The 42,597-nt window shown below is 70.7% G+C and carries 38 protein-coding genes and 5 tRNA genes (1 of these 43 only partly in view); 19 read left to right on the top strand and 24 right to left on the bottom strand.

Features of this window, described 5'->3' with window-relative positions; genetic code table 11:
- Window positions 1-1,125: the 5' portion of an ATP-dependent DNA helicase RecG gene (gene recG, locus ACWDAG_RS30360; protein WP_450698736.1), read on the bottom strand. The gene continues 1,095 nt to the left of window position 1, outside the view; only the first 1,125 of its 2,220 coding nucleotides appear in the window; it begins with the start codon at window positions 1,123-1,125; its stop codon lies off the left edge, out of view.
- A gap of 168 nt (window positions 1,126-1,293) precedes the next feature.
- On the opposite strand from recG, the gene ACWDAG_RS30365 reads away from it, so the two are divergent.
- Together ACWDAG_RS30365 and ACWDAG_RS30370 are read left to right on the top strand one after the other, a co-directional pair.
- Window positions 1,294-3,141 carry an HSP90 family protein gene (locus ACWDAG_RS30365; RefSeq protein WP_450698737.1) on the top strand — a complete coding sequence of 616 codons (1,848 nt, stop codon included), beginning with the start codon at window positions 1,294-1,296 and terminating at the stop codon, window positions 3,139-3,141.
- On the top strand, window positions 3,141-6,071 hold the full coding sequence (locus ACWDAG_RS30370; RefSeq protein ID WP_450698738.1) for a tetratricopeptide repeat protein: 2,931 nt from the start codon (window positions 3,141-3,143) through the stop codon (window positions 6,069-6,071). The genes ACWDAG_RS30365 and ACWDAG_RS30370 overlap by 1 nt, the downstream gene beginning before the upstream one ends.
- 752 nt (window positions 6,072-6,823) lie before the next feature.
- Here ACWDAG_RS30370 and ACWDAG_RS30375 read toward each other — a convergent pair.
- On the bottom strand, window positions 6,824-8,512 hold the full coding sequence (locus ACWDAG_RS30375; RefSeq protein WP_450698739.1) for a DAK2 domain-containing protein: 1,689 nt from the start codon (window positions 8,510-8,512) through the stop codon (window positions 6,824-6,826).
- A 254-nt stretch (window positions 8,513-8,766) separates the two neighbouring features.
- Here ACWDAG_RS30375 and rpmB point away from each other — a divergent pair, with 254 nt between their 5' ends.
- From rpmB to ACWDAG_RS30390, 3 genes are all read left to right on the top strand, one after another.
- The gene (gene rpmB / locus ACWDAG_RS30380; RefSeq protein WP_003993230.1) at window positions 8,767-8,952 is read left to right on the top strand and encodes a 50S ribosomal protein L28; all 186 of its coding nucleotides are present in this window, start codon (window positions 8,767-8,769) and stop codon (window positions 8,950-8,952) included.
- A gap of 166 nt (window positions 8,953-9,118) precedes the next feature.
- Window positions 9,119-12,118: a BTAD domain-containing putative transcriptional regulator gene (locus tag ACWDAG_RS30385; RefSeq protein ID WP_450698740.1), complete on the top strand. Its 3,000-nt coding sequence runs from the start codon at window positions 9,119-9,121 to the stop codon at window positions 12,116-12,118.
- 34 nt (window positions 12,119-12,152) lie between these two features.
- Complete coding sequence (locus ACWDAG_RS30390; RefSeq protein ID WP_450698741.1) at window positions 12,153-13,409, top strand: FAD-dependent monooxygenase; 1,257 nt, start codon at window positions 12,153-12,155, stop codon at window positions 13,407-13,409.
- On the opposite strand, the gene thiD is transcribed toward ACWDAG_RS30390, so the two are convergent.
- Window positions 13,372-14,190 (bottom strand): bifunctional hydroxymethylpyrimidine kinase/phosphomethylpyrimidine kinase, encoded by an 819-nt coding sequence (gene thiD / locus ACWDAG_RS30395; protein ID WP_450698742.1) that lies wholly within the window; start codon window positions 14,188-14,190, stop codon window positions 13,372-13,374. The genes ACWDAG_RS30390 and thiD overlap by 38 nt on opposite strands.
- Window positions 14,187-15,152: a thiamine-phosphate kinase gene (locus ACWDAG_RS30400; protein WP_030943058.1), complete on the bottom strand. Its 966-nt coding sequence runs from the start codon at window positions 15,150-15,152 to the stop codon at window positions 14,187-14,189. Before ACWDAG_RS30400 ends, thiD begins: the two co-directional genes overlap by 4 nt.
- Before the next feature lie 206 nt (window positions 15,153-15,358).
- Between ACWDAG_RS30400 and ACWDAG_RS30405 the strand changes: the two genes are divergently transcribed.
- On the top strand, window positions 15,359-15,592 hold the full coding sequence (locus tag ACWDAG_RS30405) for an Lrp/AsnC family transcriptional regulator (RefSeq protein ID WP_003997603.1): 234 nt from the start codon (window positions 15,359-15,361) through the stop codon (window positions 15,590-15,592).
- Window positions 15,593-15,612: 20 nt separating this feature from the next.
- Window positions 15,613-16,101 carry a DUF3515 domain-containing protein gene (locus ACWDAG_RS30410; protein ID WP_450698743.1) on the top strand — a complete coding sequence of 163 codons (489 nt, stop codon included), beginning with the start codon at window positions 15,613-15,615 and terminating at the stop codon, window positions 16,099-16,101.
- A 108-nt stretch (window positions 16,102-16,209) separates the two neighbouring features.
- On the opposite strand, the gene ACWDAG_RS30415 is transcribed toward ACWDAG_RS30410, so the two are convergent.
- Genes ACWDAG_RS30415 through ACWDAG_RS30425 form a run of 3 tightly spaced genes read right to left on the bottom strand, consistent with a single transcriptional unit; the run spans window position 16,210 to window position 19,204 of the window.
- Window positions 16,210-17,367, bottom strand: coding sequence for a D-alanine--D-alanine ligase family protein (locus tag ACWDAG_RS30415; protein WP_450698744.1), 1,158 nt, complete (start codon window positions 17,365-17,367; stop codon window positions 16,210-16,212).
- Between the two features lie 59 nt (window positions 17,368-17,426).
- A complete protein-coding gene (locus tag ACWDAG_RS30420; RefSeq protein ID WP_450698745.1) occupies window positions 17,427-18,437 on the bottom strand; it encodes an NAD(P)H-dependent glycerol-3-phosphate dehydrogenase in 1,011 nt (336 codons plus the stop codon).
- Complete coding sequence (locus ACWDAG_RS30425; protein ID WP_450698746.1) at window positions 18,434-19,204, bottom strand: lysophospholipid acyltransferase family protein; 771 nt, start codon at window positions 19,202-19,204, stop codon at window positions 18,434-18,436. Before ACWDAG_RS30425 ends, ACWDAG_RS30420 begins: the two co-directional genes overlap by 4 nt.
- Before the next feature lie 155 nt (window positions 19,205-19,359).
- On the opposite strand from ACWDAG_RS30425, the gene cofC reads away from it, so the two are divergent.
- The gene (gene cofC, locus ACWDAG_RS30430; protein ID WP_450698747.1) at window positions 19,360-19,998 is read left to right on the top strand and encodes a 2-phospho-L-lactate guanylyltransferase; all 639 of its coding nucleotides are present in this window, start codon (window positions 19,360-19,362) and stop codon (window positions 19,996-19,998) included.
- A gap of 203 nt (window positions 19,999-20,201) precedes the next feature.
- Entirely contained in the window at window positions 20,202-20,405 is a 204-nt protein-coding gene (locus tag ACWDAG_RS30435; protein ID WP_365831868.1) for a hypothetical protein, read from the top strand.
- Window positions 20,406-20,483: 78 nt separating this feature from the next.
- Here the strand turns inward: ACWDAG_RS30435 and ACWDAG_RS30440 are convergent, their stop codons facing one another.
- From ACWDAG_RS30440 to leuC, 4 genes are all read right to left on the bottom strand, one after another.
- Window positions 20,484-21,131 (bottom strand): HU family DNA-binding protein, encoded by a 648-nt coding sequence (locus ACWDAG_RS30440; RefSeq protein WP_450698748.1) that lies wholly within the window; start codon window positions 21,129-21,131, stop codon window positions 20,484-20,486.
- Between the two features lie 137 nt (window positions 21,132-21,268).
- A complete protein-coding gene (locus tag ACWDAG_RS30445; protein WP_450698749.1) occupies window positions 21,269-21,499 on the bottom strand; it encodes an SCO5555 family protein in 231 nt (76 codons plus the stop codon).
- 265 nt (window positions 21,500-21,764) lie between these two features.
- Window positions 21,765-22,358: a 3-isopropylmalate dehydratase small subunit gene (gene leuD, locus ACWDAG_RS30450; protein ID WP_450698750.1), complete on the bottom strand. Its 594-nt coding sequence runs from the start codon at window positions 22,356-22,358 to the stop codon at window positions 21,765-21,767.
- Between the two features lie 5 nt (window positions 22,359-22,363).
- The gene (gene leuC / locus ACWDAG_RS30455; protein ID WP_450698751.1) at window positions 22,364-23,788 is read right to left on the bottom strand and encodes a 3-isopropylmalate dehydratase large subunit; all 1,425 of its coding nucleotides are present in this window, start codon (window positions 23,786-23,788) and stop codon (window positions 22,364-22,366) included.
- A 188-nt stretch (window positions 23,789-23,976) separates the two neighbouring features.
- Here leuC and ndgR point away from each other — a divergent pair, with 188 nt between their 5' ends.
- Window positions 23,977-24,693: an IclR family transcriptional regulator NdgR gene (gene ndgR, locus ACWDAG_RS30460; RefSeq protein WP_015036427.1), complete on the top strand. Its 717-nt coding sequence runs from the start codon at window positions 23,977-23,979 to the stop codon at window positions 24,691-24,693.
- A gap of 85 nt (window positions 24,694-24,778) precedes the next feature.
- Here ndgR and ACWDAG_RS30465 read toward each other — a convergent pair whose 3' ends face one another.
- The gene (locus tag ACWDAG_RS30465; protein ID WP_450698752.1) at window positions 24,779-25,312 is read right to left on the bottom strand and encodes a DUF4188 domain-containing protein; all 534 of its coding nucleotides are present in this window, start codon (window positions 25,310-25,312) and stop codon (window positions 24,779-24,781) included.
- A gap of 89 nt (window positions 25,313-25,401) precedes the next feature.
- Here ACWDAG_RS30465 and ACWDAG_RS30470 point away from each other — a divergent pair, with 89 nt between their 5' ends.
- Complete coding sequence (locus ACWDAG_RS30470; RefSeq protein WP_450698753.1) at window positions 25,402-26,049, top strand: MerR family transcriptional regulator; 648 nt, start codon at window positions 25,402-25,404, stop codon at window positions 26,047-26,049.
- Window positions 26,050-26,099: 50 nt separating this feature from the next.
- Here ACWDAG_RS30470 and ACWDAG_RS30475 read toward each other — a convergent pair.
- From ACWDAG_RS30475 to ACWDAG_RS30520, 10 genes are all read right to left on the bottom strand, one after another.
- A tRNA-Glu gene (locus tag ACWDAG_RS30475) sits at window positions 26,100-26,172 on the bottom strand.
- Between the two features lie 44 nt (window positions 26,173-26,216).
- Window positions 26,217-26,288: transfer RNA gene (locus ACWDAG_RS30480), tRNA-Gln, on the bottom strand.
- Between the two features lie 20 nt (window positions 26,289-26,308).
- A tRNA-Glu gene (locus ACWDAG_RS30485) sits at window positions 26,309-26,381 on the bottom strand.
- 29 nt (window positions 26,382-26,410) lie between these two features.
- Window positions 26,411-26,483, bottom strand: a tRNA-Glu gene (locus tag ACWDAG_RS30490).
- 39 nt (window positions 26,484-26,522) lie between these two features.
- Window positions 26,523-26,594 (bottom strand) — tRNA-Gln (locus ACWDAG_RS30495).
- A gap of 91 nt (window positions 26,595-26,685) precedes the next feature.
- Window positions 26,686-27,417, bottom strand: a complete 732-nt coding sequence (locus ACWDAG_RS30500; protein ID WP_450698754.1) for an HAD family hydrolase — start codon at window positions 27,415-27,417, stop codon at window positions 26,686-26,688.
- Window positions 27,418-27,467: 50 nt separating this feature from the next.
- Window positions 27,468-28,142: a DUF4241 domain-containing protein gene (locus ACWDAG_RS30505; protein WP_450698755.1), complete on the bottom strand. Its 675-nt coding sequence runs from the start codon at window positions 28,140-28,142 to the stop codon at window positions 27,468-27,470.
- Window positions 28,143-28,253: 111 nt separating this feature from the next.
- Window positions 28,254-29,738, bottom strand: a complete 1,485-nt coding sequence (gene gltX, locus ACWDAG_RS30510) for a glutamate--tRNA ligase (protein WP_450698756.1) — start codon at window positions 29,736-29,738, stop codon at window positions 28,254-28,256.
- On the bottom strand, window positions 29,731-30,516 hold the full coding sequence (locus ACWDAG_RS30515; protein WP_450698757.1) for a fumarylacetoacetate hydrolase family protein: 786 nt from the start codon (window positions 30,514-30,516) through the stop codon (window positions 29,731-29,733). Before ACWDAG_RS30515 ends, gltX begins: the two co-directional genes overlap by 8 nt.
- A gap of 127 nt (window positions 30,517-30,643) precedes the next feature.
- Window positions 30,644-30,832, bottom strand: a complete 189-nt coding sequence (locus ACWDAG_RS30520; RefSeq protein ID WP_450698758.1) for a hypothetical protein — start codon at window positions 30,830-30,832, stop codon at window positions 30,644-30,646.
- Window positions 30,833-31,436: 604 nt separating this feature from the next.
- On the opposite strand from ACWDAG_RS30520, the gene ACWDAG_RS30525 reads away from it, so the two are divergent.
- From ACWDAG_RS30525 to ACWDAG_RS30560, 8 genes are all read left to right on the top strand, one after another.
- Complete coding sequence (locus ACWDAG_RS30525; protein ID WP_450698759.1) at window positions 31,437-35,195, top strand: nitrate- and nitrite sensing domain-containing protein; 3,759 nt, start codon at window positions 31,437-31,439, stop codon at window positions 35,193-35,195.
- A gap of 9 nt (window positions 35,196-35,204) precedes the next feature.
- Window positions 35,205-35,618, top strand: a complete 414-nt coding sequence (locus tag ACWDAG_RS30530; protein ID WP_003973453.1) for a roadblock/LC7 domain-containing protein — start codon at window positions 35,205-35,207, stop codon at window positions 35,616-35,618.
- 109 nt (window positions 35,619-35,727) lie between these two features.
- Window positions 35,728-36,123, top strand: coding sequence for a DUF742 domain-containing protein (locus ACWDAG_RS30535; RefSeq protein ID WP_030943001.1), 396 nt, complete (start codon window positions 35,728-35,730; stop codon window positions 36,121-36,123).
- Window positions 36,104-36,679 carry a GTP-binding protein gene (locus tag ACWDAG_RS30540; RefSeq protein ID WP_115905688.1) on the top strand — a complete coding sequence of 192 codons (576 nt, stop codon included), beginning with the start codon at window positions 36,104-36,106 and terminating at the stop codon, window positions 36,677-36,679. The genes ACWDAG_RS30535 and ACWDAG_RS30540 overlap by 20 nt, the downstream gene beginning before the upstream one ends.
- A gap of 387 nt (window positions 36,680-37,066) precedes the next feature.
- Window positions 37,067-40,366 carry a nitrate- and nitrite sensing domain-containing protein gene (locus tag ACWDAG_RS30545; RefSeq protein WP_450698760.1) on the top strand — a complete coding sequence of 1,100 codons (3,300 nt, stop codon included), beginning with the start codon at window positions 37,067-37,069 and terminating at the stop codon, window positions 40,364-40,366.
- Between the two features lie 10 nt (window positions 40,367-40,376).
- Window positions 40,377-40,790: a roadblock/LC7 domain-containing protein gene (locus ACWDAG_RS30550; RefSeq protein ID WP_004983065.1), complete on the top strand. Its 414-nt coding sequence runs from the start codon at window positions 40,377-40,379 to the stop codon at window positions 40,788-40,790.
- Between the two features lie 94 nt (window positions 40,791-40,884).
- The gene (locus tag ACWDAG_RS30555; protein ID WP_030942992.1) at window positions 40,885-41,478 is read left to right on the top strand and encodes a DUF742 domain-containing protein; all 594 of its coding nucleotides are present in this window, start codon (window positions 40,885-40,887) and stop codon (window positions 41,476-41,478) included.
- Complete coding sequence (locus ACWDAG_RS30560) at window positions 41,459-42,040, top strand: GTP-binding protein (RefSeq protein ID WP_026248371.1); 582 nt, start codon at window positions 41,459-41,461, stop codon at window positions 42,038-42,040. The genes ACWDAG_RS30555 and ACWDAG_RS30560 overlap by 20 nt, the downstream gene beginning before the upstream one ends.
- Before the next feature lie 113 nt (window positions 42,041-42,153).
- Here the strand turns inward: ACWDAG_RS30560 and ACWDAG_RS30565 are convergent, their stop codons facing one another.
- Both ACWDAG_RS30565 and ACWDAG_RS30570 read right to left on the bottom strand, forming a co-directional pair.
- On the bottom strand, window positions 42,154-42,348 hold the full coding sequence (locus ACWDAG_RS30565; RefSeq protein ID WP_450698761.1) for an acyl-CoA carboxylase subunit epsilon: 195 nt from the start codon (window positions 42,346-42,348) through the stop codon (window positions 42,154-42,156).
- A gap of 57 nt (window positions 42,349-42,405) precedes the next feature.
- Window positions 42,406-42,597: carboxyl transferase domain-containing protein (locus ACWDAG_RS30570; protein WP_450698762.1), on the bottom strand; the 192-nt coding region annotated here is incomplete at its 5' end.

A 42,597-nucleotide genomic window follows, 5' to 3' on the forward strand; every position in this document is an offset into this window, starting at 1 on the left:
CATGGAACCCGTCAGGAGCACCACCTTGGTGGAGTGCTCGGTCCCGCCCAGCATCCCGCCCTCGGCCAGCTCGCCCATCATCTCGACGACGGAGCGGTGGTGCTGCTGGGCGAGCACCTCGGTGGGCGCGAGCATGGCCGCCTGGCCTCCGGCGTCGACGGTGGCGAGCATGGCGCGGAGGGCCACCATGGTTTTTCCGCTGCCCACTTCCCCCTGCAGCAGCCGGTGCATCGGATGCTCGGTCGCCAGGTCGTCGAAGATCTCCTTGGAGACCTTCTGCTGGCCCTCGGTGAGGGTGAAGGGGAGGCGTTCGTCGAACGCGGTGAGCAGGCCGTCGGGCTTGGGTTTGCGGGCGACCGCCGGGAGTTGGGCGTCGGCGTGCCTGCGGCGGGCGAGGGCCACCTGGAGGACGAAGGCCTCGTCCCACTTGAGGCGGGCCCGGGCGTCCTCGATGTCTGCCTTGGTGTGCGGGCGGTGGATCTTGAGCAGGGCCTCGGGGAGGGAGACCAGGCCGCGGCCCTCGCGGAGTCCCTCCGGCAGCGGGTCCAGGGCTTCCTGGGCGGTGGGCAGGACCGTCTGGAGCGCCTTGCCGATCTTCCAGGACTCCAGTTTGGCCGTGGCCGGGTAGATGGGGATGAGGGCGCCGGCCCAGGTCTCGACCGTCTCGTCGCTGTCGCCCCGAAGCAACTCGTAGGCCGGGTGGGCCAGTTGGAGGCGGCGGTTGAAGACGGAGACCTTGCCCGCGAACATCGCGCGGGTGCCCGGCAGGAGCTCCTTGTGGGGCTTGTGAACGCCATGGCCGAAGAAGACCAGTTGGAGGCGGCCACTGCCGTCGGTGATGGTGACCTCGAGGCGCTGGCCCTTGCCGCGCGGGGCCTTGGCCGAGGCGAAGGTGTGCAGACGCGCGTCGGCGACCATCGCGACCACCGTGACGTGCTCCTCCAGCGGGAGGTCGGCGAGGTGGGTGAGCTGGCCGCGCTCCTCGTATCTGCGCGGGTAGTGGTGCAGGAGGTCGCCGACGGTGTGCAGGCCGAGGTGCTCGGCCATCACCTTCGCGGTGGCGGGGCCGAGCACTGACTTCAGTGGTTGCTTCAGTGGTTCTTCCAGTGCGGGCACGAGATCCATTGCACACCACGCCACTGACAATCCCGTATACGTCCCGCGAAACCCCTGGTCAGACGGCTCGTTCCGGCCTTAGGATGGCGCGCTCCGGCCATCCCCCGCGGTCACCGCCCCACCAGGGACCGCCCGACCCCGCGCCGTCGCGAACTTCCCCCCACCGGCGCTGCGACGATGGACTCCCAGACCTCGAAGTCATCCCAGCCGTCCCAGTCACCTCAGCCACCTCATACGTTCCAGGTCGACCTGCGCGGGCTGGTGGACCTGCTCTCCCATCACCTCTACTCCAGCCCCAAGGTCTATCTGCGGGAACTGCTGCAGAACGCCGTGGACGCCATCACCGCCCGGCGCGCGGAGCAGCCCGACGCGCCGGCCCAGGTAAGGCTGTGTGCGCAGGCCGGTGCCTTGCGCGTGGAGGACACGGGGGTGGGACTCACCGAGGCGGACGTGCACACCCTGCTGGCCACCATCGGGCGCAGTTCCAAGCGGACCGACGGCATCGCCGACGGGCTCCAGGAGGTCCGCTCCGACTTCCTCGGGCAGTTCGGCATCGGCCTGCTGGCCTGCTTCGTGGTCGCCGAGCGGATCCGGGTCGTCAGCCGCAGCGCCCGTACGCCGGACGCGGCGGTCGTGGAGTGGACGGCGAGCGACGACGGTTCGTACACCGTGCGGACGCTGCCGCAGGAGGCGCGGCCCGAACCGGGCACCACCGTGCACCTGGTGGCGCGGGCCGGGGCCGGCGAGTGGCTCGCGCCCGAGCGGGTGCTCACGCTGGCCCGGGACTTCGGGTCGCTGCTGCCGTACGACGTCCGGGTCGGCGACGAGGCGGTCACCGACCTTCCGGCGCCCTGGGACCGGTCGTACCCCTCCCCCGCGGGCCGGCGGGTGGCCCTGGCGCGGCACTGTCACGAGTTGTTCGGTTTCACCCCTCTCGACTCGATCGAGCTGGACGTGCCGCTCGCGGGGATCCGGGGCGTGGCGTACGTCCTGCCCTCGGCGGTCAGCCCGGCCCAGCGGGCGAGGCATCGCGTGCACCTCAAGGGCATGCTGCTGACCGAGCGGGCCGAACAGCTGCTGCCGGACTGGGCGTTCTTCGTGCGGTGCGTGCTGGACACCGACAGTCTGCGGCCCACGGCCTCGCGCGAGTCGCTGTACGAGGACGAGACGCTGGCCGCCGTACGGGAGGCGTTGGGCGAAAGGATCCGGTCCTGGCTGACCGGGCTTGCGGCCGGTGATCCGGAACGGCTGGCGGCCTTCCTGTCCGTGCACCACCTGGGCGTGAAGTCCCTGGCGCGGCACGACAAGGGGATGCTGCGGACGATGCTGCCGTGGCTGCCCTTCGAGACCACCGACGGACAGCTGTCGCTGGAGGAGTTCGCGCAGCGGCATCCGGTGGTGCACTTCACCCGGACCGTGGAGGAGTACCGCCAGGTCGCGCCGATCGCGTCCGCGCAGGGCGTCGGGGTGATCAACGGCGGTTACACGTACGACAGCGAGCTGGTCGAGGCGTTGCCGTCGGTGCGGCCCGGGACGGTGGTCGCGGAGCTGGACGCCGAAACGGTGACCGCGCATCTGGACGCGGTCGACCCTGCCGAGGAGCTGGCCCTGTCCGGCTTCCTGGCGGCCGCGCGGGCGAAACTCGACCCCCTGGGGTGCGATGTGGTCCTGCGGGCCTTCCACCCGCTCTCCGTTCCCGCACTGCATCTGGACGACCGGGCGGCCCGCCATGAGCAGGCCCGCGCCGAGGCCGAGGAGCAGGCCGACGACCTCTGGTCGGGCATCCTGGGGTCGCTCCGCGGCAGCGCCCCACGCGCGCGTCTCGTGCTCAACCACCTCAACCCGCTGGTCCGGCGGATCAGTTCGCTCGGCGAGCCGGAACTGATCGGCACCGCCACCGAGTCCCTGTACGGGCAGGCACTGCTCATGGCGCAGCGCCCGCTGCGGCCGGCGGACACGGCGCTGCTGAACCGGGCGTTCATCGGCCTGCTGGAATGGGCGACCCACGGGGAGGACGGCAACTGATGAGCGGGATCACGGACTTCGACTCCCTGCGCCGGGCGATGGCGGAGAACTCCGAACGACCGGAGGGCCCGGCACGCAACGCGCGCGCGGAGCAGTTGCTCACCGAGGCCGAGAAGCTGGGCATCCCGCTCGCCGTGATCGAGGCGCTCGGACACCAGCTGAAGGTCTACAACTACAGCTCCGAGAAGGACAAGATGTTCGTCCCCTTCGCGCGTCTGCTGCGCATGTGGGACGAGCGGCCCGGGGACTTCGACGAGTACGAGGTGCACTCGCTGCACTGGGTCTTCAAGTGGATGTCGTCCGGCATGCTCGACCAGCCGCACGTGCCGCTCGCCTCCATCGAGAAGTGGCTCGCCGAGATGGAGCATCGCTACCGGCTCGCCGGGCACTCCGAACGGGCCGTGCGCAGCGCCGAGTTCAGTGTGGCCGCGCACCTCGGGGACATCCCGCGCGCGGAGCGGGCGTACGCCGCGTGGCTGGCCGCCGACCGGGACAGCATGGCCGACTGTCATGCGTGCGAGCTGCACGGACAGGGCTGGTGGCAGGCGGAGCAGGGGCGGGACGCTCAGGCTCTGCTGCTGTGGCGGCCGGTCCTGGAGGGCGAGTTCACGTGCGCGCACGAGCCGCACACGGTGCTCGCGTCGTCCCTGGTGCCCCTGCTGCGGCTCGGCCGCACGGACGAGGCGCGCGCCCACCATCTGCGGGGCTTCCGGCTGGTGCGGGGCATGGAGAGCATGCGGGGCGCATACGCGGACCATGTGGAGTTCTGCGCGCTGACCGGCAATGAGGCGCGCGGCCTGGAACTGCTCGCGGAGCGGCCGGCGTACTTCACGGCCACCGGGCATCCGCGCAGCAGGCTGGACTTCCTGAGCGTGGTGACCCTGCTCATGGAGCGGCTGGGCAAGGCGGGGCTGGGCGACCGTGAGGTGCCGGGGCCGGCCGGCCGGACCTGGACGGCGCGCGAGCTCGCCACGCACGCGCGTGCGGAGGCGCTCGCCCTGGCCGCGCGTTTCGACGAGCGCAACGGGAACGCGTACGTCAGTGAGCGGGCACGCGCGCGTATGGCGCAGCGACCGCTGGTCGAGCGGCTGCCGCTCGGGGTGCGGGCGACGCGTCGCCCGGTCTCCGCGCCTTCGGTGGCGGCGCCGGCCGCCGCGACTGCGGACGTGCCGGACCTGGCCGCCCTGCTGGCCGAGGCACGCCGGCTCTCGCACACCCTGCAGCCGAACGCCATGGACGCCTGGGCGGCCGTCTCGCGCGCCGCGGAGGGCGTCGAGCTGGACGCCCGCGACCGCGCGGAGATCGCCGACCACGAGGCGATGGACCGGGGTCCGGAGGGCGCCGCACTCTTCGAACGTGCCGCCGAGCTGTACGAGGAGGCGGGCGACCCCGGTGAGGCGCTGGCGGCACGCACGCGTGCGGCATACGTACGCGCACTGTCCGGGCAGGTGGACGAAGCGCTGGCGGCGGTCGCCGAGCCGTACGACCAGGTCCTGGCGCTGTACGCCGACGACGCGACCGGAGTACGGCAGACGGCGTCCGTGCTGATGGGACGGGCGCGGATCCTGATGCGGCGGGTGCAGGAAGCGGGCGAGCCGGCTGAGGAAACGGTTCTCGCCGACGCCGAGAGCGCCGTACGTGAACTGCTCGCGCTGGTCGGCGGGTACGCCGGGGACGATGTGCGGATCGCCTCGCGGGAGGCCGAGGCTCAGGCCATGCTCGCGGATCTGGCGGTGCGCGGCGGCGACCTGGAGGCGGCCGTGGAGCTGTTCGGGCGGGCCACGGCCGGGTTCGTCGGGGCCGGGCTGCCGTGGTTCGCGGTGGAGTACGAGGCACGGCTGGCCGGGCTGTCGCACCACCTGGGCGACATCTCGGGGGCGGAACGGGCGCTGCGGGCGGCCCTGGAACACGGCGGGGCGCATCTGGAGGCGGTCGGGCGGGCCCAGCTGCACCTGCAGCTCGCCGAGGTGCTGGGCGGCCGGGGGCTGTCCGTGGAGGCCGCGGAGCACGCCCTGGAGGCGGCGCACTGGGCCGACGAGGCGGGCGAGGGCCCGACGCTCGGCGCCTGGGCGCGGCAGCAGCTCGGCGGGTTCCTGCTGCGGCAGGAGCGGTGGGCCGAGGCCGCGGAGGTGCTGGAGTCGGCGCTGCCCGACCTGCGCGCCGAGACGCACGGCGACGGCGCCGTCGTCCAGACGCAGTGGTGGCTCGGCGACTGTCTGAGCGAACTCGGCGAGCACCGCGAGGCGGCCGAACGGCGCCTGCAGGCAGCCGAGATCGCCAAGGAGTGGCCCGAACAGCACGACCACGCGACGCTCGCCCACCTCGCCGCCGAGTCCCTCGGAGCGGCGGGGCTGCCCGCCGAGGCGGATCAGGCGTACGCGCGCGCGGGCGATCTGTGGCGCTCGCTCGGCAACGTCCACGGCCTCGTACGCTCCCTGCGCGCCCGCGCCTGGCTCGCGCTGCGCGCGGAGGACGGGACGGGCACGGCACGGGAGCTGATGGCGGGCGCGGTCCGGGAGTGCGAGGCGGCGCTGGGCGCCGCCGGGACCGACGAGGAGGTGCGGCAGCGGCTCGTCGCCGAACTCGGTCACACCCACCGCCAGTTCGGCGACCTGCTGGCCCGCTCCGCCACCGAGGACGCCGACGACGACTCGATCCGGGCGGCGCTCGAAGACGCCCTGTCCCAGGTCACCGAGGCGATCGCGGTGTTCGCCTCCCTCGGCGACGACGCCCTGCACAGCCGCACCGGCGCCGAACTGGCCGCAGGCTGGCTGGAGGCCGACCTCGCCCGCCCCTCCCGAGCAGCGGCACGCGCCCGCGCGGTCCTCGCGGCGTACGACGGCGCCGACGCCGAGGACGAAACGGCACAGGACCGACAGGCGGAGGCGGAACAGATGCTGCAGGTGGTGGAGGAACAGGAGGCGGGCTGAGGCCATGAGCCGCGCCCGACCAAGCCGGGCGCTCGGGGGCCGATTGCGACCAGGGACCCCGGTCGGCAAAGTCCAGGGGCCTGGCGACCGGCCCAAGGCCAGAAGCGGACAGGCCGCAGCGCCAGCAGCTCCGAACCGGCACCGGTCGGCAGCCACGGCCAGAAGCTCTGGACCACAGAGACCAGAAGCCGCCGGGTTCCTGGCGTCTGGGCTCTTCCGCCTCTGGCCTCAGCTGTCGGGGGTCCGGGGCTGTCGGCCGCTCTCGGGGGCGGGGCTGCTGCCTTTGGGGTCGGTCGGCTCCCTGCCTGCGTCGGCCGTGAGGGCCGTGGTCAGTTTTGGCGGCTGTGGGCTGCGCTCGCGCCTCAGCGGGTTTCAGGGCTTCTCGCCTCTGCGGTTCGAGGTGCCTGGCCTCTTCGGCCCGGGGCTGGCTGCTGGCGACCAGCCACAGACGCCAGGAACCCCACAGCCGACCAAAGCCCTCGCGACCTGCCCAAACCAGGGAGCAGACAAGCCCCAAAGGCAGCACCCCCGCCCCCGGTAAGAACCCCGACGGCCGAAGCCACAAGCCCCGCCGCCGGCCCGAGGCCAGGAATCCCTCCGCCGCCCCGGTGAGGAGCGAACGGGCCGGGAGGCGGGAATCCCGTGGCCGAGCGAGGTGCTCGCGGGCGGCGCGGGCCAGGGAGGGGACCCGATCCAACGGGCCTCCGTCTGCGGTCAGCCGCGCGCGGATCGGCTGTGGGACCGCAGTGGTGTTATTCGACGCCGATCAGGAGTAGCGCTCCCTGGCGGCCGCCCCGGTACACCACCGTGTCGACGGCCAGGTACGACTCGCGGACGCGTGCCTCCAGGCGGTCGGCGACCGACTGCGGGGCCTCGTCGCCGAGGACGAGGGTGACCAGTTCGCCGCCGGCCTGGAGCATGCGGTCGAGGACGGTCTCGGCGGTGACGGTGACGTCGGAGCCGATCACGGCCACGTCGCCGTCGATGAGGCCGAGGATGTCCCCGGCCTGGCAGATGCCGGCCATGGTCCAGGACTGGCGCTCGGCGACGGCGACCTCGGCGTAGCGGGTCGCGCCGGCCGCCGAGGTCATCGACACGACGTCCTCGTCGAAGCGGCGCTCCGGCTCGTGCACGGCGAGCGCGGCGATCCCCTGGACCGCGGAGCGGGTCGGGATCAGGGCCACCCGGACACCCTCGGTGCGGGCCTGCTCGGCCGCCGCGGCGGCGGTGTGCCGCAGGTCCGCGTCGTTGGGCAGCAGCACCACCTCGCGCGCGTGGGCGCGGCGTACGGCGTCGACGAGCTCACCGCTCGCGGGGGGCTCCCCGGGGCGCGCCAGCACGGTGGTCGCGCCGGCCTCGGTGTACAGCCCGGCCAGCCCTTCGCCCGGCACGACGGCCACGACGGCCCGCTGGACCTGCTCCCTGGGCGACCGCTGCCCTCCTGTGGTGTGCACGTCACCAAGGCCGAAGTGGGTGATCCGGATCCGGTACGGCCGCCCCGCCTCGACGCCCGCCTCCACGGCGGCGCCCGCATCGTCCACGTGCACATGCACGTTCCACAGCCCGTCGCCGCCGACCACGACCAGCGAGTCCCCGAGGGCGTCGAGACGTGCCCGCAGCCGGTCCACGGCCGTGTCCTCGGCCTCCAGCAGGTAGATCACCTCGAATGCGGGGCCGCCCTCCTGAGGAGAGACGCAGTCCTCGACGAGGGTGCTCTCGACCGCTGCCGGAGCGTTCTGCACGCGCGCGTGCCCGCCGGAAGCCACGACGGCCGCCGGTGCCTCCCCCGTGAACGTCTCCACCAGCGCCGCGAGCACCGCCACCAGCCCCCGCCCGCCGGCGTCGACGACCCCGGCCCGCCCCAGCACGGCCAGCTGCCCCGGGGTCGCGGCCAGCGCAGCACGCGCTCCCTCATAGGCCGCGCGTGCCACCGCCCCGCAGTCGCCCTCGGCTCCCATGGCCGCGTCGGCGGCGCCCGCGGCGACCGACAGGACCGTGCCCTCGACGGGGTGCGCGACGGCCTGGCGGGCGGAGTCGGCCGCGTGCCGCAGGGCGAGACGGAGGCCCGAGCCGTCGGTGTGAGGGGTCTCACCCTCGGCGGCCAGCACCTGCGCCATGCCCCGCAGCAGCTGGGCGAGGATCGTCCCGGAGTTCCCCTGGGCGCCTATCAGCGCCCCGTGGGCCATCGCGCGCGTGGCGTCGGCCAGCGACGGCTTCCCTGCGGCGCCGGCGTCCACCTCATGGGCGGCGAACACGGCCTCCACCGCCCCGACGGCGGACTCCACGGTCAGATAGAGGTTGGTGCCGGTGTCCCCGTCGGCCACGGGGTACACGTTGATCGCGTCGATCTCCTCGCGCGCGCGGCCGAGCGCCTCCAGCGCGAGGCCGCACCAGGTGCGCACCGCGAGAGCATCGAAGAATGTCTGCGGCACCTGCGCCACCTGCGCCTCCTCAGGATCCGGTCTGGACGCAGCGTAGACCCAGAGCGGGTGACGACCGGAAGAGGGCTGGGAGCGGGGCCCTGATCAGCCATGGTAGTTTCGTTGTGCTGGCGCAGTCGTTGTATGCTGCTCCGGTTGCCCGATCCACATCGGGCTCTCCCCTGGCACCGCCACTCAGATCTCTGATCCTGCGATCTCGATCCCGGCATGCCGGGACTCAACCGTAAGTGCATCTGAAGTCTTTGGAGTGACCCGTGGCTGCCAACTGCGACGTCTGCGGCAAGGGGCCGGGCTTCGGCAACAACATCTCGCACTCGCACCGCCGTACGTCCCGTCGCTGGAACCCGAACATCCAGCGCGTCCGTACCGTGGTCGGCGGGACGCCGAAGCGCGTGAACGCTTGCACCTCGTGCATCAAGGCCGGCAAGGTCTCGCGCTGACGCACAGCTAAGCGCGCGGCCACTGCTGGTTCGCTGCACTGAGCCGGTCCACCTCGGTGGACCGGCTTTTTGCTGTGCCCAAAGGTCGCGTTCCAAAGGTCGCGTTCCAAAGGTCGCGTCCAAAAGGCCGTGCCCGGCCACCAGGTGTGCTGCGAGAATCTTGGGAATGCGCTTCGGCATCCTGGGCCCCCTGGACGTACGCACCGACGACGGCACCCCGTTGGACCCCGGCGGACCCCGCCCCCGCGCACTGCTCACCCTGCTGCTCCTCGACGCCGGTCACCCGGTCTCCACTCAGCGGCTCACCGACGGCCTGTACGGCGCCGAGCCGCCCGCCGGGGCCTCGGGCGCCCTCCAGTCGCAGATCTCCCGTCTGCGCAGGCGCCTGGCCCCGCACACGGACATCGAGGCGGGGCCCGCCGGTTATCGCCTCGCCGTCCCGGCCGACTCCGTCGACGTCCACCGTTTCGAGCGGCTGTCCCAGCAGGGGCGGGCCGCTCTCGCCGCCGGTGACCACGCGCGCGCGGCGCCGCTGCTTCGGGAGGCGCTCGCCCTGTGGCGCGGGCCCGCGCTGCCCGACCTCCCGGACGCGTACGCCGAGGCCGCCCGGCTGGAGGAGCTCAGGCTGGCCGCCGTACAGGACCGGATCGAGGCGGACCTGGCGCTCGGCGGCAGCCCCGAACTCGTACCGGAGCTGCGGGCGCTGCTGTCGGCCCACCCGCTGAGCGAGCGGCTGTACGGGCAGCTGATGCGGGCCCTGCACGCGGGCGGGCGGCCCGCCGAGGCGCTGACCGTGTACGAGGACGCCCGGCGCACGCTCGCCGACGAGCTGGGCGCCGATCCCTCGCCCGAGCTGTCCGCGCTGCACCTGGAGCTGCTCCAGGGCGGCGGACCCGAGCGGCGGACCCTGCCGGTCCAGCTCACCCGTTTCGTCGGCCGTGAGAGCGAACTCACCCGGATCGACGCTCTCCTGGCCGACGTCCGCCTGGTCACGCTCACGGGCCCGGGCGGCGCGGGCAAGACGCGGCTGGCGATCGAGGCGGCGAACCGGCGGGCCGACGTCTGTTTCGTCGAGCTGGCCCCGGTCAGTGACCGCAAGCAGATCCCGTACGCCGTCCTCACCGCGCTCGGAGTGCGTGAAGGCTTCCGTACGGCCGCGGCCGACAGCACGGACCGGCTGCTGGCCGCCCTGGAGGAGCGCGAACTGCTCCTCGTGCTCGACAACTGCGAGCACCTGGTCGAGGAGGCCGCCCGGGTCGCCGCGCTGCTGCTCGCCTCGTGTCCCGGTGTGCGCGTCCTCGCCACCAGCCGGGAGTCCCTGGGGATCACCGGCGAGGTGCTGGTCCCCGTACCGCCGCTGCCACCGGAACCAGCGGTGCGGCTCTTCGTCGACCGGGCCCGTGCCGTACGCCCCGGGTTCGAGGCCCACGCGCGCGTGCCCGGCATCTGCGCCGCCCTCGACGGGCTCCCGCTCGCCATCGAGCTGGCGGCGGCACGGCTGCGCACCCTCACCCCGGACGAGCTCGCCGACCGCCTGGACGACCGGTTCCGGCTCCTCTCCCGCGGCGACCGCTCCAAGGCGCCCCGGCACCGCACCCTGCGCGCCGTCGTGGAGTGGAGCTGGGACCTGCTGGACGAGGAGGAGCGGGAGCTGGCGCGGCGGCTGACAGTGTTCTCCGGGGGCGCGACGCTGGAGACGGTCGAAGCGGTGTGCGGGCTGCCGTACCCGGAGGACGTGCTGGCCTCGCTGGTCGAGAAGTCCTTCCTGGAGGTCTCCGAGGGGCGCTACCGGATGCTGGAGACCATCAGGGCGTTCGCCGCGGAGTCCGTGCGGGAGGCAAAGGACGCGGAGGGCCTTCGGGACGCCCACGCCGGCTACTTCCTGCGGCTGGCCGAGGAGGCCGAGCCGCACCTTCGCGGCGGCGGACAGCTGCCCTGGCTGGACCGGCTGGCCGAAGAGCACGCCAACCTGGACACGGCTCTGGGCCACCTGGTGCGCCGGGACACCGGCCGGGCCCTGCGCCTCATGGGACCCCTCTCCTGGTTCTGGCGGCTGCGCGGAGTGCACGGCGAACGGATCGGGACGGCGCGGGAGTTGCTGGCCGCCGTCGGAGACAGCCCGCCGCCCGGGCTGGCGGAGGAGTACGTCCTGTGCGTGATCAACGCGCTCTCCGGCGCGGGCGACGAACCCGAGCTCATCGCGCGCGTGGACGCCGTCCTGGGCGCGTACCAGGGGCCGCTCAGGCTGCCGTACGTCCTCGTGCTGTGGGCGGTCGCGGCCGGTCCGCGGCCCGCCGCCGACGGCCACGCCCTCGCCCTGGCCGGTGACTCCCCCTGGGCGCACGCCCTGCTCGACGTGGGCCTCGGCTTCCGGGCGCAGTACGCGGGCCGGCCCGAGGAGGCAGAGGAACGCTTCGCCCGGGCGTTGGCGGGGTACCGGGCCACCGGTGACCGCTGGGGCATGGCCAACTGCCTCGACCCGCTCGGCATGCTCGCCCACGCGCGCGGTGAGTCCGAACGCGCCCTGGAACTGCTCGACGAGGGCCTGGCCCACGTGCGGGAACTGGCCGCACCGGAGGAGACAGCCGATCTGCTGCGCACCCGTGCCACCGTGCTGCTGCACCGGGGCGACACGGCGGCCGCAGTGGCCCACTTCGACCAGGCGCTGACGCTCGCGCGGGGCGCCGGGCTGCCCGACAAGGTGGCGGCCGCCCGGCGCGGCCTCGGTGACGCGGCCCGGCTGTCCGGGGACACCGCGCACGCGCGCGTGCACTACGAGAGCGCCCTCCAGGAGTGCGCCGCCAACTGGTTCAGCGTCGGCGAGACCGTCCGCAGCCTCATCGGGCTCGGCCGCACGGCCGCCGCCGAGGGGCACCCCGAGGAGGCCCGCGACTGGTTCCGGCAGGCCGCCGAGCTGGCCGTGGAGGGCTGGGGCGACCTGGAACTCGCCGACGCGGCCGAGGCGCTGGCCTCCACCGCCGACTCGGCCGAGCGGGCCGCGGTACTGCTGGGCGCGGCGACCGGCCTGCGGGGCCTGCGGACCGAGGGCGACCCGGACGTGGTACGCATCGACCAGGACGTCCGGGCGAAGCTGTCCGCCGAGGCGTACGAGCAGGCCTTCCAGCAGGGCATACGGCTGCGGTCAGCGGCGGTCAGCGAACGGTAGGGGGACGGTAAGCGCCCCCGCCGAAGCTCACCGCATGACGAAGAACACGACGAAGACCACGACAGAGAACACGACAGAAAACACGACGAAGCCCCTGGCTCACCTCAGCGTCCTGATCTCCGGCGCCAGCGTCGCCGGACCCGCCCTCGCGCTCAACCTCGCCCGGCTCGGCGCCCGCGTCACCGTCGTCGAGAAGGCGGCCGAGCTGCGCGGCGGCGGCTTCGCGGTCGACTTCCGCGGCCACGTCCACCGCAGGGTGCTGACCTCCATGGGCATCTGGGACGAGATCCACGCCCGCCAGACCCACATGGGCCGCCAGACCGTGGTCGACGCCGACGGCACCCCGCGCGTGGACCTGCCGGCCGACATGATGAGCGGCGACGTGGAGATCTTCCGCGGCGAGCTCGCGCAGATCATGTACGAGCGCACCAAGAACGACGTCGAGTACGTCTTCGGCGACTCGATCGCCTCTGTCACCGAGGACGCCGACGGCGTCGACGTCACCTTCGACCAGGGTGCTCCCCGCCGCTTCGACCTGGTCGTCGGCGCCGACGGCCTGCACTCGAACACCCGCCGGCTCGTGTTCGGCGACGAGTCCCGCTACCTGCGCTTCTTCGACCACTACGTGGCGGGCTTCGACGTCCCCAACCACCTGGGTCTGGACCGGACCGGCCGCGTCTACAGCGAGCCCGGCCGCGCGTTCGTCATCGGCAACTACGACGGCGACCCGGACCGCGCGGGCGCGCTGCTGGTCTTCCGGTCCGAGGAACTGTCGTACGACCGCAGGGACGTCACGGCGGTGAAGGCGATCCTCCGGGAACGTTTCGCCGGGATGGGCTGGGAGACGCCGGCCGTCCTCAAGGCCCTCGAAGAGGCCGAGGACGTGTACTTCGACGCGATCGCCCAGATCCATGTCGACCGCCTCACCAAGGGGCGCGTGGTGCTGCTCGGGGACGCCGGGTACGGGGCGACCATGGGCGGGATGGGGACGGGTGTGGCGATCGTCGGCGCGTACGTCCTCGCCGGTGAACTCGCCCTCGCGGGCGGCGACTTCCGTACCGCGTTCGCCGAGTACGAGACGCGGATCAGGGACTTCGCCAAGGGCTGCCAGAAGATCTCCGGGAACGCGGGCCCGTTCTTCGCCCCGGCGACCGAGCGGCGCATCCGCAGCCGCGACCGCATGTACCGGGTCCTCAGCTCCCGCCCGCTGGCCCGCTTCTTCAAGAGGCTGACCGAGAAGGCGGCCACGAACATCAAACTGAGGGAGTACCCGGCCCTGCCTGAGGCCTGAGGGCCCAGCCGTGGTCCACGGGCCCTATCCCCCCGCCGAGTGCGAACCCGGCCGCGATCGCCCCGGTGACGTACTCCTTGGCGGCCTTGACCGCCTCCGGCACGGACTGCCCCTTCGCGAGCTGCGACGCGATCGCGGACGCGAGGGTGCAGCCCGTGCCGTGCGTGTGTGAGTTGTCGTGGCGGGGGGCGCGCAGCCAGTGCTCCTCGGAGCCGTCGGTGAGCAAGTCCACGGCGTCGCCCGGGAGATGACCGCCCTTGATCAGCACCCAGCGCGGCCCGTACTCCAGGACGGCCGCCGCCGCCCCTCGTAGCTCCGACTCCGACTCGACCCGTACACCGGCGAGTTGGGCCACCTCGTCGAGGTTCGGTGTCGCGACCGTCGCGGCCGGCAGCAGCTTCGCCCGTACGGAGTCCAGCGCGGAGGCCGCCAGCAGCGGGTCTCCGTGCTTGGAGATGCCGACCGGGTCGACGACCACGGGAGCATCCGTTCCGGCGATCAACTCGGCGACCGCCTCAACGAGTTCGGCGGAGGCCAGCATCCCGGTCTTCACCGCCTGTACGCCGATGTCGTCGACCACACTGCGGTACTGGGCCCGCACGGCCTGCACCGGCAGCTCCCAAGCACCCTGCACGCCAAGGGAGTTCTGCGCGGTGACCGCGGTGACGACGCTCATGCCGTGCACGCCGAGCGCGAGCATCGTCTTCAAGTCGGCCTGGATCCCGGCCCCTCCGCCGGAGTCGGAGCCCGCGACCGTCAGCACCCTGGGCGGGGCGCTCATGACTCGATGTCCCCGAAGTGGTCCCAGCCGCCCTTGCTGGTCCACGGCGCCCCGTCCACCGTCACCTGGGGCAGCGCCGAGGGGTTGAGCACCTCGCCGATCACCTTCCAGCGGGCCGGCAGCTTCACGTCCGGCGGGAAGGTCGCCACGATCGCGTGGTCCTCTCCCCCGGTCAGCACCCACTGCATGGGGTCGACACCGACGGCCTGCCCGATGTCGTTCATCTGGGACGGGATGTCGATCGCGCCCGAACGGATGTCGATACGGACCTTGCTGGCCTCGGCGATGTGCCCGAGGTCGGCGATGAGTCCGTCGCTGACGTCGCACATCGCGGTCGCGCCGAGCCCCGCGGCCGCCGGGCCCGCGTGGTACGGCGGCTCCGGGCGCCGGTGCGCCTCCACGAAGGCGCGCGGCGAACGGAAACCCCGGGAGAGCACCGCGTAACCGGCGGCGGACCAGCCGAGCCAGCCGGTCACCGCGACCAGGTCGCCGGGTTGGGCGCCGCCCCTGGTGATCGGCTCCTGGTTGCGCAGATCGCCGAGCGCGGTGATCGACACCACGATCGTGTCGCCCCGTACGACATCCCCACCGACCACGGAGGCACCCGCGACCTGGCACTCGTCGCGGATGCCGTCCATCAGCTCGCTCGGCCAGGTCACGGGGAGTTCGGCGGGCACCACCAGGCCGAGCAGCAGTGCGGTCGGTACGGCACCCATGGCGGCGATGTCCGCGAGGTTCTGCGCAGCGGCCTTACGTCCGACGTCGTAGGCGGTGGACCAGTCGCGGCGGAAGTGCCGTCCCTCCAGGAGGATGTCGGTACTGGCCACGACCCGTCGGTCGGGCGCGGCCACCACAGCGGCGTCGTCGCCGGGGCCGACCCGGACCGCCGGGGTGGTGGTGAGACGGGAGGTGAGCTCCCTGATGAGCCCGAACTCCCCGAGCTCACCAACAGTGCCCTTCATTGCCCTTGCTCCCCTTCTGTCCCTGGCCGTGCCCGGTCGCGCGTCATCAGTGTCCTCGATACGGTCGAGGTGACCGTCAACCTTTGCCGTGCCTGCACCCCGGCGCGCAAGCCCCGGCCCCCGCAGGTCTCCCCGCGGCGAGCGGCGACGCGATACCGTGGCGTTCCTTTTCCCCACATGATCCTCGTGGCCGCCCTGGAGGTTCCGTGGTACAGGCGTACATCCTGATCCAGACGGAGGTCGGCAAGGCGTCGACCGTCGCCGAGACGATCAGCAAGATCCCTGGAGTCATCCAGGCCGAGGACGTGACAGGACCTTATGACGTGATCGTGCGGGCCCAGGCCGACACCGTGGACGACCTCGGCCGCATGGTGGTCGCGAAGGTCCAGCAGGTGGACGGCATCACCCGCACCCTGACCTGCCCGGTCGTCCATCTGTAGCCCCCGTCTACCCTTGGCCGGTGAACTTCTTCCGTCGCCGGCGCCCTGTTCCTGCCGGGCTGCCCGTGTTCGTCCTGCTGATCGCCGCCGCGGGCTGCTCATCAGCAGACGACAGCGCGTCGGCGGCGGTTCCCTCGCCGGGGGCGAAGGTCGCTGCGCTGTGCCGGAGCCTGGACAGGGCACTGCCGTCCAAGGTCGACGGTCTCGGGCGCCGGGATCCCGAGCCCGCGTCCCCGCTGACCGCGGGCTGGGGGGACCCGGCGATCATACTGCGCTGCGGTGTTCCGCGGCCCGCGGAGATGAGTGATCCCGAGGCCGACGGGGTCGAGGTGAACGGCGTCGGGTGGCTGCTGCAGAAGCAGGCCGGGGCCTTCCGCTTTACCACGACGCTGCGGAAGGGGTATGTCGAGGTGACGATCCCTGCGGGGCGGACCGGGGATGGCATGGCGCCGTTGGTTGATCTGGCGCCTGCCATCAAGAAAGCGGTACCGGAGGGTGTTGCCGACTAGTCGCCGTGGCCCAGCAGGTCCTGTGTCGACTGCGGGCGATCTGTGGCTTGTCGCGCCCACGCGGCGGTAGCCGCATATCGATACAGCCCCGCGCCCCTGTCGGGGCGCTCAGCGCAGGCCCGTTGACCTGCGCAGTGCTGCCTGGATGAGCTTGTCGACCAGTTCCGGGTAGCTGATGCCGCTCGCCTGCCACATCTGTGGGTACATCGAGATCGGGGTCATGCCGGGCATGGTGTTGATCTCGTTGATCACGAACTCGCCGTCCTCGGTGAGGAAGAAGTCCGCGCGGACCAGGCCCTCGCAGGAAGCGGCCTCGAAGGCGTCCACGGCGAGGCGCTGGACCTCCGCCGTCTCCTCGGGGGTCAGCGGGGCCGGGACGATGCCCGGGGTCGAGTCGATGTACTTCGCCTCGAAGTCGTAGTACGCGTGCGTGTCCGGCGGCGGGATCTCGGAGGGCACGCTCGCCCTCGGACCGTCCTCGAACTCCAGCACCCCGCACTCGATCTCACGGCCGCGCAGTGCGGCCTCGACAAGGATCTTCGGGTCGTGGCGCTGGGCCTCGGCGATCGCGTCCCCGAGTCCGGCGATGTCGTCGACCTTGGTGATGCCGATCGAGGAGCCCGCGCGCGCGGGCTTCACGAAGAGCGGCCAGCCGTGCTCGCCGGCGAAGTCCACGATCTTCTTGCGGGCGGCCGACTCGTCCTGCTCCCACTCGCGGGGCCGGACCACCACGTACGGGCCGACCTTGAGCCCGAAGGAGGTGAACACCCGCTTCATGTACTCCTTGTCCTGGCCGACGGCCGAGGCGAGCACGCCCGAACCCACGTACGGGACGCCGGAGAGCTCCAGCAGTCCCTGCAGGGTGCCGTCCTCGCCGTACGGGCCGTGCAGGACGGGGAAGACGACGTCGACCTCACCGAGCGCCTTGGGCACCGATCCTGGCTCGCTGACGACGACTTCGCGGTTGCCGGGGTCCAGGGGGAGCACCACACCGCCCTCGCCCGACTCGGCCACGTCCTCCACCTCGGGCGTACGGCGGTCGGTGATCGCCATGCGTTCGGGTTCGTCGGCGGTGAGGGCCCAGCGGCCCTCCCGCGTGATGCCGATCGGCAGAACGTCGTACTTGGTCCGGTCGATGGCCTTGAGGACGGCGCCGGCGGTGACCACGGAGATCCCGTGTTCGGAGCTGCGCCCGCCGAACACGACGGCCACGCGCGGCTTGCGAGGCGGCTGCTCAGGGCTCTGGGGGAGGTTCTCGGTGCTCATATCGCGTTGAGAGTACCCGTTGGTAGAGCCCCGATACAGCGTCGACTCAGCAGGTTCGCTCAGCGTCGTTCGGGCTTTGCGCTGCGCGACATCAGCTCCTTGAGGGCGACCACCGGAGGCTTGCCCTCGTGCACGATGTCCACGACGGTCTCGGTGATGGGCATCTCCACGCCGTGCCGGCGGGCCAGATCCGCCACGGACTCACAGGACTTGACGCCCTCGGCGGTCTGCTTGGTGACCGCGATGGTCTCCTGCAGGGTCATGCCCTTGCCGAGGTTGGTGCCGAAGGTGTGGTTGCGCGACAGCGGCGAGGAGCAGGTCGCCACCAGGTCGCCGAGGCCCGCGAGTCCGGAGAACGTCAGCGGGTCGGCGCCGAGCGCGATACCGAGCCGTGTGGTCTCGGCGAGGCCGCGCGTGATGAGCGAGCCCTTGGCGTTGTCGCCGAGGCCCATGCCGTCCGCGATGCCGACGGCGAGGCCGATCACGTTCTTGACGGCACCGCCCAGCTCGCAGCCGACCACGTCCGTGTTCGTGTACGGCCGGAAGTACGGCGTGTGGCAGGCGGCCTGGAGCCGCTGGGCGACCGTCTCGTCGGTGCAGGCGACCACGGCGGCGGCCGGCATCCGGGCGGCGATCTCACGCGCGAGGTTGGGCCCGGTGACGACGGCGATCCGGTCGGCGCCCACCTTGGCGACGTCCTCGATCACCTCGCTCATCCGCATGGCGGAGCCGAGTTCGACGCCCTTCATGAGGGAGACGAGGGTGGTGTCGGGCGCGAGCAGCGGCGCCCATTCGGCGAGGTTCGCGCGCAGCGTCTGGGAAGGCACCGACAGGACCGTGAAGTCCGCGCCCGCCAGTGCCTCGGCGGCGTCCGTGGTGGCGCGCACATTCCCCGGAAGTTCCACACCGGCCAGGTAGTCGGGGTTGGCCCGGGTGGAGTTGATCGCGTCCACGACCTCGGGCCGGCGGCCCCAGAGGGTGACCTCGCAGCCGGCGTCGGCGAGCACCATCCCGAAGGCCGTACCCCATGAACCAGCGCTGAAGACAGCGGCCTTGACCGTCTTGCTCACTTGGCGCTCTCCTCTTCCTGACCGCTCTGCGTCTGCGTCTGCGTCCTGCGCCGCTGCTCGATCCGCTCACGGCGCGGGTCGTACGGCGTCGCGGGCGCCTTCTCGCCGCGGATCTCCTCCAGCTGGCGGGTGATGGCGGCCATGATGACCTCCGTCGCCTCCTTCAGGAGGTCCGGGGTCATCTCCTTGTCGTAGAAGCGCGAGAGATCGACGGGCGGTCCCGCGAGCACGTGGTGGGTCTTGCGCGGCCGGAGGCTGGGCTTCTTGGCGTACGGCGGGAGCAGCTCGTTGGCACCCCACTGAGCGACGGGAATCACCGGGCACTTGGTGGTGAGGGCGACGCGCGCGGCACCCGTCTTGCCGGTCATGGGCCACTGGTTCGGGTCCCGGGTGATGGTGCCCTCGGGGTAGAACGCGACGCACTCCCCGCGCTCCACGGCCTCGATCGCGGCGCGGAATGCGCTCAGCGCGTCCGTGGTCTCGCGGTAGACGGGGATCTGTCCGGTGCCGCGCATCGCGGCGCCGACGAATCCCTTCTTGAAAAGGCCGCTCTTCGCCAGGAATCGCGGAACCCGTCCGGTGTTGTACTGATAGTGCGCATACGCGAAGGGGTCCACATGGGAATTGTGGTTCACCGCGGTGATAAATCCGCCGTCGGCCGGAATGTGCTCCATTCCGCGCCAGTCCCGCTTGATCAGAACCACCAGCGGCGGTTTGCAGAGCACCGCTGCGAAGCGATACCAGAAGCCGATTCTGCGGCGGGGCACGCGGACACCTTCCTCTAGGGCCTTGGGGGCCGCACAAGTGTCGCCCCAGGCCGCCGGTCTGTCGAGAACACGGTACGCCCCGGCGACGCGACCGCCAGATGGTCCAGGTGACGGCTGAGTGACAATGGCCGCGACAAGAGAGGGACGGAACACCGGTGCTGTGGACCTTGGTCATACCCCTGAAACCCCTGACGCGGGCCAAGAGCAGGCTCGCGGACACCGCGGCCGACGGGCTGCGCCCCGGCCTCGCCCTCGCCTTCGCCCAGGACACCGTGGCGGCGGCGCTGGCCTGCCCGGTGGTCAGGGATGTGGCGGTCGTCACGGACGACGCCCTGGCCGGCCGCGAGCTGGCCGCGCTGGGCGCCCGGATCGTGCCCGACGAGCCCCACGGCGGCCTCAACGCGGCCCTGACACACGGAGTGACCGCCGTGCGCACCGCACACCCCGAAAGCCCCGTCGCGGCCCTGAACGCCGACCTCCCGGCGCTGCACCCGCTGGAATTGTCCCGAGTCCTGGACGCGGCCACGGAATTCCCCCGCGCTTTCCTCGCCGACGCGGCCGCAATCGGCACGACGCTGCTGGCCGCAGCCGCCGCCGAGGAATTGCTTCCGGCATTCGGCCCGGATTCCCGCGCCCGGCACCGGGCATCCGGAGCCGAGGAGCTCGCGCTCGGGGACGTGGATTCCGTACGCCAGGACGTCGACACGGGCGACGACTTGCGCGCGGCGCTGGCGCTGGGGGTGGGGCGGTTTACGGCGGCGGCCTCGGCGGGACTGCTGATACCGGGTACTTGAGGTGCCGGTGAGGGAGGTGGGGGCGCTGCTCGCTGAGAGGTGCCGCCTTCTGTGGGACGGGTGCCGCCCCAGCGGCACGACTGCCCACAGGCCGAGGCGCCCCCGAAGGGGCGCGGGGAACTGCGCGACCAGCCACAACGCACCTGCAGCCCGCAAACAACCGGAACCGTACGGCGAAATCGGCACCCAGTAGGCTGCAGGCCATGCAAGCCACCGCATACACCTACGACGCAGACACAAGGACCGGCAGCGTGCTGCTCGACGACGGCACCCCGGTGCCCTTCGACGCACCGGCGTTCGACGCGGGTGGCCTGCGGCTGCTGCGCCCCGGGCAACGGGTCCGCATCGAGACGGAGGGCGGCAAGGACGGCCTGCGGATCACCCTCGTGACACTCCAGACCCTCTGACCCCCCGAGAAACGCCGCGGGCCGGACTCCGATGCGGAGTCCGGCCCGGCGCGTGAGTGCCCCTGTGCCCTTGCGTCTTTACCTCTTGCGGGCCGTGGCCGTCTTGGCGGTGGTGGTCTTGCGAGCCGTCGACTTCTTGGCGGGGGCCTTCTTGGCCGTCGCCTTCTTCGCCGGGGCCTTCTTGGCGGTGGCCTTCTTGGCCGTCGTCTTCTTCGCCGCGGTGGTCTTGGCGGCGCCCGTGGTCTTCTTCGCCGTCGTCTTCTTCGCGGTCGTCTTCTTGGCGGCGGCCGTGGTCTTCTTCGCCGTGGTCTTCTTCGCCGTCGTCTTCTTGGCGGCGGCCGCCTTGGTGGTCTTCTTCGCGGCCGCCTTCTTCACGGTCGCCGCGGCGCCACCGGTCAGGCTGCCCTTGGGCGCCTTCTTGACGGCGACCTCGCCGCCGCGCGGGAGCTTCTTCGAGCCGCTCACCAGGTCCTTGAAGCCCTGGCCCGCGCGGAAGCGCGGAACGGAGGTCTTCTTGACCCGAACCCGCTCGCCCGTCTGCGGGTTGCGGGCGTAGCGGGCCGGACGGTCGACCTTCTCGAACGAGCCGAAGCCGGTGACCGAGACCCGGTCCCCGGCGACGGTCGCGCGGACGATGGCGTCCAGGACCGCGTCGACAGCCTCGGCGGCCTGCTGTCGGCCGCCCAGCTTGTCGGCAATCGCTTCTACGAGCTGCGCCTTGTTCACGTCTTCCCCTTCGGAGACATTGCCAGAACGAAAGTGTTCAAGCTTTTTCGCACGTTAGGCAGATATATACCGCAAATCAAACACGAAACGGGCTAATCACCCGTGCGCCGCAACGAACTCGGCTGTCTCGAACGCGTTCAGCGGTCCTCTTCGGGGAATCGACCCTCGTCGAGGTCCGTGGTGAACGCCTCCAGACGCCTTGCCGCGTCGGCGAGATCGTGCTTGGCCGCGGCCGTAATGACCAGCAGCTTCCGGGTCAGCGCCATCCGTACGCCCTCCGGGACTTGCAGTGCGCGCACTCTTGCGTGCGCTTCCTTCAGTTGGTCCGCGACTGCCGCATAGAGCTCGAGTTGGCCGTCGTGTTCCATGCACAGATTGTGCCATCTGGGGCGAGTTGTCGCCTGCGGGGGTCGCAACTGATGCCTCAAACGGCCTTCCGGGCTCCGGCGGAAGTCGCGCCTACACAACTCGGCTACCCCGGCAACAACCGTCGTAACGTGGGAAGTTGGGAACAGGGGCGAGCACCCCCGAGGCCTTTCGGGTCCAGACACGGCTGTACCCCCGATCGGGCTGATCGGGGGTACAGCGGGGGTGTTCAGGTGGCCGAAACCCGACCTGCGGATGGGTTCCGGATCAGACCTTGAGCGTCCGGGGCTTGTACGACGGGCGCTTGGCCTCGTACGCGGCGATGTCGGCCTCGTTCTGGAGGGTGATGGAGATGTCGTCCAGCCCGTTCAGCAGCCGCCAGCGGGAGTTCTCGTCCAGCTCGAAGGCGGCGGTGATGCCCTCGGCGCGCACCTCGCGCGCCTCCAGGTCGACGGTGATCTCGGCCTGCGGGTCCTTCTCCGTGAGCTCCCACAGCGCGTCCACGATCTTCTGCTCCAGAACGACCGTGAGCAGGCCGTTCTTCAGCGAGTTGCCGCGGAAGATGTCGGCGAAGCGGGAGGAGATCACGGTCTTGAAGCCGTAGTTCTGCAGCGCCCACACCGCGTGCTCGCGGGAGGAGCCGGTGCCGAAGTCGGGGCCGGCGACCAGGACCGTGGCGCCCTGCCGCTCGGGGCGGTTGAGGATGAAGTTCTCGTCCTTGCGCCAGGCCTCGAACAGCCCGTCCTCGAAACCGTCCCGCGTGACCTTCTTGAGCCAGTGAGCAGGGATGATCTGGTCGGTGTCGACGTTGGAGCGGCGCAGCGGGACGGCCCGGCCGGTGTGCTTGGTGAATGCTTCCATGACTCTCAGACTCCAGCGGGCGCAGGGGCGTCGGACAGATCGGCGGGCGAGGCCAGGTGGCCCAGGACCGCCGTCGCGGCGGCGACCTGCGGCGACACCAGGTGCGTACGACCGCCCTTGCCCTGCCGGCCCTCGAAGTTGCGGTTGGAGGTGGACGCGGAGCGCTCACCCGGGGCCAGCTGGTCGGGGTTCATGCCCAGACACATCGAGCAGCCCGCGTGCCGCCATTCGGCGCCGGCCTCCTTGAAGACGACGTCCAGGCCCTCGGAGACGGCCTGCAGACCGACGCGCGCGGAGCCGGGGACGACCAGCATCCGTACGCCGTCGGCGACTTTGCGGCCCTCGACGATCGCCGCCGCGGCCCTCAGGTCCTCGATGCGGCCGTTGGTGCAGGAGCCTACGAAGACGGTGTCCACCTTGATGGACCGCAGCGGCTGCCCGGCCTCCAACCCCATGTATTCCAGGGCCTTTTCGGCGGCGAGGCGCTCCGAAGCGTCTTCGTACGAAGCAGGGTCGGGGACGTCGGCCGAAAGCGGCGCGCCCTGGCCGGGGTTGGTGCCCCAGGTGACGAACGGCGACAGCGACGCGGCGTCGATGACGACCTCGGCGTCGAACTCGGCGTCCTCGTCCGTCTTCAGCGTCTTCCAGTACGCGACGGCGGCGTCCCAGTCCTCGCCCTCGGGGGCGTGGGCGCGGCCCTTGATGTACTCGAAGGTGGTCTCGTCGGGGGCGATCATGCCCGCGCGGGCACCGGCCTCGATCGACATGTTGCAGATGGTCATCCGGGCCTCCATCGAGAGCTTCTCGATGGCGGAGCCGCGGTACTCCAGGATGTAGCCCTGGCCGCCGCCCGTACCGATCTTGGCGATGATCGCCAGGATCAGGTCCTTGGCCGTGACGCCCTCGGGCAGTTCGCCGTCGACCGTGATCGCCATGGTCTTCGGACGGGCCAGCGGCAGCGTCTGGGTGGCCAGCACGTGCTCGACCTGCGAGGTGCCGATGCCGAACGCCAGCGCGCCGAAGGCGCCGTGCGTGGAGGTGTGGGAGTCACCGCAGACGACCGTCATGCCGGGCTGGGTCAGACCCAGCTGCGGGCCGACGACGTGCACGACGCCCTGCTCGACGTCGCCCAGCGGGTGCAGCCGGACGCCGAACTCGGCGCAGTTCTTGCGCAGCGTCTCCAGCTGGGCCCGGGAGACCGGGTCCGCGATCGGCTTGTCGATGTCGAGGGTCGGGGTGTTGTGGTCCTCGGTCGCGATGGTGAGGTCGAGACGGCGCACCGGCCGGCCGCTCTTGCGCAGACCGTCGAAGGCCTGCGGGCTGGTCACCTCGTGCAGGAGGTGGAGATCGATGAAGAGAAGGTCGGGCTCGCCCTCGGCGCGCCGGACGACGTGGTCGTCCCAGACCTTCTCCGCGAGTGTCCTACCCATCGCTTTCCCTCCGGCCGGCAAACGTCCACCGGCCCAACTAGAGATCTTGAGGAGACGGCACCCGGCCCCAATTCACGGGCGTCCGTCATCCGGCCCGTTCGGTCAGCGGGCCGCTGTGCATACAAGGGTTGCGCGTCTCACGAAAAAAGGAACTTGCGTTTCACAGAGTGAGACGTGAGTATCGTTTCATGGACAACAGTAGCGGCGTGGGCGTTCTGGACAAGGCAGCCCTTGTCCTCAGCGCCCTGGAGTCCGGGCCGGCCACCCTCGCGGGACTGGTGGCGGCCACCGGACTGGCACGACCGACGGCCCACAGACTGGCCGTGGCCCTGGAGCACCACCGTATGGTGGCACGCGACATGCAGGGCCGTTTCATTCTCGGCCCGCGCCTGGCGGAGCTGGCCGCGGCCGCCGGCGAGGACCGCCTGCTCGCGACCGCGGGCCCGGTGCTCACGCATCTGCGGGACGTCACGGGCGAGAGCGCCCAGCTCTACCGCCGCCAGGGCGACATGCGCATCTGCGTCGCCGCGGCGGAGCGCCTGTCCGGACTTCGGGACACGGTCCCGGTCGGCTCGACGCTCACGATGAAGGCCGGTTCCTCGGCGCAGATCCTGATGGCCTGGGAGGAGCCGGAGCGCCTGCACCGGGGCCTGCAGGGCGCCCGCTTCACGGCCACCGCACTCTCGGGCGTACGACGCCGCGGCTGGGCCCAGTCCATCGGCGAGCGGGAACCGGGCGTCGCGTCCGTCTCCGCGCCCGTACGCGGCCCGTCCAACCGCGTGGTGGCCGCCGTGTCCGTCTCCGGCCCCATCGAGCGCCTGACGCGCCACCCGGGCCGTATGCACGCCCAGGCGGTCATCGACGCCGCCGCCCGTCTCTCCGAGGCACTGCGCCGCACCGGCTGACGCACGAGACCGTAGGGAGACGTCAGCGAGGAGGGCCCGCCCCAACGCCGCGGCAGGCCCTCCTCGCTCCCCCGATCCCCCCTGGTCACCCGGCCTTCTCGGCCGCCTTCTGCCCGGCCCCCGCGGACGACCGATATGCGTACCGGTCCTTCGCGTAGCGCCCACGCTTCTCCAGCGGCACCTGCCCGTGCGCCCCCGCGAGCCCGAAGGCCGGCATGTCGAAGTAGACGGCCTCGTAGGACCCCTCGGGCACCACGTACGCCTCGTGCCACAGCCCCACATGGCCGCGCACCTTCCCCGCGCGTTCCTTGCCGTTGATGATCGACCAGGCGCGGTGATGGAACATCTCCGGCGAGTGCGCGTAGGCGTACAGCTTCTCCTTGGACTCCCAGTACTGGACGATGTAGTACGTCCGCGGAGAGGCCGTCAGCATCACACGCCCCAGCAGCCCCCGGTCGTGGTTCCGCGCAAGCTCCCCAAGCATGCGGAACATCGCCAGCATGACCGGCAGCCACTGGTGCACCGCCCAGAAGTGGTTCACCCGCATACCGATGAGCAGGACCACCACATCACCTTCCGCATCCGCGGTCGTGCGACCTCGTACCGGCTTCGCGAACATGACGGTCCCCTGCTCCGCTCATCGGATAGCGGCGCTATCCTCCTGATCGATGCTTGGATAGTGGCACTTCCCAAGGAGAGGCGCAAGAGATGCGGCTGGCCGAGCTCAGCGAGCGCAGTGGGGTGTCCACCGCGACCATCAAGTACTACCTGCGCGAAGGCCTGTTGCCGCCGGGCGTCCAGCTCAATGCCACGACGGCCGAGTACGACGAGGAGCATCTGCGCCGGCTGCGGCTGGTGCGGGCGATGATCCAGGTGGGCCGGCTGCCGGTGGCGACGGTCCGGGAGGTGCTGGGGCATGTCGACGACGACTCCCTGCCGCGTGCGATCCGCCTCGGCGCCGCGATGTGGGCGTTGCCACAGGTGCCGGAGCCGGACGCGGACGACGAGTACATCCAGGGCGCGCACGAGGAGGTCGCCGCACTCCTCGACCGGCTCGGCTGGGAGAACGTCAAGCGGCTCTCGACCATCTCCCCCTCGTACCGCTCACTGGTGGTGTCGGTGGCCGCGTTCCGCCGGCTCGGCTACACCTGGGGAGCCGAACTGCTCGCTCCGTACGCCGAGTTGGCCTACCGGACAGCCGTCCTCGACCTGGACAACATGGAGGCGCACCCGTCGGAGGAGGAGCGGATCGAGTTCGCGATCCTGGGGGCGATCATCAACGAGCCGATCCTGCAGACGCTGCACCGGATGGCCCAGGAGGAGGAGACGACACGGCGGTACGGCTTCGACGAGTAGCCGTCCGGCACGACGAAGGCCCTCCGCCGAAGCGAAGGGCCTTCATGATGTACCCCCGACCGGATTCGAACCGGCGCTACCGCCTTGAGAGGGCGGCGTGCTAGGCCGCTACACAACGGGGGCGAGGATCTTGCAAGCGTTCAGTACTGCACCGCCGCAGATCCGAGCTGGTCTACCTGGACTCGAACCAAGACTAACTGAACCAGAATCAGTCGTGCTGCCAATTACACCATAGACCAATGTGGTTTAGACCAGTTTGTACCCCCGACCGGATTCGAACCGGCGCTACCGCCTTGAGAGGGCGGCGTGCTAGGCCGCTACACAACGGGGGCCCTAGCGATCCCGAGTTGATCGAGATCAGTACCCCCGACCGGATTCGAACCGGCGCTACCGCCTTGAGAGGGCGGCGTGCTAGGCCGCTACACAACGGGGGCCTGCGGAAAAGTTCCGCGGTTGCGGATGAGCTCCGCGAGCTGGCCTACCTGGACTCGAACCAAGACTAACTGAACCAGAATCAGTCGTGCTGCCAATTACACCATAGGCCACTGGAACGCAAGCCCCTTCGGGGTTCTTGTTCTAGTTTGCTCCTCCGGTTCCCGGCCTTTCGGCCCGCTCCCCGGCGGCGCAGGAAGAACATTACCTGAAGGTGGACGGGGCTCCAAAACGGGTATCGGCGCCGAGGACCGCGGGGAGTTCGGCGAGCGAGGCGATCCGGTGGGGTCCCGTGGGTGCGGCACCGCCGGTGTGCACGCCGTTGCGGTCGATCCACACCGACAGCAGTCCGGCGTCGGCGGCACCGCGCCCGTCGATCTCCGGGTGGTCGCCGACGTACGCGACCTGGTGCGGCGCGAGTTCCAGGGCCTCGCAGGCCGCCAGGAAGGCGCCGGCCTCGGGCTTGGAGACGCCGAGTTCGGCGGCGCACAGGATGACCTCGAAGCGGTCGTGCACGCCGAGGCTGCGCAGCTTGCGGTCCTGGACGGTGAGGCTGGAGTTGGACAGCACCGCGTGCCGGTGGCTGGCCGCGAGGGCGTCCAGGGCGGGCAGGACGTCCGGGAAGAGGGCCCAGGCGGCCTCGTAGTGCGTCATGTACCGCTGGAACCAGGCGTCGGCCTCGGCGGCGCTCAGGGGTGTGTCCAGGAACACCCGGATGCGCTCGCGGCGCTGCTCCTCGAAGGACAGCTCCCCCGCCGAGAACCGCGCCCACTGCCGGTCGGTGATCTCCCGCCAGCGCGCGAGGGTCTGCTCCGGGGTCTCGTCCCCGGTGAGCAGACCCTCGGAAGCCAGATGGGACCGCATGCCCTCGCGGTCCGCGCTGGTGTAGTCGAAGAGGGTGTCGTCGACGTCCCAGACCACGGCGCGAATGCTCATGATCCGACGGTAACCCGGAGGTCGAGGGCGTGTCCGTGGATCGGCGACTGTCACACGGGGGCGTCGGTGGGGGCCGGCGCGACGAAGAAGTCCGTGAGGTAGCAGGTGACCTCGCCGGCGGCGGTGCGGCCGATCCAGGTGGGGTAGAACCCGTCGCCCCAGCCGGAGGTGAACGCGGCCAGCGTGTCGCCGGTGGTGGTGGAGGTGACCAGGTGGGGCCCGTGCGACCAGTCGCTGTTCTCGAAGGCCTCCCACAGCGGCCCCTCTTCCTCCTCGGTCCCGGGGAAGGCCTCCTCGGCCGAGGCGTCGTAGAAGCAGCCGGTGCCGGCGTCGACGCCGTAGCCGAAGAACTCGTCGTCCCCGAGTTCGGCGAGGTCCTGTTCCGGGCCGACGGCCAACTCCCAGGTCACGGTGGGCTCGTCGCGGATCACAAGGCGGGCCGCCGCCACCCGCCGGTGGGGGCGCTCGGCCGGGGGCTCGCCGGGGCGGGTCAGGGTCGCGACAGCCGCATCGACGCGGTAGCGACCGGGGGCGACGGTGACGGTGAACGGTTCTATGTCCCCGGACCCGAGGTAGACGAACGGGTCGCAGGCGACGACCCGTCCGGTGGGCAGGTCGAGCATCCCGCCGTCGGCCACGTGGATGACGCCCGTCTGCCCGGACTCGTACGCGAACGTGCTGCCCGGGGTGAACGGCCAGGTGTAGTCACGAGGAGACATCGGCATGACGGGTGCCCTTCCGGATCTTGAGTGCGATGCCGGAACACTAGTGGGCCCCACTGACAACGCAGAGGGGCGGCGGCCGCGACGGCCACCGCCCCTGCACGCGCGTGTGCGTTACGCGGTCAGCTTCGCCAGCGCCGCGTCGATGCGGGCCAGGGTCTTCTCCTTGCCCAGGATCTCCAGGGACTCGAACAGCGGCAGGCCGACCGTGCGGCCGGTGACGGCGACGCGGACCGGGGCCTGGGCCTTGCCGAGCTTGAGGCCGTGGGCCTCGCCGGCGGCCAGGACGGCCTCCTTGAGGGACTCGGCGGAGGTCCAGTCGGCGGACTCCAGCTTCTCGCGGGCCGTGCGGAGGAGGGCGTCCGAGCCTTCCTTCATGGCCTTCGTCCAGGACGGCTCGTCGAAGACCGGCTCGGCGAGGAACAGGAAGTCGACGTTCTCCGTGATCTCCGAGAGGACCTTCAGGCGGGTCTGTGCGTGCGGGGCGACCGCCTGCCACTTGGCCTCGTCGAAGTCCTCCGGGGCCCAGGGGGCGAAGGGTGCCCGCAGCCAGGGGGCGCAGCGCTCCGTGAAGTCCTTCACATCCAGCAGGCGGATGTGGTCGGCGTTGATCGCCTCGCACTTCTTGAGGTCGAAGCGGGCCGGGTTGGGGTTCACGTCCGCGATGTCGAAGGCGGCCACCATCTCCTCGATGGTGAAGATGTCCTTGTCCGCGGAGAGCGACCAGCCCAGCAGGGACAGGTAGTTGAGCAGGCCCTCCGGGAGGAAGCCGCGCTCGCGGTAGAGGTTCAGCGACGACTGCGGGTCGCGCTTCGACAGCTTCTTGTTGCCCTCGCCCATCACGTACGGCAGGTGGCCGAACTGCGGGATCTGCTGGGCGATGCCCAGCTCGATCAGCGCCTTGTACAGGGCGATCTGACGGGGGGTGGAGGAGAGCAGGTCCTCGCCGCGCAGGACGTGGGTGATCTCCATCAGCGCGTCGTCGACCGGGTTGACCAGGGTGTACAGCGGGGCGCCGTTCGCACGGACGATGCCGTAGTCCGGCACGTTCTCGGGAGTGAACGTCAGCTCGCCGCGGACCAGGTCCGTGAAGGTGATCGTCTCGTCGGGCATGCGGAAGCGGACGATCGGGGTGCGGCCCTGGGCCTTGTACTCCTCGACCTGCGCGGCCGTGAGGTCGCGGCAGTGGCCGTCGTAGCCGGACGGCTTGCCGGCTGCGCGGGCGGCCTCGCGGCGGGTGTCCAGCTCCTCCTGGGAGCAGTAGCAGTGGTACGCGTGGCCGGCGGCGAGGAGCTTCTGCGCGACGTCGGCGTAGAGGTCCATGCGCTGCGACTGGCGGTACGGCGCGTGCGGGCCGCCGACCTCGGGGCCCTCGTCCCAGTCGAAGCCCAGCCAGCGCATCGAGTCGAGCAGCTGGTTGTACGACTCCTCGGAGTCGCGGGCGGCGTCGGTGTCCTCGATCCGGAAGACCAGAGTGCCCTGGTGGTGCCGGGCGAACGCCCAGTTGAACAGGGCGGTGCGGACCAGGCCCACATGGGGGTTACCGGTGGGCGAGGGGCAGAAACGGACGCGTACGGGGGAGGCGGGTGCGCTAGCCACGCTTGACAACCTTGTTGGTGAGAGTGCCGATGCCTTCGATGGTGACGGCGACCTCGTCGCCGACGGTGAGCGGCCCGACGCCTGCCGGGGTGCCCGTGAGGATCACGTCGCCGGGGAGCAGCGTCATGGCCTCGGAGATGTTGACGATCAGGTCCTCGATGGAGTGGATCATCTCGCTGGTGCGGCCGAGCTGGCGTTGTTCGCCGTTGACCGTGAGCTGGACGGTCAGGTCGGACGCGGTGGCCAGGTCGATGCCGGTCTCCACCCAGGGGCCGAGCGGGCAGGAGGTGTCGAAGCCCTTGGCCCGGGCCCACTGCTTCTCGCGCTTCTGCACATCACGGGCGGTGACGTCGTTGGCGCAGGTGTAGCCGAAGATCACGTCGGCCACTCGCTCGCGGGGGACCTCACGGCACATGCGGCCGATGACGACGGCCAGTTCGGCCTCGTGGTGGAGGTCCTCGGAGAAGGGCGGGTACTGGATCTCGTCGCCGGGGCCGATCACCGAGGTGGACGGCTTGAAGAAGGCGAACGGGGCGTCGGGCACCTCGTTGCCGAGTTCGCGGGCGTGCTCCGCGTAGTTGCGGCCGAAGGCCACGACCTTGTTGGGGAGCACCGGGGGCAGCAGCCTCACCTTGCTCAGCGGGACCTTCGTACCGGAGAGCTCGAAGTCCGCGAACGGGATGCCCTTGATGATGTCGAGGACGAGCTCGTCCGGCTTGTCGCCCTCGACCGCGCCGAAGGCGACGTTCCCGTCGATGGAGAACCTGGCGATGCGCACGGGATGCTGCGCCCCTCACTTGAGCCGGCTGGAGTCTGACGCTCCAGGCTAACGCGGTGACGGGGCTGCGCTTCGCGTATTCGGTTCGCGCGCGGCCGAGGTGAGTGATCTACGGCCGGTGTGCGTACTACTGCGCGACGGAGGCCGTGGCGGGGGCCTCCACCAGGATGGTGCGGCGCGGGTTGGCCGTCTGGGACGGGAGGTCGACAGTGTGCTCCGGCTGCTGCGGCGTCTGCAGTGCGTCGGCGTCCTCGAGGTGCGCCAGCGTCGTGCGCCGCGGGTTGGCTATGTTGCGGAACATCATCGTCGTCTTCACTGTTGTACGTGACCTTGTCATCTACGGGCGCCCGGCCGGGGCCTCAGGGGCCATCGCGCAGGCGCGGTTGTCAAAGTGTTACGTCCTGTAAAGCGTCAGGCTAAACATTCAATTCCCTCCCCAAGACGTGAAGACCCCATGATCAGCGTGTGAGTTTGCTCACGACCTGACAGGCAAAACGGTCAATTCAGGCCTGCAGTCGACCCCTACGAAACGGACATTGCCCCCCTGAAGCCATCATTCCGCTCCTGATCATGGCGACTGGGACACCGCTCCCACCTGGGCGACTCGCTCCGATAAGTCCGTTATAGACGAGATCACTTTCTACGTCCGGTAACCCCGCACTCACGTGTAGTCACGTGCGTCACGGCATAGTGCTCGGCCCTTGTTGGAGATCCGGCACTGTGCTGGAATTCCACGGACCGCCGCGGGATCGAGCCGGCGCACAGGGGGCGCGACAAGCGCCGCGTTGCGGCGAGAAGGGGGAGCCAGCGCCGGTCACTTCACGACCAACAGGGGGCGCATTCAGGGCGCCACCTAAAACGCCGACACCGTGTCTTTCCGTTCACGCGGAGGGGCGCCTGGTCCAGAGGTTGCGACGCTAGTGCAGGGACGTTTCAAGAGGGATGGCAGTGCTTCGGCGGAGCCGGAGCCGCACGGCGGGACTGGCCCCAATGCCGGCAGTCCCTCCCCCCAGCACGCCCAGAACCCGGGCCCGGCAGCGTCCGGCGACGGCGGAGAGCGCTCCGGGCGCCCCGGCGCGTCGGCACCTCCCGGGTCCCCCGGCTCCGCCGCTCCGGCGGTCAAGCCGCCCAAGGGCCCGAGCGGTCCGGGATCCCGCGTGGCCCTGCGCAACTGGCGCATCTCCACGCGCCTGGTGTCGCTGCTCGCGCTTCCCGTGGTGGCGGCCACCTCGCTGGGCGCCCTGCGCATCAGCGACAACATGGACGACATCCAGCAGCTCGACAACATGAAGCTGCTGACGGACATGACCAAGCAGGCCACCGAGCTGGCCGACGCGCTCCAGAAGGAGCGCGATCTGTCCTCCGGTCCGCTGGCGCACGGCTCCAAGGCGAGCGACTACACGGTCAAGGGCTACCGGGACAAGACGGACCGGGCCAAGACCAACTTCATCGACTCCGCCGAGCAGATCGACACCTCCAACAAGGACGGCTCGCTCCAGGGCGTCCGCGAGAGCCTCGTCGGCGTGGTCGGCGACCTCGAAACGCTGTCGAAGATCCGCGCCAACGCCTACCAGGCCAAGAACAACTCGACCCAGACCGTCGAGGCCTACCACCGTCTCGTGACGCACCTGCTGGACCTCTCCCAGGACATGGCCGAGGCCACCAGCAACCCCGAGATGATCCAGCGCACCCGCGCCCTGTCGGCCTTCTCCTCCGCCAAGGAGTACGCGTCGATGCAGCGCGCCGTTCTGGCGGCGGCGCTCCCCTCGAGCAACACCACCGTCGGTGACCTGTCCGAGAACGACCGGCTGTACGCGCAGTCGGCGCTGGAGAGCCAGAAGTCCCAGCTGCGCAGCTTCCGGAGCATCTACGGGGCCGACAAGGCGACCGCTCTCCTCAAGCCCATCGAGGAGAACAACACGACGATCACGGCCAGCGACAAGTACGCCAGCCGTGCCCTCGCCTCCCAGAACGCCCTGGACGACCTGCCGAAGCGCTCGTACCAGGACTGGGTGGACGACAGCTCGACCAAGATCGAGCAGATGAAGAAGATCGAGCACACGCTGCTCGAGGACATGGAGCAGAAGGCCCGCGAGCTGCGCTCCGCCTCCGAGCGCGAGGCGATCATCTCCGGTGCGCTGATCCTGCTCGTGCTCGGTGTCTCCCTCGTCGGCGCCTTCGTCATCGCCCGCTCCATGATCCGCTCGCTGCGCCGCCTCCAGGAGACCGCCAACAAGGTCGCCCAGGACCGGCTGCCCGAGCTGGTCAAGCAGCTGTCGGAGTCGGACCCGCAGGACGTCGACACCTCCGTCGAGTCGGTCGGTGTGCACTCCCGGGACGAGATCGGCCAGGTGGCCGCGGCCTTCGACGACGTGCACCGCGAGGCGGTCCGCCTCGCCGCCGAGCAGGCCCTGCTGCGGGGCAACGTCAACGCGATGTTCACCAACCTCTCGCGACGCTCCCAGGGTCTTATCCAGCGCCAGCTCTCGCTGATCTCCGAGCTGGAGTCCCGCGAGGCCGACCCGGACCAGCTGTCCTCGCTGTTCAAGCTCGACCACCTCGCGACGCGTATGCGCCGTAACGGTGAGAACCTCCTCGTCCTCGCGGGTGAAGAGCCCGGCCGCCGCTGGACCCGTCCGGTCCCGCTGGTCGACGTGCTCCGCGCCGCCGCGTCCGAGGTGGAGCAGTACGAGCGCATCGAGCTGGCCGCGGTGCCGACCACCGAGGTGGCCGGCCGCGTGGTCAACGACCTCGTGCACCTCCTCGCCGAGCTGCTCGAGAACGCCACCTCGTTCTCCTCGCCGCAGACCAAGGTCAAGGTCACCGGTCACGCGCTGCCCGACGGCCGCGTGCTGATCGAGATCCACGACACCGGTATCGGCCTCTCCCCCGAGGACCTCGCGGCGATCAACGAGCGGCTCGCCTCGCCGCCCACCGTGGACGTCTCGGTCTCCCGCCGCATGGGTCTGTTCGTGGTCGGTCGTCTGTCCCAGCGCCACGGCATCCGTATCCAGCTGCGCCCGTCCGACTCCGGTGGTACGACCGCGCTGGTCATGCTGCCCGTCGATGTCGCCCAGGGCGGCAAGAAGCCGCAGCCCAAGCCGGGTCAGGGTGCCGGTGGCTCCGGTGGCCCCGCCGCCGCGCAGGCAGCCGCAGGCGTGGCCGCCGCACGGCGCCAGGCCGGTGCCGGTGCGCCCGGTGGTGGCGCCCTCGGTGCCGGTGCGGCCTCCGGTGGCGGTCTGCTCGGTGCCGGTCAGGGCCCGCGGGCCGCACTGCCTGGCGCCGGCGACGGCCGTCCGGGTGCGCCCGGCGGAGCCCGTGGACCGCAGTTCCCGGCAGCCCCCCAGCAGGGCCGGCCGGCTCCCGCGGGTGCGGGCGCCGGGTTCGGTCAGGCGCCGGGTGCGCCGCAGGGCCTGCAGGCCGCGGGTCAGGACAGCTTCGGCGGCGCTCGTGGCGCCGTACCGCCGCAGTCCTCCAACAACTCGAACGCTGCCGAGCAGGACGGCGGCCGGCGTGGGCGGCGGCCGCAGCTGTACGGCCGCAGTGGTCCGCGTGCCGAGCTGCCGGGCGGCGACCAGCAGCCCCGCACACCGAGCTGGAGCGACGAGAACGCGCAGCCTCCGGTGCCGCGCGCCTCGCTCGACACCCCGCGCGGCCACGACGAGACCTCCCGGATGCCGCGTATCGACGCGACGTCCGAGATGCCGGCGATCCCGCGCTCCGACGACCGTCAGGGCCCCGGTTCCACCTCGGAATTCGCGCGGCCCGACTTCGGCGCCCCGGCGCCGGGCAACCCGCAGCACACCGGCCAGTTCGCCGTCCAGGACTTCGGGACGCAGCAGCCGGGCAGCAACGGTTCGCAGAACACGGGCCAGTTCGTCCGCTCGGACGTCTTCGGCGCTGCGTCCGGTCAGAGCGGGCGAGGCGGCCAGAGCAACCCGAACAACCCGAACAACCCCGCCAACACGGGTCAGTTCGCGGTCCCGCAGGCGTACGACTCCAGCTCCACGGGTCAGTTCGCCACACCGGGCTACGACAACGGCTCCACCGGGCAGCACTCCCTGCCGGGCCGTCAGAACCCCGGTGACACCGGGCAGTTCGAGCGTCCGCAGCAGGGTGGCGACTTCGGTGCGCCGCGGCCGCCGGCCCCGCAGCGGCCGCAGCAGCGGCCCGTCCGACAGGAGCCCGAGGCGCTGCCGCCGGCGGCGGGTCCCGGTGACGGTCGTACGCCCCTGTACGACACGCTGGAGACCAACTGGTTCCACGGCCAGCAGGGCGGTCAGCAGAGCAACGGCTCCGCACCGGCCCCGCAGCAGCCGCAGGCTCCGGCCGCTCCCGCGGCCCCGCCGCACTCTGCGGCTTCACAGCGTCCCGCCACCTCTTCCTGGCGCACCTCGCCGAACGACGATCTCGTCCGGCAGGCGGAGCGTGTCAGGCAGCCGGCGGCGGGCGGCGTCACCACCTCCGGCCTGCCGCGCCGGGTGCCCCGGGCGAACCTCGTTCCGGGCACGGCTCAGCAGCAACAGCACCAAGCCGGTCCGCAGGTCTCGCGTGCGCCTGACGACGTACGCGGCCGGCTGACCAATCTCCGTCGGGGCATCGCGCAGGGTCGCCAGGCCGGTACAGGTACCGGTCAGACCGGCAGTTTCCCGAGCCCCACTCACCAGCAGGAGCGTTAGTTGAGCCAGATGAGCCAGGCGGCACAGAACCTCAACTGGTTGATCACCAACTTCGTGGACAACACCCCCGGTGTGTCCCACACCGTCGTCGTGTCCGCCGACGGTCTCCTTCTGGCGATGTCGGAAGGCTTCCCCCGTGACCGCGCCGATCAGCTTGCGGCCGTCGCGTCCGGACTGACCTCGCTGACGGCCGGGGCCTCCCGGATCTTCGAGGGCGGCAACGTGGCGCAGACGGTCGTCGAGATGGAGCGGGGTTTTCTCTTCCTGATGTCCGTCTCGGACGGCTCGTCCCTGGCCGTACTCGCGCACCCCGAGTGCGACATCGGCCTGGTGGGCTACGAGATGGCGCTGCTCGTCGACCGGGCAGGTGCGGTCCTCACGCCGGATCTGCGCGCCGAACTGCAGGGCAGTCTGCTCCACTGATCCGCCGAGGATCCACCCCCGTCACCACATCACCGTCCGGCCGCCACAATCCCCCCACGGCCAATAAGACGGCCAGCCCGACCGACTTGCTGTCCCGCCCGGAGGATTCATGACCCCGCCCACCGCCTCTCATGATCCGTACGCGGAGCCGTACGAGGACGAGGGCGACCAGCCACTGGTCCGTCCGTACGCGATGACCGGTGGCCGGACGCGGCCCCGCTATCAGCTCGCCATCGAGGCGCTGATCAGCACCACGGCCGACCCGGCAGCACTCATGGGGCTGCTCCCGGAGCACCAGCGCATCTGCCACCTGTGCCGTGAGGTGAAGTCGGTCGCAGAGGTGTCGGCGCTCCTGTCCATGCCGCTGGGCGTGGCCCGGATCCTTGTCGCGGACCTGGCCGAGGCCGGGCTCGTCGCCATCCACCAGCCTGGTGGCGACGAGACGACCGGTGCGCCGGACGTGACCCTGCTCGAAAGGGTGCTCAGTGGACTTCGCAAGCTCTGAACCGAGTCGTGCCACCACCTCCGCCAAGATCGTGGTGGCGGGCGGCTTCGGCGTGGGCAAGACCACGTTCGTCGGCGCCGTCTCGGAGATCAACCCGCTGCGCACCGAGGCCGTCATGACCTCCGCGTCCGCGGGCATCGACGACCTCACGCACACCGGGGACAAGACCACCACCACGGTGGCCATGGACTTCGGTCGCATCACCCTGGACCAGGACCTGATCCTGTACCTCTTCGGTACGCCCGGTCAGGACCGGTTCTGGTTCATGTGGGACGACCTGGTACGCGGTGCGATCGGCGCGGTGGTGCTCGTGGACACCCGGCGCCTGGCGGACTGCTTTCCGGCGGTCGACTACTTCGAGAACAGCGGCCTGCCCTTCGTCGTCGCGCTGAACGGCTTCGACGGGCACCAGCCGTACGCTCCCGAGGAGGTGCGGGAGGCGCTGCAGATCGGTCCGGACACCCCGATCATCACGACGGACGCCCGGCACCGTGCGGATGCCAAGAGTGCGCTGATCACGCTGGTCGAGCACGCTCTCATGGCACGGCTGAGGTAACACTCAAATCTGCCATGTCGTACGGCAGTTGTCGTAGACGCCTCGGAGCCGACTGTGGCCTTTGACACGGTCGGCTCAGGTGTTCATAACGTTTCGGCAGAGGAATCGGGTGGCACGGCCACGCGTCGTTGCCAATCGGTCTCGCTGCGCTCACATCAGCCCCGTCTTTTGACGGGGCTCGCTCTTTATGACCGATTTATCTAGGGCTTACATCACACGGAATCCCTGCTTTCCACTGTTTGGAAGAGCACAGGTCGTCGTGCTGGAATGCCTGAACTGCCCAATAGTCAAAGACGTACTCAGCAGTACTGCGTACTCAGTGGCGTACTGGGCTCTGAGACACTGCGGCACAACGTTGGTGCCCGCCGCCGAGAGGTTGTTGGTCGAGTGAGGCGAAGCAAGAACGGTCCCGAGCCGTCGGCCCGGGGCAACTTCACCCCGCCGCCGCGCGGAGCGGCGCCCGCCCCTGTGCCCGGTTCGGAACCGACGGCCCCACCCGCTCCGAGCGGCAGCCGTTTCTCCCCCCGCAACTGGCGGGTGCCGACCCGGCTGAACGCGATCCTGCTCATACCCGTGACGGTCGGGCTCGTCATGGGCGGCTTCCAGGTGAAGAGCTCGATCGACACCTGGCAGAACGCCCAGGACGCGGAGAACACCGCGCGCCTGGTGCAGGCCGCGCTCACCTACAGCAACGCGGTCCTGGTCGAGCGTGACTCGACCGCCGCGCCGCTGCTGAAGGGCAAGAGCATGACCTCGGCCGACAAGGCCCTGGTCGCCAAGCTCCGCAAGCAGACGGACGAGGCCGCCGACGCCTTCGACGTGGCCGCCCAGAAGATGCCGGACCGGCCCAACCTGGTCCGCCGTCTGGAGCGCTTCCGCAAGGTCGAGCCCGAGCTGGCGACGATCCGCGCCAACGCGTACACCTCCAAGTACAAGGGTGTGCAGACCGAGGAGAAGTACGTAGACATCGAGCACCCGCTGCTCGAGTTCTCCAACGAGCTCGGTCTCGGCACCGGCAACATCACGAGCTACGGCCGCTCGGTCTACGCCATCGCGCTCGCCAAGGGCGCGCTCTCCCTGGAGCGCGCCATCGGTATGCACCTGCTGGTCAACCCGGGCCCCAAGCAGAGCGACCTGACCCTTCAGCGCACCGCGCTGACCTCGTACGCCTACCTGGAGGGCATCGCCCTGCAGGAGTACAAGGCCGGCGGTACCGACGAGGACAACGCCAAGCTCCAGGCGATGCCGGCGCAGATCAAGGCGGAGGGCGCCGAGCTGGCCAAGAAGGCCGCCGCGCAGGCCGCCGCCGCGGGCCAGAAGTACGTGCCGCCGCCCGCCGACCCGACCGTCATGATCGCGGGCATGTCCCAGCTGCAGACGACGGACCCGGCCGCGCGCAAGGCGCTGGCCGAGGAGGGCATCAGCGCGCAGAACTGGTGGGGTGTCACCACCCTCAGGTTCGACGCCTACCGCAATCTTGAGAAGAGCAAGGCCGACACCGCGGTGAGCGAGGCGTCGACCATCGCGGACAACGCCAAGCGTGACGCACTGATCACCGGTGCCATCGTCATCGTGGCGCTGCTGCTCGCGTTCATCCTGGCCGGCGCGGTCGCCCGCCAGATGTCCCGCTCGATGCGCCAGCTGCGCAACGCCGCCTTCGGCATCGCCGAGCAGCGGCTGCCGATGCTGGTCGATCAGCTCTCGCGCACCGACCCGGGCCGCGTGGACACCCGCGTCCAGCCCATCCCGATCAACACCCGGGACGAGATCGGCGAGGTCGCCCGCGCCTTCGACCAGGTCCACCGCGAGGCCGTGCGGCTCGCCGCCGAGCAGGCCCTGCTGCGTGGCAACATCAACGCGATCTTCACCAACCTCTCGCGCCGCAACCAGTCGCTGATCGAGGGCCAGCTGACCCTGATCACCGACCTGGAGAACAACGAGGCCGACCCGGACCAGCTGGAGAACCTCTTCCGCCTGGACCACCTCGCGACCCGTATGCGCCGCAACGGCGAGAACCTCCTGGTCCTCGCCGGCGAGGAGCCCGGCCGCCGCTGGGACCAGCCGGTCCCCCTCATCGACGTCGTGCGCGCCGCCTCCTCCGAGGTGGAGCAGTACGAGCGCATCGAGCTCTCCGGCGTCCCGGAGGCCGAGATCCACGGCCGCGCGGTCACCGACCTCGTGCACCTGCTGGCGGAGCTGCTGGAGAACGCGACGACGTTCTCCTCCCCGCAGACCAAGGTCCGCGTCACCGCGACCCGGCTGCCCGACGGCCGCATCATGATCGAGATCCACGACAAGGGCATCGGCCTCACCGCCGAGGACTTCGCGGACATCAACCACAAGCTCGCGAACCCGCCCACCGTCGACGCGGCGATATCCCAGCGCATGGGCCTGTTCGTGGTCGGCCGGCTGTCCGACCGGCACGGCATCCGGGTCCAGCTGCGCCCCTCCGGCGAGCAGGCGGGTACGACCTCCCTGGTCATGCTGCCCGACGCGATCACCCACGGCGGTGGCGGCGAGCAGCAGCAGCCCCGCGACGAGTTCACGGTCTCGCAGATCATCCCGGAGCAGAGCTACCAGGGTGAGGACTTCAACAACGGCCTGCCGATGCGCACGGCCGCGGAGCTCGGCTTCGACGACAGCCGCTACGCCGACGTCCCGGACGACATACGCGAGCTGGACCCCGTCGGCCGCTCGCTGATGCGCGAGGAGCGCCGTGCGGCCCTGGAGGCCCAGGCGCAGGACCAGCCGGGCCAGGAGTCCCCGGCGGCCCCGTACGCCGACGCGTTCGACCAGCAGTCCTACGACAACGGCCTCGGCGGCTTCCCCGAGCAGCAGCCCGGCGGCTACGACCCGCGCCCGGCCTACGACGAGCCGCAGCAGACTCCGTACGAGGAGCAGCAGCGCCCCGCGTATGACGAGCCGGCGCCGCGCCCGTCGTACGACGAGCCGTACTACGCGCCGAACGGCGGACTCCCGCAGAACGACACCTTCTCGCCGAACGGCGGCTACCCCGAGCCCTCGTATGCGGAACCGGTCCGCGAGGAGCGCGCCTCCGCCCCGGAGTCCTTCCCGGCCTTCCAGGAGCGGCGCCAGCAGGACGACTGGCCGCAGCAGGACACCTACCAGAACGGTTACTCGTCCGATTACGCTCCGGAAACGGAATCCGCGCAGGCCGCTGACGTGAGCGAGCGTGACCGCGTAGGCTTCGACCGTCCGGGACCGGCCTCTTCCGCCGCCCACGCGCTGACCGACGCCGGACTGCCCCGCCGCGGATCGTTCGGGGGTGGTGCGAACGGCACGAGCGGTGCGAGCAGTCCGAACGGCGCGCGGCACGTGAGCCAGGAGGCGCCGGCCCCCAAGCCGGAGACCAACGGCAATGGCACCGGCGACTGGCGTTCGGCGAACGACGACCGCTGGCAGCAGGCCGCGCAGCTCCGGAAGCCCAAGGCGGGCGGGGTCACCTCCTCCGGCCTGCCGCGGCGGGTGCCCAAGGCCAACCTGGTCGAGGGAGCCGCCGAGACCACCCCCCAGGGCGGCCCACAGGTCTCCCGCGCCCCGGAGGACGTCCGGGGCAGGCTGAGCAACCTGCGCCGGGGCGTCCAGCGCGGACGCAGCGCCGGCGCAGGCAGTGAAACGAACGGTCAGGGCTTCGGTTCTGACAGCACCTACAACCAGGAGCGTTAGTGTGAGCCCGATGAGCCAGGCGGCACAGAACCTGAACTGGTTGATCACCAACTTCGTGGACAACACCCCCGGTGTGTCCCACACCGTGGTGGTCTCCGCCGACGGACTCCTTCTGGCGATGTCCGAAGGCTTCCCCCGCGACCGCGCCGATCAGCTCGCGGCCGTCGCCTCCGGTCTGACCTCGCTGACCGCCGGTGCCTCCCGCATCTTCGAGGGCGGCAGCGTGAACCAGACCGTTGTGGAGATGGAGCGGGGATTCCTGTTCATCATGTCCATCTCCGACGGTTCCTCGCTCGCGGTGCTGGCCCACCCCGAGGCGGACATCGGTCTCATTGGGTACGAGATGGCGCTTCTGGTCGACCGTGCCGGTACGGTCCTCACACCGGATCTTCGTGCGGAGCTCCAGGGCAGCCTGCTCAACTGACAGTCAGACGGTGCGTTTTGGCGTCCCGGGGCCGTAAGGTACCGGGACGCGGCTCCACAGGGATGGGTGCTCGGCACAGTCGGAGGAGGAGAAAGTGGCAACACCCCCAGGCGGTTCGAATTCGGGCAACTGGTCGTACGGCCCTGCCCAGGGCCAGGGCGGCGGTTCCCAGAACCCGAACCGTTACAACTTCCCCTCCACCCCGAGCCAGCGGCGTCAGCACCCGTACGCTCCCCAGGGTCCGCAGGGCCCCGGGCCTTCGCCTTACGACCAGCCGCCGGCGCCGCGCATCCAGCCCGTGCAGCCGCAGCGACGCGCTCCCGAGCCGGCGCCCGCCGGGTCGTCGAACAACCCCCTGGTGCGTCCGTACGCCATGACCGGCGGCCGGACGCGCCCGCGCTACCAGCTCGCCATCGAGGCGCTGGTGCACACCACCGCGCAGCCGCACCAGATGCAGGGCCAGCTGCCCGAGCATCAGCGGATCTGCAACCTCTGCCGCGAGATCAAGTCGGTGGCGGAAATCTCCGCCCTCCTGACGATCCCTCTCGGCGTGGCCAGGATCCTCGTCGCCGACTTGGCGGAGGCGGGACTGGTCGCCATCCATCAGCCCGGCGGCGACGAGAACGCCGGCGGCCAGCCAGACGTGACACTGCTCGAAAGGGTGCTCAGTGGACTTCGCAAGCTCTAGCGGCGGTCCTTCCCGCTCCACCACCTCGGCGAAGATCGTGGTGGCGGGTGGCTTCGGCGTGGGCAAGACCACGTTCGTCGGGGCCGTCTCGGAGATCAACCCGCTGCGTACCGAGGCCGTCATGACGTCCGCGTCGGCGGGTATCGACGACCTCACCCACACCGGGGACAAGACCACCACCACGGTGGCCATGGACTTCGGTCGCATCACCCTGGACCAGGACCTGATCCTGTACCTGTTCGGCACCCCCGGTCAGGACCGGTTCTGGTTCATGTGGGACGACCTGGTGCGGGGCGCCATCGGCGCGATCGTCCTGGTTGACACCAGGCGCCTTGCCGACTGCTTCCCCGCGGTCGACTACTTCGAGAACTCGGGCCTCCCCTTCGTGATCGCCCTCAACGGCTTCGACGGCAACCAGCCGTACAACCCGGACGAGGTCCGGGAAGCCCTGCAGATCGGTCCGGACACCCCGATCATCACCACCGATGCCCGGCACCGGGCCGACGCCAAGAGCGCGCTGATCACCCTGGTCGAGCACGCCCTCATGGCACGACTGCGCTAGCACCCCCCTGCAAGCCGGCCCCTCTTCGGAGGGGCCTGTTTGCTGCCTCCGGCAGGAAGACGTACGAGAAGGGCCCCTCCCGGCTGGGAGGGGCCCTTCTGTGTCGTACCGGCTCAGTGCCAGCTGTGCGGGGCGCGGAAGCCGCCCTCGCGTTCCAGGCGGCGCCAGCCTGCTTTGGCGCGGCCGCGGTGGGGCTGGGTGTCGTCCGACGGGGCGGCCGCGGCGCGGGCCAGGAGGACGGCCGTGATGGCGGCGACCTCTTCGGGCTCGGCGTGGCCCTTCTCGACACGAATGTCAGGGCTGTTCATAGGTCTCAGTCTCCGTGAGAGAGGTTTCCGCGAGGGTGTCGCGGAGGGTCCGCTGGGTTACTGCGGGGGGTTGCCGTGCTTGCGCGACGGCAGATCGGCGTGCTTGGTCTGCAGCATCGCCAGGGAGCGGATGAGGACCTCGCGGGTCTCGGTCGGGTCGATGACGTCGTCGACCAGGCCGCGCTCGGCCGCGTAGTAGGGGTGCATCAGCTCGGACTTGTACTCCTTGACCATGCGGGCCCGCATGGC

It is taken from the genome of Streptomyces sp. NPDC001157 (assembly GCF_053598255.1).

Bases quoted from the DNA above. Each gene is read 5' to 3' on its own strand.
- ACWDAG_RS30500 (WP_450698754.1), bottom strand. From the start codon at position 27,417: ATGAGCATTCGCGCCGTGGTCTGGGACGTCGACGACACCCTCTTCGAC.
- ACWDAG_RS30390 (WP_450698741.1), top strand. From the start codon at position 12,153: ATGACGAAGAACACGACGAAGACCACGACAGAGAACACGACAGAAAAC.
- ACWDAG_RS30565 (WP_450698761.1), bottom strand. From the start codon at position 42,348: ATGAACAGCCCTGACATTCGTGTCGAGAAGGGCCACGCCGAGCCCGAA.
- ndgR (WP_015036427.1), top strand. From the start codon at position 23,977: ATGGACAACAGTAGCGGCGTGGGCGTTCTGGACAAGGCAGCCCTTGTC.
- ACWDAG_RS30435 (WP_365831868.1), top strand. From the start codon at position 20,202: ATGCAAGCCACCGCATACACCTACGACGCAGACACAAGGACCGGCAGC.
- ACWDAG_RS30400 (WP_030943058.1), bottom strand. From the start codon at position 15,152: ATGAAGGGCACTGTTGGTGAGCTCGGGGAGTTCGGGCTCATCAGGGAG.
- ACWDAG_RS30530 (WP_003973453.1), top strand. From the start codon at position 35,205: ATGAGCCAGGCGGCACAGAACCTCAACTGGTTGATCACCAACTTCGTG.
- ACWDAG_RS30370 (WP_450698738.1), top strand. From the start codon at position 3,141: ATGAGCGGGATCACGGACTTCGACTCCCTGCGCCGGGCGATGGCGGAG.
- thiD (WP_450698742.1), bottom strand. From the start codon at position 14,190: ATGAGCGCCCCGCCCAGGGTGCTGACGGTCGCGGGCTCCGACTCCGGC.
- ACWDAG_RS30535 (WP_030943001.1), top strand. From the start codon at position 35,728: ATGACCCCGCCCACCGCCTCTCATGATCCGTACGCGGAGCCGTACGAG.
- ACWDAG_RS30465 (WP_450698752.1), bottom strand. From the start codon at position 25,312: ATGTTCGCGAAGCCGGTACGAGGTCGCACGACCGCGGATGCGGAAGGT.
- ACWDAG_RS30550 (WP_004983065.1), top strand. From the start codon at position 40,377: ATGAGCCAGGCGGCACAGAACCTGAACTGGTTGATCACCAACTTCGTG.
- leuD (WP_450698750.1), bottom strand. From the start codon at position 22,358: ATGGAAGCATTCACCAAGCACACCGGCCGGGCCGTCCCGCTGCGCCGC.
- ACWDAG_RS30470 (WP_450698753.1), top strand. From the start codon at position 25,402: ATGCGGCTGGCCGAGCTCAGCGAGCGCAGTGGGGTGTCCACCGCGACC.
- ACWDAG_RS30505 (WP_450698755.1), bottom strand. From the start codon at position 28,142: ATGCCGATGTCTCCTCGTGACTACACCTGGCCGTTCACCCCGGGCAGC.
- leuC (WP_450698751.1), bottom strand. From the start codon at position 23,788: ATGGGTAGGACACTCGCGGAGAAGGTCTGGGACGACCACGTCGTCCGG.
- ACWDAG_RS30385 (WP_450698740.1), top strand. From the start codon at position 9,119: ATGCGCTTCGGCATCCTGGGCCCCCTGGACGTACGCACCGACGACGGC.
- ACWDAG_RS30365 (WP_450698737.1), top strand. From the start codon at position 1,294: ATGGACTCCCAGACCTCGAAGTCATCCCAGCCGTCCCAGTCACCTCAG.
- ACWDAG_RS30415 (WP_450698744.1), bottom strand. From the start codon at position 17,367: ATGAGCACCGAGAACCTCCCCCAGAGCCCTGAGCAGCCGCCTCGCAAG.
- ACWDAG_RS30445 (WP_450698749.1), bottom strand. From the start codon at position 21,499: ATGGAACACGACGGCCAACTCGAGCTCTATGCGGCAGTCGCGGACCAA.